The organism is Streptomyces sp. NPDC059743 (assembly GCF_042732975.1).
In the GTDB taxonomy this organism is placed as follows: Bacteria; Actinomycetota; Actinomycetes; order Streptomycetales; family Streptomycetaceae; genus Streptomyces.
Genome location: NZ_JBHWGS010000021.1, coordinates 1 through 57671 on the forward strand (window position 1 = coordinate 1; position 57671 = coordinate 57671).

32 protein-coding genes and 1 pseudogene (1 of these 33 running past the window's edge) are annotated in these 57671 nt (G+C 70.0%); 13 read left to right on the forward strand and 20 right to left on the reverse strand.

What is annotated here, in order from left to right; all coding sequences use genetic code 11:
* Positions 1–69: 69 nt before the first annotated feature.
* A complete protein-coding gene (locus tag ACFV6H_RS31360) occupies positions 70–1845 on the forward strand; it encodes a lantibiotic dehydratase (RefSeq protein ID WP_385549012.1) in 1776 nt (591 codons plus the stop codon).
* Positions 1846–2034: 189 nt separating this feature from the next.
* On the opposite strand, the gene ACFV6H_RS31365 is transcribed toward ACFV6H_RS31360, so the two are convergent.
* The 3 genes from ACFV6H_RS31365 to ACFV6H_RS31375 all read right to left on the reverse strand — a co-directional run bounded on the left by ACFV6H_RS31365 (position 2035) and on the right by ACFV6H_RS31375 (position 17247).
* Positions 2035–9471 carry an amino acid adenylation domain-containing protein gene (locus ACFV6H_RS31365; RefSeq protein ID WP_385549016.1) on the reverse strand — a complete coding sequence of 2479 codons (7437 nt, stop codon included), beginning with the start codon at positions 9469–9471 and terminating at the stop codon, positions 2035–2037.
* Complete coding sequence (locus tag ACFV6H_RS31370; RefSeq protein ID WP_385549019.1) at positions 9468–16043, reverse strand: amino acid adenylation domain-containing protein; 6576 nt, start codon at positions 16041–16043, stop codon at positions 9468–9470. Before ACFV6H_RS31370 ends, ACFV6H_RS31365 begins: the two co-directional genes overlap by 4 nt.
* A 97-nt stretch (positions 16044–16140) precedes the next feature.
* Positions 16141–17247: a TauD/TfdA family dioxygenase gene (locus tag ACFV6H_RS31375; protein ID WP_385549022.1), complete on the reverse strand. Its 1107-nt coding sequence runs from the start codon at positions 17245–17247 to the stop codon at positions 16141–16143.
* A gap of 187 nt (positions 17248–17434) precedes the next feature.
* On the opposite strand from ACFV6H_RS31375, the gene ACFV6H_RS31380 reads away from it, so the two are divergent.
* From ACFV6H_RS31380 to sbnB, 4 genes are all read left to right on the forward strand, one after another.
* On the forward strand, positions 17435–17653 hold the full coding sequence (locus ACFV6H_RS31380; RefSeq protein WP_384790069.1) for an MbtH family protein: 219 nt from the start codon (positions 17435–17437) through the stop codon (positions 17651–17653).
* Positions 17654–17811: 158 nt separating this feature from the next.
* Positions 17812–19062 carry an MFS transporter gene (locus tag ACFV6H_RS31385; protein WP_385549026.1) on the forward strand — a complete coding sequence of 417 codons (1251 nt, stop codon included), beginning with the start codon at positions 17812–17814 and terminating at the stop codon, positions 19060–19062.
* Positions 19063–19156: 94 nt separating this feature from the next.
* Entirely contained in the window at positions 19157–20227 is a 1071-nt protein-coding gene (gene sbnA / locus ACFV6H_RS31390; RefSeq protein ID WP_385549029.1) for a 2,3-diaminopropionate biosynthesis protein SbnA, read from the forward strand.
* On the forward strand, positions 20221–21219 hold the full coding sequence (gene sbnB, locus ACFV6H_RS31395) for a 2,3-diaminopropionate biosynthesis protein SbnB (RefSeq protein WP_385549032.1): 999 nt from the start codon (positions 20221–20223) through the stop codon (positions 21217–21219). Before sbnA ends, sbnB begins: the two co-directional genes overlap by 7 nt.
* A gap of 105 nt (positions 21220–21324) precedes the next feature.
* Here the strand turns inward: sbnB and ACFV6H_RS31400 are convergent, their stop codons facing one another.
* A complete protein-coding gene (locus ACFV6H_RS31400; protein ID WP_093589267.1) occupies positions 21325–21711 on the reverse strand; it encodes a metalloregulator ArsR/SmtB family transcription factor in 387 nt (128 codons plus the stop codon).
* Positions 21712–21873: 162 nt separating this feature from the next.
* On the opposite strand from ACFV6H_RS31400, the gene ACFV6H_RS31405 reads away from it, so the two are divergent.
* Positions 21874–23406 carry a hypothetical protein gene (locus ACFV6H_RS31405; RefSeq protein WP_385549035.1) on the forward strand — a complete coding sequence of 511 codons (1533 nt, stop codon included), beginning with the start codon at positions 21874–21876 and terminating at the stop codon, positions 23404–23406.
* 38 nt (positions 23407–23444) lie between these two features.
* Here ACFV6H_RS31405 and ACFV6H_RS31410 read toward each other — a convergent pair whose 3' ends face one another.
* Positions 23445–24449, reverse strand: a complete 1005-nt coding sequence (locus tag ACFV6H_RS31410; RefSeq protein WP_385549038.1) for a phosphotriesterase — start codon at positions 24447–24449, stop codon at positions 23445–23447.
* Between the two features lie 593 nt (positions 24450–25042).
* Here ACFV6H_RS31410 and ACFV6H_RS31415 point away from each other — a divergent pair.
* Positions 25043–26155 (forward strand): M24 family metallopeptidase, encoded by a 1113-nt coding sequence (locus ACFV6H_RS31415; protein ID WP_385549041.1) that lies wholly within the window; start codon positions 25043–25045, stop codon positions 26153–26155.
* 114 nt (positions 26156–26269) lie between these two features.
* On the opposite strand, the gene ACFV6H_RS31420 is transcribed toward ACFV6H_RS31415, so the two are convergent.
* The 9 genes from ACFV6H_RS31420 to ACFV6H_RS31460 form a co-directional block, all read right to left on the reverse strand.
* Positions 26270–27622 carry a M14 family metallopeptidase gene (locus ACFV6H_RS31420; protein ID WP_385549044.1) on the reverse strand — a complete coding sequence of 451 codons (1353 nt, stop codon included), beginning with the start codon at positions 27620–27622 and terminating at the stop codon, positions 26270–26272.
* Positions 27623–27903: 281 nt separating this feature from the next.
* Positions 27904–28338 carry an SSI family serine proteinase inhibitor gene (locus ACFV6H_RS31425; protein ID WP_093603535.1) on the reverse strand — a complete coding sequence of 145 codons (435 nt, stop codon included), beginning with the start codon at positions 28336–28338 and terminating at the stop codon, positions 27904–27906.
* A 189-nt stretch (positions 28339–28527) separates the two neighbouring features.
* The gene (gene pcaD / locus ACFV6H_RS31430) at positions 28528–29307 is read right to left on the reverse strand and encodes a 3-oxoadipate enol-lactonase (protein ID WP_385549048.1); all 780 of its coding nucleotides are present in this window, start codon (positions 29305–29307) and stop codon (positions 28528–28530) included.
* Positions 29304–30932, reverse strand: a complete 1629-nt coding sequence (gene pcaB / locus ACFV6H_RS31435; protein WP_385549051.1) for a 3-carboxy-cis,cis-muconate cycloisomerase — start codon at positions 30930–30932, stop codon at positions 29304–29306. The genes pcaD and pcaB overlap by 4 nt, the downstream gene beginning before the upstream one ends.
* Positions 30889–31482, reverse strand: a complete 594-nt coding sequence (pcaG, locus tag ACFV6H_RS31440) for a protocatechuate 3,4-dioxygenase subunit alpha (protein ID WP_385549054.1) — start codon at positions 31480–31482, stop codon at positions 30889–30891. The genes pcaB and pcaG overlap by 44 nt, the downstream gene beginning before the upstream one ends.
* Positions 31479–32255, reverse strand: a complete 777-nt coding sequence (pcaH, locus tag ACFV6H_RS31445) for a protocatechuate 3,4-dioxygenase subunit beta (protein WP_385549276.1) — start codon at positions 32253–32255, stop codon at positions 31479–31481. The genes pcaG and pcaH overlap by 4 nt, the downstream gene beginning before the upstream one ends.
* A gap of 100 nt (positions 32256–32355) precedes the next feature.
* On the reverse strand, positions 32356–33546 hold the full coding sequence (locus tag ACFV6H_RS31450; protein ID WP_385549057.1) for a thiolase family protein: 1191 nt from the start codon (positions 33544–33546) through the stop codon (positions 32356–32358).
* Between the two features lie 17 nt (positions 33547–33563).
* On the reverse strand, positions 33564–34247 hold the full coding sequence (locus ACFV6H_RS31455) for a CoA transferase subunit B (protein WP_385549060.1): 684 nt from the start codon (positions 34245–34247) through the stop codon (positions 33564–33566).
* The gene (locus ACFV6H_RS31460; RefSeq protein WP_385549063.1) at positions 34247–35002 is read right to left on the reverse strand and encodes a CoA transferase subunit A; all 756 of its coding nucleotides are present in this window, start codon (positions 35000–35002) and stop codon (positions 34247–34249) included. Before ACFV6H_RS31460 ends, ACFV6H_RS31455 begins: the two co-directional genes overlap by 1 nt.
* Before the next feature lie 146 nt (positions 35003–35148).
* Here ACFV6H_RS31460 and ACFV6H_RS31465 point away from each other — a divergent pair, with 146 nt between their 5' ends.
* Entirely contained in the window at positions 35149–36858 is a 1710-nt protein-coding gene (locus tag ACFV6H_RS31465; protein ID WP_385549279.1) for an IclR family transcriptional regulator C-terminal domain-containing protein, read from the forward strand.
* Between the two features lie 90 nt (positions 36859–36948).
* Here ACFV6H_RS31465 and ACFV6H_RS31470 read toward each other — a convergent pair whose 3' ends face one another.
* The 6 genes from ACFV6H_RS31470 to ACFV6H_RS31495 form a co-directional block, all read right to left on the reverse strand.
* On the reverse strand, positions 36949–37827 hold the full coding sequence (locus ACFV6H_RS31470) for a peptidoglycan-binding protein (protein WP_385549066.1): 879 nt from the start codon (positions 37825–37827) through the stop codon (positions 36949–36951).
* Between the two features lie 141 nt (positions 37828–37968).
* The gene (locus ACFV6H_RS31475; RefSeq protein WP_385549069.1) at positions 37969–38310 is read right to left on the reverse strand and encodes a hypothetical protein; all 342 of its coding nucleotides are present in this window, start codon (positions 38308–38310) and stop codon (positions 37969–37971) included.
* Positions 38311–38344: 34 nt separating this feature from the next.
* Positions 38345–40075: a cytochrome c oxidase subunit I gene (gene ctaD / locus ACFV6H_RS31480; RefSeq protein ID WP_384978424.1), complete on the reverse strand. Its 1731-nt coding sequence runs from the start codon at positions 40073–40075 to the stop codon at positions 38345–38347.
* Positions 40072–40239: a hypothetical protein gene (locus ACFV6H_RS31485; RefSeq protein WP_385549072.1), complete on the reverse strand. Its 168-nt coding sequence runs from the start codon at positions 40237–40239 to the stop codon at positions 40072–40074. The genes ctaD and ACFV6H_RS31485 overlap by 4 nt, the downstream gene beginning before the upstream one ends.
* A 63-nt stretch (positions 40240–40302) precedes the next feature.
* Positions 40303–44640, reverse strand: coding sequence for a trypsin-like peptidase domain-containing protein (locus tag ACFV6H_RS31490; RefSeq protein ID WP_385549075.1), 4338 nt, complete (start codon positions 44638–44640; stop codon positions 40303–40305).
* A 62-nt stretch (positions 44641–44702) separates the two neighbouring features.
* On the reverse strand, positions 44703–45032 hold the full coding sequence (locus ACFV6H_RS31495) for a CU044_2847 family protein (protein WP_385549078.1): 330 nt from the start codon (positions 45030–45032) through the stop codon (positions 44703–44705).
* A 309-nt stretch (positions 45033–45341) separates the two neighbouring features.
* On the opposite strand from ACFV6H_RS31495, the pseudogene ACFV6H_RS31500 reads away from it, so the two are divergent.
* The 5 genes and pseudogenes from ACFV6H_RS31500 to ACFV6H_RS31520 form a co-directional block, all read left to right on the forward strand.
* Positions 45342–45785 (forward strand): annotated as a pseudogene (locus ACFV6H_RS31500) (SPW repeat protein); the annotation flags it as partial.
* Positions 45786–46295: 510 nt separating this feature from the next.
* Complete coding sequence (locus ACFV6H_RS31505) at positions 46296–47531, forward strand: NAD(P)/FAD-dependent oxidoreductase (protein WP_385549081.1); 1236 nt, start codon at positions 46296–46298, stop codon at positions 47529–47531.
* Positions 47532–47581: 50 nt separating this feature from the next.
* Complete coding sequence (locus ACFV6H_RS31510; RefSeq protein ID WP_385549084.1) at positions 47582–47782, forward strand: hypothetical protein; 201 nt, start codon at positions 47582–47584, stop codon at positions 47780–47782.
* Between the two features lie 42 nt (positions 47783–47824).
* Positions 47825–49048, forward strand: a complete 1224-nt coding sequence (locus tag ACFV6H_RS31515; protein WP_385549087.1) for an SRPBCC family protein — start codon at positions 47825–47827, stop codon at positions 49046–49048.
* A gap of 2 nt (positions 49049–49050) precedes the next feature.
* Positions 49051–57671, forward strand: the 5' portion of a protein-coding gene (locus ACFV6H_RS31520; RefSeq protein WP_385549091.1) for an amino acid adenylation domain-containing protein. It continues 892 nt past the right edge of the window; the window shows 8621 of its 9513 coding nt (coding positions 1–8621); the start codon lies at positions 49051–49053; its stop codon lies off the right edge, out of view.

Sequence of the window (57671 nt, forward strand, 5' to 3'; positions counted from 1 at the left end):
CGTGGTGTGAAGGTGGATCCTGGTGTGGGTTTGGTGTCGGGGTCGGAGGTGTATTTTTCGAGTTGGTCGGTGGATGCGCTGGCGCGGGTGATCGGTGGGGTTCCTGGTGTGCGGGAGTGGGTGGCGCCGCGCCGGGTCCCGTTCGTCGGCGTGGTGGACGGGACCGTACGGGTGCCGGGACGACCTGCGCGTACGGTGTCGGAGCGGGAGCTACGGGTCCTCGAACTCTGCGACGGAGTACGTTCCGCCCATGCCATCCAGCGGCTGCTGGGACCGGACACCGATGTCACCGAAGCACTCGACACCCTGGTGAAACTGCGGTGTGTCACCTGGCGGCTGGAGGTGCCCGCCGACACCCGGCCCGAACTGCGGCTGCGCGAGATCCTGGACCGGATCGGCGATCCCGCCGTACGTGAGCCCGCGCTCGCCAAGCTGGATGTACTGGAGCGCGGGCGCGACCGCGTACGGGCGGCCGGGGACGACCCGGAGCGGCTGATCACCGCGCTCGCCGGCCTTGAGGAGGATTTCGAGCGGCTCACGGAAGCCGCCGCCCAGCGCGAGAAGGGCGCCACCACCGCGCCCTGCCGGGCCCTCGTCTACTCCGACTGTGTGCGCTCGGCCCAGGCCCGTATCGGTGGCGACATCGTGACAGCGCTGGCCCCGCTCGACCTCTTTATGACCAGCGCCGTCTGGCTGACCTCCCGGCTCGCCGAGCATGTGATGCGGCGGGCCGGTGAGGTGTTCGACCGGCTCACGGCCCAGGCCGAAGCGGACGGCACGGTGGATCTGGCGTCCTTCTGGTTCGCCTGTCTGCCGGTGCTGCACGGTGAGGGCGCCGCCGACGCGGTCCGCCTCCAGGAGGAGTTCCGCCGGCGCTGGAGCGCGATCCTCAACCAGCATCTGTCGGCGGGCGCCCGCCGCGTCCGGGTCTCCGGTGCGGAGATCGCCGACCGGATCGAGGAGGCCTTCGGCGGTACGGAGACGGGCTGGACGGCGGCCCGCTATCTCAGCCCGGACGTGATGGTCGCCGCGGCCGACACGGAGGCGCTGGAGCGCGGTGAGTTCGAGCTCGTCCTCGGCGAACTCCATCTCGCCACCAACACCTTGGGCGCGTCGCTCTTCGTCCATCAACACCCGGACTCCCGGGAGCTGTTCGCCCGGACGAGCCGCGACCACCCGGGCCCTCGGCTGATGCCGCTGCTGCCCAAGGAGCACAAGTCCAGGCTCTCCGCCCGGATCAGACACTCCCTGGTACGGCCCGAGGACTACCATGTCGCGCTCCTGGACCACACGGCAGACCCGGGCAGGCCGAATACCGTACTGAGCGCCGACGCCCAGGTCGAACGGCGGGGGGACCGCCTGGTGGTGGTGCTGCCCGACGGTACGGTGTTCGACGCCGTCGATGTCTTCTCCCATGTCCTTACCACACTGGTGATGGATCTCTTCCAGATCCTTCCGGAGAGCGACCGCTCGCCACGGGTCACGGTCGACTCGCTCGTGGTGGCGCGGGAGACCTGGCGGTTCGTGGCGTCGGAGATGGAGTTCGCGGGCGAGAAGAGTGAGGCGCGTCGGTTTGTGCGGGCGCGTCAGTGGCGGTCGGCGCAGGAGTTGCCGCGGTGGGTGTTCGTGGTGTCTCCGACGGAGCCGCGTCCGTTCTTTGTCGATTTCGACAGTCCGGTGTACGTGAATATCTTCGCGAAGGCGGCACGTCGGCTGGCGCGGAAGGATCCGTCGGCACGCATGACGGTCACCGAGATGCTGCCGACACCGGAGCAGGCCTGGCTGACCGACGACGAAGGCAACACCTACACCTCGGAACTCCGGTTCGTCGCGGTGACCGACTGATCTGATCTTTCTGCTGTTCCCGCTGTTCCCGCCCGGGGCGGTCCTGACTACCAGGACCGCCCCGGGCTTTCGCCTGTGCTCGCCCGCCCGCTTGTCCACCAACCGTACGTACGAAAGCTCCCGCAGCACACAGCAAAGCGGTGGGACACCGTCCTCCGGTGTCCCACCGCTCCCTGCCGGCCTGTACCGTCAGCCGTTCGTCGCCCTCCCACTCGATCCCTCGTCGGCGCCGACGATCACCGCGTCCATGACCTCCGCCAGCCGCGACACATGCGGCGGCTTCATCACGCCGAAGTGGTCGCCCGGCACCCGGTGGACTTCCACGCCCTCGGTGAGCAGCTCACGCCAGCGGCTCAGATAGTCCTCGAAGGACTGGCCGAACGCCACCTCGTGCTCGCCCTGGGCGAGTTCATCGCTGACGATGAGATGGAGTCGGCCGGCGAACGGGCGGTGCCGGTAGGCCAGATCCATCTCCATCACCTCCCGCCAGATCCGGGCGGCGCGCGGCCACGCCTCGCCGACGCCCTCGTCGGGCAGAGTGATACCGGTCTCCTCGTCCACATCGTCGACCAGGTGGTTCAGCAGATCCAGGATCTCCGCCCGGCGCTCCGGTGTGTCCGCCTCGGCGCCGCCCTGCGCCACCTCGTTGACCAGCCGTTCCAGTCGGCGGATCAGTGCCAGCTCCCGCCAGCCCTCGGCCCGTTCGTGCGCGTCGAGACCCGGGTCGAGGAGCATGAAGGTGACCTCCTCGCCCGCGCCCACCAGCCGGCTCGCCATCTCCGAGGCGATTCCGCTGCCGCCGCACCAGCTGAAGAGTACGTACGGACCGACGGGCTGGAGGGCCCGCAGCTCGGTGAGATAGCGCTCGGCCATCTCCTCGGCGGTCGGCGGGCTCGCCGAGGTGTGCGGTCCGGGCCACTCGAACGCGGCCACCGGCCGGTCCGTACTCAGATGCGGCGCGAGCCGCAGATACCAGTGGGCGCTGCCACCGCCCGGATGGACGAAGAACAGCGGACGGCCACTGCCCTTCTCGCGGATCCACAGCATCGCCCGGTTCGCCTCCTCGCCCGCCCTGCCGGTCGCGCCCTCCGCGGTCGACGCGCTCCGGGCGGATTCGATGCTCGCGGCCAGACCGGCGACCGTACGGTGCTCGATGAACGACCGGAACCGCAGCTCCAGTCCGTGCCGGGCGCGCAGTGTCGCCACGATCCTCATCAGTGCCAGCGAATGACCGCCCAGCTCGAAGAAGTCGTCGTGCGCGCCGACGCGTTCGACGGCCAGTGCCTCGCTCCACGTGTCGGCGATGGCCTGCTCCAGCTCGCCCGTGGGAGCCACATACGGCGGCAGGAGCGCGGGCCGCGCGCCGTCCGGTACGGGAAGCGCCGCACGGTCGATCTTGCCGGCGGGCGTGAGCGGGAAGGTGTCGAGGACGAAGTAGTGCGTCGGCAGCAGTCCCTTCGGCACCCGGCCACGGAGATGCTCGCGCAGTTCGGCGGGCTCGGCCTGATGTCCTTCAGCGGTCTCGACGTACGCGACCAGCGTCGCGTCGGCCGTGCCCGCGCGGTGCACCGTGACCACCGCCGCGGCCACCGCCGGATGGCCGAGCAGCAGATTCTCGATCTCGCCCGGCTCGGCGCGCAGTCCACGCACCTTGACCTGGTGGTCCTGACGGCCGTGGTACTGGAGTGTGCCGTCGGTGTTGCGCGACACCAGATCGCCGGTGCGGTAGAGCCGCGCTCCAGGTCGGCCGCCGTACGGGTCGGGCACGAAGCGTTCCGCCGAGAGGTCCGGACGGTTGAGATAGCCACGGGCCAGTCCGGCGCCGCCCACATACAGCTCGCCATGGACTCCGTCCGCGACCGGGCGGAGGTCCGCGTCGAGGACGTACACCTGGAAGTTTCCGATCGGCCGGCCCATCGACGGCGGGGCTGCCGGTCCGCTCACCCTGGCGGTGCTGCTCACCCGGGCAGGAGGCACCGGCGCGAGAGTGGCGCACACCGAAGTCTCCGTCGGTCCGTAGGCGTTGATGAAGGTCACCCGGTCCGACCAGCGGGCCGCCTGTTCGGCGGAGCAGGCCTCACCGGCCGACACCAGTACACGCAGGTGCGGGAAGTCCGTCGTCGTCAGCCGGTCCAGCAGCGACGGCGGCAGTGTCATATGGGTGACCAGACCGGCCTGCTGCCGCAGATCGCCCGGGTCCGTGTCCGGCGGTGGCAGCACCAGTTCGGCGCCGTTGGTGAGCGCCATGATCACCTCCCAGACGAAGGCGTCGAAGCTCGGCGAGGCGAACTGGAGCACCCGGTCGCCCTCGCGTACATCGAGATGCTCACGCTGCGCGTACCGCAGATTGAGCGGTCCTCGATGCGGCACTCCGACGCCCTTGGGCAGTCCGGTCGATCCGGAGGTGTAGATCACATAGGCGAGACTGTCGAGCGAGGGCCGACCTTGGCCTCGGCCTCCAGGATCCGGCGCCGGAACCTCCCCGCCCGCCAGGTCGCCTTCGTACAGGTCCTCGACGGTCTCCACCGCGCAACTCACGCCGGACGGAAGGCCGGTACGCAGCGCGCGCGTGCTGAGCAGGACCGTGACCTCCGCGTCCGTCAGCATGTGCCGCAGACGCTCGGCCGGATACTCCGGATCCAGCGGCAGGAACGCGCCACCGGCCTTGAGCGTCGCCAGCAGAGCGACGATCAGATCCGGCGTACGGGGCAGATACAGGCCGACGATGCTGTCGGGCCCGACGCCCAGTCCACGCAGCCGCCGCGCCAGCCGCTCGGCGCGCTCGTCCAGCGCGCGGTAGTCGACGGTGTCGTTCCCGTACCGCAGAGCGACCGAGTGCGGTGTGGATCTGGCCTGTTCTGCGGCCAGTTCATGCACCAGCAGAGCGGACGGCACCGGCCGCTCCGTGTCGTTCCCGTGGTGTACGGTCCGGTCGTGGTCGGCGGGCGGCAGCGTCAGCCCGTACGCGTCACCGTCCGGATCGGCGGCCATCGCCTCCAGTACATGACGGTAGACGCGGCCCAGCAGTTCCAGCCGCGTACGTCCCACCAGGCTCGGCCGGCCGCCGAGCCGCAGCACGCCCGGGAACGTCCATACCTCCAGGGCGAGTTCGCTGGGACTGAAGTCGTCGACCATACCGACCTCGTCCGACTCCCAGTCCAGCACATGGAAGTCGAGATAGCCGAAGGCCACATCGATGAGCGTCGGCGAAGTGCCCCACTCCCGCTGCATGGCCGGCATCGGATAGCGGCGGTGCGGCCACAGCTCGGCCTCGCCCGCGAAGACATCGCGGACCAGCTCACGCCAGGTCGAGGCCGACAGATCGGCGGCGAACGGCACCGTGTTGAGATACAGCCCGCGCACCTCGTCGCCGCGCGCCAGCTCCGGTCTGCCGTTGCAGACCAGCCCGGTGTGGAAGCGCCTGCGGCCGGTGACCACGCCCAGCGCCCGCAGATGCGCGGCGTGCAGCACACTCTTCAGCGAGCCGCCGGCCGCCGCCGCGAGCCGCCGCAGACCCGGCAGCAGATCGCGGTACGGCACATCGATGATGGTGGCCTTCTCGTCCTGCTCCGGGCTGCCCCAGGCCGGCGGAAGCTCGAACTTCTCGCTGCCGCCGATCCGTTCGGCCCAGAACGCGCGGTCCTCCGCAGATTCGAGCGCGGCGCGCTCCAGCGCGATGAAATCGGCGAACCGTACATCGGGCGCCGGCGGCAGATCCGGTGTCCGGCCCTGCCGTACCGTCCGGTACAGGGAGATCAGCTCGGCGACCACCGAGGTATGACTCCAGCCGTCCAGAATGGCGTGCGCCTCGATATGGGTCAGCCACCACTCCTCGTCGGAGATCTGATGGACGTGGTAGCGCAGCAGCGGAGGACGGCCGAGATCGAAGGGCCTGCGCCGCTCGCCCACCAGGAAGCCGTCCACGACGGCCCGCTGGTCCGCCGTCGGCATCGACCTCAAGTCATCGAATCCGAGCGGCAGTTCGGCCTCACGGTGGACGAGCTGCATGGCCTCGGAGTAACCGGACAGATCGAACGAGGTCCGCAGGATCTCATTGCGCGCGACCAGCAGCCGGGCCGCCTCGGTCAGTGCCGCCCGATCGAACGGCAGCTCGTCGTGGACCTTGTAGCAGGAGACGTTCTGGTAGACGGCCCGGTCGGTCGCCGCCAGCATCTCGTAGACCATCCCGGCCTGCGTCTGCGCCATCGGGTACGCGTCGTCCAGACCGTCCGGAAGCCGGGCCCGGTCCACCTCACTCACCAGCGCGAACCGCTCCACGAGCGCGTCGGCCGCCACAGAACCGGCCGTACCGTCGGCGGACTTCGCGCGCGAGCGCACCAACTTCGCCAGCTCGGCAACCCGCTGACGGGTGAACAGATCGTGCACGGAGACCTCGAAGCCCTGCTCACGCAGCCGGCCGACAGCCCGGATCGCACGCAGCGAGTCACCGCCGAGCTGGAAGAAACTGTTGTGCACACCCACCTTGTCGACGCCCAGGGCCGCGGCGAACGCCTCGGCGAGCGTCCGCTCCAGCGCGTCGCGCGGCGCGATGTACTCGCCGGCGCCGGCCCCGGCCCACAGCGAGCCGGCGTCCTCGGGCGCGGGCAGCGCCTTGCGGTCCACCTTGCCGCTGGTCGTCAGCGGCAGCGCGTCCAGCAGCATCCAGTGCGCCGGGCACATGTGCTCGGGCAGCTTTCCGCGCAACTCCTCCCGCACGGCGGCGACATCCGCGGTGGCGGGCGTGAGATGGGCGACGAGCCGCTCGTCGTGCAAAGTGACCGCGACCGCGTCCACGCCCGCGCACTCGGTGAGCACGGCCTCGATCTCGCCGAGTTCGACGCGCTGACCGCGGATCTTGACCTGGTGGTCCAGCCGCCCGAGATACTCGATGGTGCCGTCGGTCCGGTACCGGGCGAGATCGCCGGTACGGTACAGCCGCTCGCCGGGAACGGCGGCGAACGGGCTGGGCACGAACCGTTCCGCCGTCAGCGCCGGCCGGCCGAGATAGCCACGGGCGAGCTGCACTCCGCCGAGCAGCAGCTCTCCCGGCACACCGACCGGGACGGGACGCAGCCCGTCGTCCACGATGTAGGTACGGGTGTTGGCGATGGGCCGTCCGATGGTGACGGGCAGACCGGGCGCACACCGCGCGGCGGTGACATCCACCGCCGCCTCGGTCGGCCCGTACAGATTGTGCAGCTCGCAGCCGATCCGCTCGTGCACGGCCGTGACCAGGTCGACCGGGAGCGCCTCGCCGCTGCATATCATCCGCCGCAGTGTGGGCAGCGCAGGCAGCGGTCCGGCCAGGAACGCGCGCAGCATGGACGGTACGAAGTGCAGTGTGGTGACGCCCTCGTCGGCGATCACACCGGCCAGATAGGCGGGATCGCGATGTCCGCCGGGCCGGGCCAGCACCAGAGTGGCGCCGGTCATCAGCGGCCAGAAGAACTCCCACACGGATACGTCGAAGCCGTACGGCGTCTTCTGGAGCACCCGGTCCGTCCCGGTGAGTCCGTAGGCCTCCTGCATCCAGTGCAGCCGGTTGACGATGGCGCGGTGCTCGACCACCACTCCCTTGGGACGGCCCGTCGACCCGGAGGTGTAGATGACATACGCGGGATGCTCCGGCGCGGGGCCGGACCAGAAGTCGGCGCCGATGCCGATGCCGGTGGTGGTGCCGGTGCTGCTGCCGGTGCCGGAGAGCCCGGACAGCGCGGGCGGCCCGGAGAGGCCGGACCGGTCGGCGTCGATGTCCACGATCTGCCGGTTCCCGGCGCTGTCCCCGCCGGACACCAGCGCCGCCAGCCCGGCGTCCGTGACGACGACCGTCGCCGCCGAGTCGTCCAGCATGAAACCGAGGCGCTCGCGCGGATACTCGGGATCCAGCGGCAGATACGCGCCTCCGGCCTTCAGGACGGCGAGCAGCGCCACCACCAGACCGATTCCCCGCGGAAGACACACGCCGACCACGGACTCCGGGCCCACACCGCGCTCCCGCAGCTCTCCGGCGAGCCGGTCGGCCTCGGCGCCGAGCCGCGCGTACGACACCGTCGTGCCCTCGTACCGCAGCGCGGGCGCGTCCGGAGTCCGGGCGGCCTGGGCCTCGAACAGCGCGGGCAGTGTTCCGGACGGATACGGCCGGGCGGTGTCGTTCCACTCCTCCAGCAGCAGACCGCGCTCGGCCGGAGAGAGGATCTCCAACTCGTCCACCGGCAGCCCTGGTTCGGCCGTGGCGCTCTCCAGGAGCCGGGCGAAGTGCGCGGCGAACCGCTCGGCGGTCTCCCGGTCGAACAGCGCCGACGCGTAGTTCAGAGCCCCCGACAGAGAGCCGTCCGACAGCTCGGACACGCCGAGCGTCAGATCGAACTTGGCCGTGCTCTCACCGACCGGCAGCCGGTCGACCGTCAGCGGGCCCATGGTCCGAGGCCCGGCCGTCGCCGCCGACTCCTCCTGCCAGAGCAGCATCGCCGAGAACAGCGGTGTCCGCGACGGATCGCGCTCCGGCGCCAGTTCGTCCACCAGCCGCTCGAAGGGCACCTCCTGGTGGCCGTACGCGTCGAGCGCCGACTCCCGTACGCGCCGCAGCACTTCGGTGAAGGAGGGCGAGCCGGACAGATCGGTTCGTAGGACCAGGGTGTTGAGGAACAGCCCGGCCATGTCCTGCACTTCGGGCCGATCACGGCCGGCCACGGGTGTGCCGACGGCCACGTCCCGCTGTCCGCTCCAGCGGCCGAGCAGCATCGCGTACACGGCGGTCAGCGCCATGAACGGCGTCGCGCCCTGGGCGCGCGCCAGCGCCGTAAGCCGTCCGGCCACCTCCGCCGGGACCTTGAGCGGTACTTGTGCGCCGGCGACATCGCGTACGGCGGGACGCGGCCGGTCCGTGGGCAGCTCCAGCGGCTCCAGCCCGGCCAGCCGCTCCCGCCAGTGGACGAGCTGCCTCTCCAGCAGCTCCCCGGAGAGCCGTTCGCGCTGCCAGACCGCGAAGTCGGCGTACTGCAAAGGGCCTTGAGGCTCAGCCGTCGGGCGGCCGGCCACCGCGTCGCCGTAGCGGGCCGCCACCTCGGCCACCAGCAGATCCTCGCTCCAGCCGTCCGAGGCGATGTGATGGAACGTCAGCAGCAGCGCGTGCTCGTCCCGGTCCAGCCGGACCAGTGTCGCCGACAGAACGGGACCGGTCGCCAGATCGACGGGAAGCCGCTCGGAGGTGACAAGGACGGCGAGACGGGCGTCCGCCCGCTCCCGGTCCAGTCCGCGCAGATCCAGCTCGGTCAGCGGCACGGGACTCGGCTCGTCGATCAGCTGCACCGGCTCGCCGTCCACCACCGGATAGCGGGTGCGCAGCACCTCGTGCCGGGCCACCGTCCCGTCCAGCGCGGTGCGCAGAGCGGCCAAATCCAGCTCGCCACGCAGCCGCAGGGCCGCGGTCATCAGATACTCCGTGCTGCCCGGCTGGAGCTGGTCCAGGATCCACAGCCGCCGCTGCGCGAAGGACAGCGGCAGCGGGCCGCCGCGCGGAGCCCGGCCGATGCCGTCGCTCCGCCTGGGCGCCGCCCTGCCGCGCAGCCGCTGCCGCAGCAGCTCCTGCCGCAGCGCCGCCCGGTTGCCGGTCTCGGTCTCGGTCATCGCACACTCCTCTGGGACAGCAGTCCCGCCACTTCGTCGTCCGACAGCCCGGCGATCTCGGCCTCGACGGCCTCGGACACCGCCTCGGCCAGCCCGGCCACCGTGGTGGCCTCGAACAGCCTGCGCAGCGGCAGGTCGACCGCGAACGCCTCTCTGATCCGCGCGAGCACCCGGGTGGCCAGCAGGGAGTGGCCGCCCAGCGCGAAGAAGTCGTCCAGGGCGCCGACCCGCGCCATGTCGAGCACCTCGCACCAGATCGCGGCGACGGTCTCCTCCGCCGGATCACGCGGTGCCACGTACTCCCGTCCGCCGTCCGTACGGGCGAGCACCGGATCGGGCAGCGCCTTGCGGTCCACCTTCTTGCTGGTGGTCAGCGGCAGCGCGGGCAGTGTCACCCAGAGCGACGGGATCATGTACTCGGGCAGCAACTCGCCCAGATGTGAGCGGAGTTCGCCGACGTCCGGCACCGAGCTGTCCGGCCGGGCCACCAGATACGCGGCCAGCCGCTTGTCGCCGGGCGCCACCTCCGCCGCCACGGCCACGGCCTCCTGGATCGCCGGATGGCGCACCAGGGCCGCTTCGATCTCGCCCAGCTCTATCCGCAGTCCGCGGATCTTGACCTGATGGTCGATCCGGCCCAGGAACTCGATCGTGCCGTCGGGCCGGTGGCGTACGAGATCACCGGTCCGGTACAACCGCTGTCCCGGCTCCGTCCCCAGCGGATCCGGTACGAACCGGTCGGCGGTCAGCTCCGGCCTGCCGTGGTAGCCACGCGCCAGCCGTACCCCGCCGAGGCACAGCTCACCGGGCACACCGGCCGGGACCGGACGCAGATCCGCGTCCAGCACATAGGCCCGGGTCCCGGCCACGGGCCGTCCGATGGGCATGGCCGAAGCGCCCGGTTCGTTGTCCTGCCCGCGGCCGAGGCCCGCGCCCGGTTCGGCTCCCACCCGGTGGAGCAGGCAGGTGACGGTCGCCTCGGTGGGCCCGTAGTTGCACAGGAAGCGTCCGGGCAGCCCGGTCTCGGCCCAGCGCCGCGCGTCGGCCGCCGTGACCACATCACTGCCGACATTCATCAGCTTCAGCCCGGTCAGCCGGTGCAGCGAGCCGGACTCCGCCATCGCCCGGTAGTAGGCCGGAGTGATCTCGACGATCGCCACCTCGTGCTCGGCGAGCCGGGCGGGCAGCTCCGCGGGCGTCCAGAAGACCGGATCGCCCACCACGATCGTGGCGCCCGCCGTCAGCGTGGCCGCGATCTGGTCCATCGCCACATCGAAGGTGAGCGCGGACAGCAGCACCACCCGCTCACCGGGCTCGATGCCGTACTCGTCCGCGATCACCCGGCAGTGATGGGCATAGGAGCGGTGCTCGATCATCACGCCCTTGGGACGCCCGGTGGAGCCGGAGGTGTAGATGACGTAGGCGAGATTGCCCGGTGTGACCGGCACGGGCGCGTTCGCCGATGCCAGCGGATCCGCCGACGTCCCGGCATCCGCCGATGCCTGCGGATCCGCCGATGCCCGCGAATCCCTCGTCGCCTCCGGTCCGCCGATCCTGTCCTCGCCGTCGACGGTGACCACGTGGTACGGGCCCGTCCCCAGCCGGTCCGCGAAGTCCGCGCCGGCGACCACCACCGTCGCGCCGACATCGCCCAGCATGAAGCGCAGCCGCTCCAGCGGATGCAGCGGATCGAACGGCGCGTACACACCGCCGGCCTTGAGCACACCCAGCAGCACCACGACCGCCTCGGCGCTGCGCTCCAGGCAGGACGCGACCACCGTCTCCGGTCCCACGCCCAGAGAACGGAGCCGATGCGCGAACCGGTTGGCGCGGGCGTTCAGCTCCGCGTAGCCGATCTCCACATCCCCGGACACCACCGCCACCGCGTCCGGTGTCCGCGCGGCCTGCCGCTCGAACAGCTCCGGTACGGTCAGCGCGTGCTCGGCCGCGGGATCGAGCCGGGCGAGCCGGTCCCTCTCCGGATCCGACCAGCTGTGCACCAGCGTCCTGTGCTCGGCCTCGGTGAGCAGCGCGAGATCGCCGATCCGCGCGTCGGGACCGGCGGTGACACTGTTCAGCAGCGCCAGATAGTGCCCGGCCATCCGCTCGACCGTCGCCCGCTCGAAGAGCCCTGTCGCATACTCGAACCAGCAGTGCAGCCGTCCGTCGGAGCGCTGCTTGACCGTCATCGTGAGATCGAACTTGGCCACGGCGGGCCCGGTGTTGACCGGCTCGATGACCGATCCGCCCAGCGTCGCGGGCACACCCTCCATGTGCTGGAGTTCGAACATCACCTGGAACAGCGGATTGCGCGAGAGATCGCGGTCCGGCCGCAGCGCGTCCACGAGGTGCTCGAACGGTACGTCCTGGTGGGCCATCGCCTCCAGGGACACCGTGCGCACCTGGTCCAGGAAGTCCGTGAAGACCGGATTGCCCGACAGGTCGTTGCGGATCACCAGATTGTTGGTGAAGAAGCCGACGAGATCCTCGGTCTCCTCCCGGGTCCGTCCCGCGACCGGCGTGCCGACCGCGATATCCGTACGGCCGGTGTAGCGCCCGAGCAGCAGCTGAAACGCCGCCAGCAGGACCATGAACGGCGTCGCGCCGTGCCGCGCCGCCAGGTCCGAGACACCTCGGCCCGTCCCGGCCGGCACATCCACGATCACCGTGTCGCCACGGGCGTCGCGCACGGCTGATCTGAGCCGGTCGGCGGGCAGCTCGACAGGGCTGAGTCCGGCCAGCCGGTCGCTCCAGTAGGCGAGTTGGCCCGCGATCTCGCCCGCCGACTGCTGTGCGCGCTGCCAGGCCGCGAAGTCCGCGTACTGCACCGGCTGGGCACGGAGCGGCGAGGGACGGCCGGCCGTGAACGCCTCGTACGCCGCGTTCAGATCCTTCAGACAGATGCCCATCGACCAGGCGTCGAAGGCGATGTGATGGAGCGTCAGACCGAGCAGATGGTCGTCCGGCGCCGTACGGATCACCGTGACCCGGAACGGTGCCTCCCGCTCCAGATCGAACGGCAGACCGGAGGCGCGGTCCAGCAGCTCCCGGGCCGAGGCCTCGGCGTCCGGCGTCCCGGACAGATCGTGCAGTGTGAAGTCGACAGGGCCCGGCGGATCGATGAGCTGCACCGGATCACCGCCGCGCGAGACATAACGGGTGCGCAGGATCTCGTGCTTGGTCGCGGTCGCGTCCACCGCTCGCCGGAACGCCTCGGTGTCCAGCGGGCCGCGCAGCCGCAGCGCCACCGGCACGACATACTCGTCGCTGCCCGGATCGAGCTGGTCCAGGAACCACATACGCTGCTGGCCGAACGAGAGCGCCAGCTCTCCGCCGCGCTCCACCGGCCGGATCCCGGGCTCCTCGTCGTCCGTCCCGGCCGAGCCGACCCGGGCGGCCAGCTCCGCGACCGTACGGGCATGGAACAGCTCGCCGACCGTCAGCTCGATGCCGAAGGCGCGGCGCAGCCGCAGCACCAGCCGGATCGCCAGCAGGGAGTGCCCGCCGAGTGCGAAGAAGTCGTCGTCGGCGCTGACCCGTTCCACTCCGAGGATCTCGCCCATCAGCTCGGCGACGGTCCGCTCGGCGGCGGTACGCGGAGCCGTCCAGGCCGTTCCGTCCGGCTGGTCACGGCTCTCCGGCGAAGGCAGCCGCCTGCGGTCCACCTTGCCGTTCGGTGTCAGCGGAATCGCGTCGAGCGGGACCGTGACCGACGGGATCATGCTCTCCGGCAGCCGGGCCGCCAGCAGGGCACGCAGCTCCTCGGATTCCGGGAGCGGTGTTCCCGGCGCCGCTACGAGATAGGCGACCAGCTCCGTGTCGCCGGACTCCGGCCGGTGCGTGGTCACCACCGCGGCGGCGACCGCGGGATGGGCGGTGAGAGCCGCCTCGATCTCGCCCGGCTCGATCCGGACACCTCGTACCTTGACCTGCTCGTCGATACGCCCGACGAATTCGAGCGCGCCGTCCTCACGACGGCGCACCAGGTCTCCGGTGCGGTACCACCGCTCGCCGGGAGTGCTCGGGAAGGGATGCGGAGTGAAACGGTCCGCCGTCAGATCTCCTCGGCCGGCATAGCCGCGCGCCAGACCGACGCCGGCGACACACAGCTCACCGGGCACACCCACCGGTACGAGCTGGTCCTCGGCGTCCACCACGAACGTACGGACATTGGGCAGCGGACGGCCGATCGGGACGATCTCGGCCTGCTCGGTCCCGTCGTAGCGCCACGCCGTGGAGTCGATCGCGCACTCGGTCGGGCCATAGGTGTTGAACACCTCGACATCGGCCGTCTCGCGCAACCGCGCGCAGAGCTCGGCGGGCAACGGTTCGCCGGCCGAGCACACCAGACGCAGCGCGGAGCACTCACCGAGATCCGCCTCGGCCAGCAGCAGCCGCAGCACCGACGGGACGAGCTGAAGGACGGTCACATCGTGCTCGGCCACCGCGCGGACCATGACCGAGGGATCGCGATGGGCCTCCTCGGGCGCCATGACCACCGCGCCGCCCGACACGAGTGGCGAGAGGAACTCCCATACGGCCGCGTCGAAACCGATGGTGGTCTTCTGGAGCACCCGGTCGCCCGGGCCGATCCCGTACCGGTCCACGGACCACAGCACACGGTTGCGTATGCCGGCCTGGGTGACCACCACACCCTTGGGCCGGCCGGTCGAACCGGACGTATACATGATGTACGCGGCATCGGTATTGCCGACAAACACCGGCTCCATCAAGGCCGTGTCCGACGGTGCGCTCTCGTCGCGCCCGGCGCCGTCGACCGTCACCACACGAGGATGAGCGGGCAGCCGGTTACGCAGCGACTCCTGGGTGAGCAGCACCTCGGCACCGGCGTCGGAGATCATGAACGCCAGCCGCTCCGCCGGATGTTCGGGCGCCAGCGGTACATAGACGCCTCCCGAGGCGAGCACCGCGAGAAGCGCCGTGACAAGGTCGCCGCCGCGGTGCAGCGCCACTCCGACCGGCGTGCCGCGCGTGACTCCCAGGCTCTGGAGCCGCCGGGAGAGTACGCCCACCTGCCGCGCGAGCTCCGCGTAACTGGTCTCCGTACTCCCGGACACCACGGCCAGCGCGTCCGGTGTGGCCCGCGCCCGCTCCAGGAACAGTTCGGACAGGGACCGGTCGGCGGTCACCGTGTCCGTACGGTTCCACTCGGCGAACCGCGGCAGTTCGGACTCGGGAACGATCTCCAGCCGGTGCACGGACACGCCGGGCCGGTCGGCGATATCGGTGAGCAGCCGCAGCAGTCCGTCCGCCATCCGCTCGATACGCGCCGCATCGAACAGGGCCGTCGGATAGAGGAACTTCGCCTCCAGCGAGCCGTCCGGCCGCGCGGCGAGATGCAGCGACAGATCGAACGCCGAACTGGCCGTGGTCGACTCGTACTTGGAGACCTCCAGACCGGGCAGCCGCAACGGCCGGCGCCGGGCGTTGTGCAGCGCGAACCCGACCTGGAAGACCGGGTTGCGGGACGGATCGCGCTCCGGAGCCAGATCGGCGACGACCCGCTCGAACGGCACTTCCTGATTGCTGAAGTCGTCCAGCTGGGCGTCACGGACGCGCGCCAGCAGCTCCGTGAACGACGGATCGCCGGACAGATCGGTCCGCAGCACCACGGTGTTGAGGAACATACCGATCATCTGGTCCAGCTCGGGCTGGTCACGGCTGGCCAGGGAGACGCCGACCGCCACATCGCGCCGGCCCGTGTGCCGGGCCAGCAGAAGCTGGAACGCGGCGAGATACGTCATGAACGGTGTCGCGCCCGCTCGCCGGCCGACCTCGTCGACCCGCGCCGCGAGCGCGGCGGGCACCGTGAAGGACAGGCTGTCCCCGGCGGAGTCCCACCGGGCCGGCCGCGGCCGGTCGGCGGGCAGCTCCAGCGGATCGAGATCCGCCAGCCGCTCCCGCCAGTAGGCGCGCTGCCGGTCCATGGACTCGGCGGACGCCTCGTAACTCTCGCGCTGCCACTGCGCGTAGTCCAGATACTGCACGGGCAGCGGTTCCAGCGGCGACGGCTCGCCCTGGGTGAACGCGGTGTACAGCGTCTCGATCTCCTCCGCGAGCACACCCCACGACCAGCCGTCGAAGGCGATGTGATGCACGGTGATCAGCAGAGCCGTGTCGTCCGGGCCGAGGTTCACCAGTGTCAGCCGCCACGGCGGGCGCTCGCGCAGATCGATCGGCGTGCGCAGCTCGGTGGCGCTGAGCTCCTGCAGCCGCGTGCGCCGCTCGTCGGCCGGCAGCCCGGCGAGATCCACCAGGGCGGGCTCCACCGGCCGTGGCGGATCCACGGTCTGCGCACCGGCGCCGGCGCCGCTGCCGTCTCCGCCGTTGTCTCCGTCTCCGTCGACAGAGCCGTACCGCGTGCGCAGCACCTCGTGACGTACGGCGATCTCGGAGAGCGCGGCCGTGAGCGCGCCGGTGTCCAGCGGCCCTCGCAGCCGGAACGCCTCGTGCAGTAGATACTCGGTCGTGGCTCCGGACCGTAGCTGATCGAGAAACCAGAGCTGTTCCTGTGCGAATGACAGCGGGTACGGGCCGTCGCCGGTTGCCATCGGTCGCCTCCCAGAGTGAGAAGTAGGGTTCATGGGACCGGGATGAGGACACCCGGTGATACGGAGCGGGACGCTCCGCCAAGGGACTTCGCCGCGCTTACGCCGGTGCGGGGACGGCGTCCGAGGGGGAGACGGCGTCCGAGGGCTCGGCCATGGCCACGGCGATCTTGCGCGGGCCGGTGAACGGCTCACGCGCGTGCGACGCCAGCATGTTGTCCACCAGCAGCACATCGTCGCGCTGCCAGTCGAAGCGCCGCAGCTCGGCGCGGTAGCAGCTGCGCAGATGGGCGACGATGTCGTCGGGGATGCGCTCGCCGTCGCCGTAGAAGGTGTTGGTCGGCAGCTCGTCCTCGGCGAACATCTCCCGCAGGCCCGAGCAGATCTCCTCGGCCAGCGTGGTCACATGGAAGAACGAGAGGTGGTTGAACCACACCTCCTCACCGGTGACGGGATGCGTGTGCACGGCCTTGCGGCGGGCCCTGGTGCGCAGCCCGTCGGCGCCCGTCCACTCGACCTCCACACCGTTGCGCGCGCAGTAACGGGCCACCTCGTCGCGGTCGTCGGTGTTGAACGCCTGCTGCCAGGGCACACCGAAGCCCTCGATGAAGTTGCGCACCACCATCCAGCCACGGGCCGCGAACTCCTCGCGTACGGCGGGATCGATGGCACGCAGCACCCGGCGGGTGTCGGCGAGCGGCGTCGAGCCCAGGGTCTCCGGAGGCCGTACGCAGTAGAAGAACAGTGTCATCGGCCAAGTGGCCTGGTAGGAGTTCTCGTTGTGCAGGAAGATCTCCTCGCTCGGCGGATAGTCCGTCGAGGTGTAGACCTGCCCTTTGATGGTGCTGCGCGGCGAGGAGCGCTCCGCGTAGGCGAGCGGCTCGCCCGACACGGCCCGTACGACGTCCTCGAAGCCCTCGACACCGCCGATGTCGAATCCGCGGAGCAGGACCGCGCCGTGCTCGCGCAGCCGTCGGCGGATGAACGGGCGGGCCTCCGGCAGGAATTCGGCCACCGGCGTGCCCGGCGTCCCGGCCGGCACGACGAACGGCAGAGTGGATCGTGTACCGGCGGTCGGCTCGGCGGTCGGCTCGGCGATCGCTTCGGGGCGCGGCTCGGGGCCCGGTCCGGGAGGCTCGGCGACGGACCACCGCCCGGAATCCGCGCGGGCGGGCGGGGCCTGGGGTGCGGATGAGTTCACAGTCATGCGCCTCAGCCTCAGCGGCGGGCCGCGCCCGAACGAGAGAACAAGCGGCAGCACTGTCGGCAGCGCGTACGCCCGCCACTCTGCGCTTTCTTCTCTGCAAGCCGCGCCGGACCACCGGCAGGCTCGCTTCCGTCGCCACCGATCACGTGGCGTCCATGACGCGACCGTGAAGCCGAGGAGGGCCGCCATGGCCGAGGAACACACCGACGAGCGTATGCACCAGGTCGTCGTGAACGACGAGGAGCAGTACTCCCTCTGGCCCGTCGACCGGGCCCTGCCGCTCGGATGGCACGCGGAGGGCACGCAGGGCAGCCGGGCGGACTGCCTGGCCCATATCGGCACCGTCTGGACCGACATGCGCCCGCTCAGCCTGCGCCGCGAGATGGACGGCGCCGTCCAGGCCTGAGCCACTTTGCCTGTCCTGCCCGCCCTGACCGCCGTACCCGTACCGGACCCTGCTGGCCGAGGTGCCTGACTGATGAATATGCCAAGGACCCACGAACGAGGTCTGCCGGGCCGGTACGCCGAAGGGCGAGTACCGGCCACCGCGGGAGGCGATACGCGATGACCACCGTCGCCAAGTCGCCGCCCGACGGCCCGGTGACACCGCTCCACCGCAACCGTGACTTCATGCTGCTGTGGAGCGGCTCGGCCGTCTCCATCGTCGGCTCGACCGCCTCCACGGTCGCCTATCCGCTGCTCGTACTCGCCCTGACCGGCTCGGCGTCCGACGCGGGCATCGCCGGCTTCTTCGCCCTGCTGCCCACCCTGCTGTTCCAGCTTCCGGCCGGTGCGCTGGTCGACCGCTGGAACCGTAAACGGCTGATGATCTGGTGCGACGTACTGCGCTGCCTCGGCGCCGCGAGCATCGTGGCGGCGATGGTCCTCGGCGAACTGCGCCTGACGCACATCCTGATCGTCGGATTCGCCGAAGGCACCTTGTCCGTGTTCTACGGACTGGCCGCGCACGCGGCCGTCCCGAATGTCGTCGGCCCGGGCCAGCTGCGCCAGGCGCTCTCGCGCAACGAGGCACGCGGCCGGGCGGCCACCATGCTCGGTACGCCGCTGGGAGGCATCCTCTTCGGCGTGGGACGCTCCGTACCGTTCCTGCTCGACGCCGTGTCCTATCTGGTGGCGCTGGTCGGTCTGCTGCTCGTACGCAAGGACTTCGAGGCGGAACGGACCACCCGGCGCAGCGGCGGGATGGCCTCCCAGGTCTGGGAAGGGCTGGTCTGGCTCAAGGACCAGCCGTTCGTACGGGCCACCACTCTGCTGGTCGCGGGGAGCAACTTCCTCTTCCGCGCTCTGTTTCTGATCGTCATCGTGATGGCCACCGCCGCCGGGGCCTCCTCGGCCGGGATCGGCATCATGATCGGCGCCGCCGGAGCCGGCGGCGTACTCGGCTCGCTCACCGCCACCTGGTTCGGCCGCAGATTCTCGCTGGCCGCCCTGGTGATCGGGGCGAACTGGGTCTGGGCGCTGCTGATGGGCGTCATCGTGTACGCCGACCATCTCGTGGTCCTCACGGTCGCCTACGCGGCGATGTGGTTCGTCGGGCCCGTCTGGAATGTCGCGGTCGGCAGCTATCAGCTCGCCATCACACCGGACCGGCTGCGCGGCCGTGTCCTCGCGGCGACCAGCATGCTGTCCGCCGGAGCCCTGCCCATCGGCGCGCTCGTCGGCGGACTGCTGCTGGACGCGGTCGGGCCGCAGCGGGCCGCCGCCGCCCTCGCGGTCTGGATGGTCCTGCTGGCCTGTGCCGCGACCTTCTCCCGCTCGGTACGGCGGAGCACCGCTGACTCGGTGGATTCCTGACAAGACCGATGCACTGCCCCGATGCACTGCCAAGGAGGAACAACCGTGTTTCGCACGATGCTCGGACCGCGACTCCCCGGGACGGGGACGAGTCATGCTGGCGTTTGACACCGGATCCGTACGACCCACCGGAGCGCCCGGAACCGCGGGAGTGCTCGGGACCATCGGAGCCACGCCGCTGGTCGAACTCGTCAGGCTCGACCCGTCCAGGCCGTTCCGTACCTACGCCAAGCTGGAGGCGCACAATCCCGGCGGCAGTATGAAGGACCGGTCCGCGCTGGAGATGCTGCGCGAGGGCATCCGCGACGGCCGGATCGTTCCCGGTCGTTCGGTCGTGGTCGAGTCCAGCTCCGGCAATCTGGGCATCGGCCTCGCCCAGGTGTGCGCGTACTACGGAATCCGGTTCATCTGCGTCGTCGATCCCCGGACCAACCAGCAGAACGTGGCGATCATGCGGGCGCTGGGCGCCGAGGTGGAGGTCGTACGGGAGACCGATCCGGCGACCGGCGAGTACCTTCCGGTCCGTATCCGCCGGATCCGTGAACTCACCAGCCTGATCCGGCACGCGTACTGGCCCGACCAGTACTCCAATCCGCTCAATCCGCGGGCCCATCAGAACACCATGGGAGAGATAGTCGAGAGCCTTCCCGGCGGACTCGACTACCTCTTCTGCGCGACCAGTTCATGCGGCACCCTGCGCGGCTGCGCCGAGTATGTACGGGAGCACCGGCTGCCGGTGACCGTGGTCGCGGTGGACGCCGAGGGCAGCGCCATCTTCGGCAATCCTCCGGGCCCACGGCTGATCCCCGGCCATGGCGCGGCGGTGCGTCCCGGCCTCTACCGCGACGGTCTGGCCGACGAGGTCGTCCATGTCGCCGATCTGGACTGTGTGGTCGGCTGCCGCAGGCTCGCCTCCCGCGAGGCCATCCTCGCCGGCGGCTCGACGGGCGCGCTGATCGCGGCCCTCGGCGCCATGAGCGGGCGTATCCCGGCGGGCTCGAACGTTGCGCTGATCCTGCCCGACCGTGGCGAGCGGTATCTCGACACGATCTACAACGACGACTGGGTCACTCGTCACTTCGGTGATGTGTCACACCTGTGGAAGGAGAAGAAGTCCGAGATGTCCGAGACCGAGATGTCCCAGTCGGAGGTGGCGCCATGCTGATCCTGGGAGCCGAGGACGTACACCAGGTCCTCGACGGCGCTGAGAAGGATGTCCTGGAAGTGGTCCGCCGGGCCTATGTGCTGCACGACCAGGGCCGTACGGCGCTGCCGCACTCGGTGTTCCTGCGTTTTCCCGACGACCGGCGCAACCGGATCATCGGACTGCCCGGCTATCTGGGCGCCGAGACGCCGGTGGCCGGAGTCAAGTGGGTCTCCTCGTTCCCTGGCAATGTCGCGGCCGGTCTGCGGCGCGCGTCGGCGGCGATCATCATGAACTCGATGGCCACCGGAATGCCCGAGGCGTTTGTGGAGGGCTCCGTGATCTCGGCGCGGCGCACCGCGGCGAGCGCCGCACTGGCCGCCGCCACGCTCGCGGCGCGGACACCCGACACCGGTGTCTCCCTGGTCGGCTGCGGCGTGATCAACTTTGAGGTGCTCCGCTTTCTGCGGACGGCTCTGCCGGATCTGGCGGAGGTCACGCTGTTCGATCTGGACCAGGACCGCGCGCGCTCGTTCGCCGACCGCTGCGCCGGACAGTGGCCCGATCTGAAGGTCTCCTCGGCCGGCTCGGCGGACGAGGCACTCGCCGCGCACCGTCTGGTCAGCCTTGCCACCACGGCCGCCACACCGTATCTGACCACCGACGCCTGCCGTCCCGGCACGCTGGTGCTCCATCTCTCCCTGCGGGATCTCACCGCGGACTCCGTTCTGGCGGCGGTCAATGTGGTGGACGACGCCGACCATGTCTGCCGTGAGGCGACCTCGCTCCATCTCGCCGAGCAGCGGACCGGCGGTCGCGACTTCATCCAGGCGCCGATCGGCGCCGTCCTCGCGGATCCGGACGCGGGCCCGCGCTCCGAGGACCGGATCACCGTCTTCTCGCCGTTCGGTCTGGGCGTTCTCGACCTGGCGGTCGCGGATCTGGTCCGCCGCAGGGCGGAGGCACTCTCGCTGGGGACACGGCTGCCCGGTTTCCTGCCGGCGCCCGACTGATCCGTACGCGCGATCTGTGCGCGTGGTCCGTACGCGTGATCCGTGTGCGCGGTCCGTGTGTGACGGCGAAACCCGCCTCTCGGGGCGGGTTTCGTATGTGCGGGATCAGCCGCTCTCGGTCGGTACCGCCTCGGCCGGAGCGGCGTCGCGCAGTCCCAGCCGCAGATGCTCCACATGGTAGAGGGCCTGGTCGAGAAGCTCGGCGACATGGTGGTCGTAGAGGGCGTAGATGATCGAGCGGCCCTGGCGCTCACCGGTGACCAGTCCGAGATTGCGCAGCAGACGGAGCTGATGGGAGCAGGCGGACTGTTCCATCCCGACGGCCTCGGCGAGTTCGCCCGCCGCGCACGAGCCTTCCTGGAGGCGGGCGAGGATCCGCAGCCGGGAGGGAGTGGCCAGGGCCTGGAGGGTCGCGGCGACATCGGCCGTCCCTACGGTGTCCAGGCGTTCGCGGGTGGTGGCGGTGTTGGTGGCGTCGACTCCATGGCCCATGCCGTCCATCCTAGCGATGAGAAATGAAGACATGTTCATATATTCCTGGCGTGGCTGAGATTCCTGCGCCCGCCCTGCCGCCGTCCCGCTCCGCCGCCGTCCCGTCCTCCGGGTGCCGTGTCCCGATGGTGGCGCGGGCGGCGCGGATGCAGCGTGGTGCGTATGGCAGAGATCTCGGCCGTGGCGTCCGGCCCACAAGGGAAGGAGTCCCGGCCCCGGGGAGACCGGGCGAGCGCCCGTGAGCTCGGTCTGCTGGCCGCCGTCGCGGGCGTCTACACACTCGTCCAACTCACGCTCTTCGTGCCCGGATCGGGGCTCGGCTGGGACGAGACGGTGTACGTCAGCCAGGTCGCCCGGGACGCGGAGGCCGCGTTCTTCAGCGCGCCGCGCGCCCGTGGCATCACCTTCCTCGTCGCGCCCGTCACCTTGCTGACCTCGTCCGTCGGCGTACTGCGTATCTATCTGGCGCTGCTCTCGGGCGCCGGCCTTTTCTGCGCGCTCCTGGTGTGGCGGAGGCTGCTGCCCGTACCGGTACTCGCCGTCGCGGGCGCGCTGTTCGCCGGGCTGTGGATCACCGTGGTCTACGGTCCGCAGGTCATGCCCAACCTCTGGGTCGCGCTCGGCGCGCTCTTCACGGTCGGCTGCTTCCTGCGGGCCGCGCGCGACCGGTCCGACCGCCGCGCCCTGGCCGGGCTCGGCGCGGGAGTGGCGTTCGTCGCGCTGATGCGCCCTTCCGACGCCCTCTGGCTCGCCCTGTCGCCGGCCGCCGCCACACTGCTGGTCGGGGCATGGCGACGGCCCGTCCTGCTGCTGACGCTCGCGGCGGGCACGGTGCTCGGCTGTGCGCCGTGGGTCATCGAGGCGTACACCGCGTACGGAGGTCTCCTCGCGCGTCTGCGCCGGGCGAGCGAGATCCAGGGAGACATGGGCTGGCATCTCGCCTTCGGCGACCATCTGCGCGCGCTCGACGGGCGGTTGCTGTGCCGTCCCTGCGATGTGCCGTGGCGCCGGCCGGTCACCGCCGTGTGGTGGGTGGTCCTTCCGCTGCTCACCGCGGGCGGTGTGCTGGTCGGCTTCCGCCTGCGGCGACGGGCCGCCGTTCTGGTGCCGACACTGACCGGTCTCGCGCTGGCGGTCCCGTATCTGCTGCTGATCGACTACGCCGCGCCGCGCTTCCTGCTCCCTGCCTACGCGCTGCTCGCGCTTCCGGTGGCGGTGTGTCTGGTATGGCTCGTCAGATCCGCACGGATCGGCGGCTCCGGGCGTCCGCGCCTGCTGGTGATGAGCGTCCTCGCGGTGGCGCTGACCGGGCATCTCGCGATCCAGTACGCGGTACTCGACGGTGTCGCCGCCCGCAGTCGCGCCGTCCGGGTGGCGTTCGGGCGCGTGGCGGCGGAGCTGGACCGTCAGGGCGTCCGGCCGCCCTGTGCGATCAGCGGTGCGGAGGCCGTCCGTATCGCCTTCCGCACGGGCTGCGCGTCGAGGCAGACCGGCGGTCATGACGCGAGCATCACTCCGGAGGGGCTTCTCGTAGCCGCCCGCGAACGGCCGGTGGCCGTCGTGGTGGCGGGAAAGGACGAGCCACCGTCGTACACGCACGGCTGGCGGCTCCGGCGCCTGCCGGATCTGCCGGACGGGCGCGACTGCCGTGCCTATCTGTCTCCGTCCACCGGGCCTGTCACCGGAAGTCGATGACCTCGCGCGCTTCCGGAGCCCGTCAGCTCGTCAGCCCGTCAGTACGCGCCTCGGCATTCGAGGATCCGTCTCGGGTTGTCGACCAGCATGGTGGTGATCTGCTCCTCGGTGACTCCCCGCCGACGCAGCGCGGGCAGTACCTCCCGGAAGATATGCAGATAGTGCCAGTTCGGCAGGAGGACGGGCAGATCGCGCATCGGCAGCCAGTCGAGATAGCAGGAGGCGTCGTGCGCGAGCACGATCCGGTCCGTGTAGCCGCGCGCGCATAACGCGGCGACGGTCTCCACCCGCTGTTCGAACGGCAGCAGTACGTCGAGACCGAAGCGGTCCATACCGAGGAAGGAGCCACGGTCGGCGATCGACATCAGATAGTCCAGATCGGCGGTGTCACCGCAGTGACCGATGACCACCCGCGTCAGATCGACGCCCTCGGCGGCGAACACGTCCTGCTGCTCGATACCACGCCGGGTCTGCGCGTGGGTGTGCGTGAGGATCGGTACGCCGGTGGCCCGGTGCGCCTGGGCGACCGCCCGCAGGACCCGCTCCACACCGGGAGTCACACCGGGCGCGTCGGTCGCGCACTTGAGGATGCCGGCCTTCACTCCGGTGTACGCGATGCCGTCGGTGATGTCGGCGACGAACATCTCCACCAGAGGCTCGTCACCGCCGAGCAGTGTGCCGGGACCGCGCAGACTCAGAAAGTGCGGGACGTCCTCGTAGGTGTAGAGCCCGGTCGCCACGACGATATTGAGGTCCACGCGCTCGGCGACCTTCTGGATCCTCGGGATATGGCGGCCGAGACCGATCACCGTCGGGTCGACGATGGTGGAGACGCCCGTGGCGGCGAGCTCCGTCAGCCGCCGGACCGCCTGTGGCACGGCCTCGGCCTCATGGAACCCGGCGCGGTCGGGATGGTTGGTGATGAACTCGGGATTGAGGACGAAGATGTGCTCGTGCATCAGGACCTGGCCCAGCCCGCCGACCGGCACGGGTCCACGGACGGTGTTCACTTCGGCCGTGGCAGAGGCGGTTTCGTACAGCATGTCGGGCTCCCGCATGACGCGTGGACGCACGGCGATCGGCCGCGCTGAGGACGGACTGGCGTACCGAGGACGGACTGGCGTACTGAGGACGGACTGGAAAGGGCGGGGCTCACACGGCTCGGCCGGTCGGGCCGCCGTACGGCGCGGCCGGTCGGCCGGCGGAGCCGCCCGCCGCAGACACCCTCCACCTCTGTGAGACACGGTGCTCTCCGGGACCAGTGGGCCCATGAGCACCCTCGCCTACAGACTTGCCGCCACCGCCGGCCCTGTGAAGGCGCATCCTCCCGGCGCTTGGCGCACACGGTCCTGTCATCGAACACATCGAAGCGCCCCCTGCTTCAGCGGCACCCCGGCCCCGCCGACCGCGCGCCTCTCCTGAGCCGACGCCGGGCCGAGCCCGCGCCGGGCCCCATGCACACCGGCCGCGCCCCGGTCCTGCGCCTGGTCCCGTGCCCGGCCTTGCGCCCGGTCCTGCGCCCCGTCCCGCGGGCAGCCGGGAGACGCCGATACGCTCGGCCAGGATCTTGGCCGGCTCCGGCCGTCCCAACGACGCATCGTCCAGAGGTTTCTCGACCGTCCCGGAAGGCCCGCTGATGACCACGGCAAACTTGCAGGCAGACCGACTCGACCGGGCCAGAGAGGCCGCGTCCGCCGCCGGGATCGACGCCCTGCTGGTCTCGCCCGGCGCCGATCTGCGCTATCTCACCGGCTATGACGCACATCCGCTGGAGCGGCTCACCTGCCTGGTCCTGCCCGTCGACGGCGAGCCGTTCCTCGTCGTACCGGCCCTGGAAAAGCCCGCCGCCCAGGCCTCGCCCGCCGGGCGGCTCGGAATCGAGATCACCGGCTGGAACGAGACCGACGATCCGTACGCCCTGATCGCCGCGCGGCTGCCGCGCGCCCTGAACCGCGTGGCCCTCGACAATCGGATGTGGACCGAGAAGTCGCTGGCCTTCCGGGCCGCGCTGCCCGGTGCCGAACAGGTGCTCGCGGGTGATGTGCTGTACGCGCTGCGGGCCCGTAAGTCCCCGGCGGAGGCCGAGGCGCTGCGGCGCGCCGGAGCGGCGATCGACCGGGTGCACTCCCGGATGGGCGAGTGGCTGCGCCCGGGCCGTACCGAGCGCGAGGTGGGCCGGGACATCGCCGACGCGATCATCGCCGAAGGGCATGTCCGGGTGGACTTCGTGATCGTCGGCTCAGGACCGCACAGCGCCAGCCCGCACCATGAGCTGTCCGACCGGCTGATCGAGGCGGGCGATCCGGTGGTCGTCGACATCGGCGGCACCACCGAGGAGGGCTACTGCTCCGACTCCACCCGTGTCTACGCGCTGGGCGAGCCGCCCGAGGAGTTCCGCCGCGCGTACGAGGTGCTGCTGCGCGCCCAGCGCGCCCAGACCGACGCCGTACGGCCCGGCCTGCGCGCCCATGAACTGGACGCCATCGGCCGCGATCTGATCGCCGAGGCCGGCTACGGCGCGTACTTCATCCACCGGACCGGTCATGGCATCGGACTGGAGAGCCATGAGGAGCCCTACATCGTGGCGGGCAATCAGCTTCCGCTGGAGCCCGGGATGGCCTTCTCCGTCGAGCCGGGCATCTATCTGCCCGACCGTTACGGAGCCAGGATCGAGGACATCGTCATCTGCACCGAGAACGGCGGCGAGCGGCTCAACCGGACCAACCGTGAACTGGTCGTGCTTTCCTGACTCCCGGCTTCCCGGGCCATGGAACAGCCGGGTGGTACGGAATCGGTGGGCGGTACGTGGACGCCCTCGCCGGCGGCGAGGGCGTCCCTTCGTTCCTACCGCGCCGGATCGGGATCAGCAGTACTGCGCCTGCTTGCCGATGGAGCGGTACATGCAGTCCGCGTTCTCCAGGAGCTGGAACACCGCGTCGCGGTTTCTGCTCGTCTCGCGGTCGATCACCTCGTCGGGCGGGTAGAAGCCGCCGCCCGAACTCGACGACGGATACATCTCGAAGGTGTACGAGAAGATCTTGTACGTGCCCCACAGCCAGTCGTCGATCGAGCCGTCCGTGATGTAGAGATCACTGGCCTGCTCGGGCGTGTAGCCGTTGCTCGCGGCCATCTTCTGGCCGACGGTCGCGAAGGCGTTGCGGTCGTCCAGCGTCATACCGGTCGTGGTGTCCGCGGTGGTGTAGCCGAAGGGCCAGAGCACCAGCTCGCTGTAGGTGTGGAAGTCGATCCCGGCCTTGATCTGCTGCACACCGCCGATGACCCGGCTGCGTACGAAGTTCGCCACGACCTTCACCTCGGGCGCGGACTCACCCGCGCTGCCCCGGTAGGTGTCCGAGGACGGGCTGCTGGAGGAGCCGCCGCAGCAGCCCCACCGGTACGCCCAGTTGCGGTTGAGGTCCGTACCGATCGCGCTGGAGCCCGAGTTGGGCTGGCGGTTCTTGCGCCAGCTCCGGTACGAGCCGGTGGCGACGTCGTACTCACCGCCGTCCGGGTTGAGGTCCGGGACGATCCAGATCTCACGGCTGTTGACCAGGTTGGTGACCCGTGAGTCGGTGCCGTAGTCGGAGGTCAGCTCCTTGAGCAGATACAGCGCCATCTCCACGGTGAGGTGCTCACGCGCGTGCTGATGGTGGGTGAAGAGAACCTCGGGCTCGTTCTCGTCGGTGGCGACATTGTCGCTGATCTTGAGGGCGACGATGTTCCGGCCCTGGTACGAGGTGCCGATCACCCGCTGGCTCACCAGGTTGGGGTACGCCGAGATGACACTGCTGATCTCGCTCGTCATCTCCGCGTAGTTGTGGTACTTGGAGTCGGCGGAGGGAAAGTCGAACGGCTCGATGACACCGTCGAGGCTGCGGTCGGGCACGGCGCCCAGCGGTGTGGGCTCGTAGCCGAGCGCGCGGAGCTTCTTCGCCTGCGCGGGATCGGCGGAGACGACCACGGTCTCGCTGTCCGACTCGTCGATCGTCACACCGGTCCTGGCGAGCGCGGTACGCGTCGCGGAGGTGGCGTGCATCTGGATCTCGTACTGCCTGATCTCCTCGTCGGCCGCCTTGGCCCTGGCGGCGGCGGACGGAGGAGTGGAATCGGCGTTGGTGGCCGTGGCGGTGATGCCAAGAGCCAGGGTCAGCAGGGCGGCCAGGGTCGCTGTCCGTCTGCGCCCGGTGCTGCCGCTTGCGCGTGTTCGGAGCCGCATGAAGTCTCCCGGGTGTGGAGTCGTGGGGGGTGCTGCTGCGACGCGCCCTGTGCGGGTTGGATGAAGTCGGGCCGTCCGGGGCCATCCTGCGGGCATGACATGAGCCGGTCAAGAGTGCCAGAGCGGCGGGTGGTACAGGCCCTGCTCGCGGCGGCTCCCGCCGCCCGGTGAGCGGTACGGGGACGGGAGCACGTCGCGGCCGGGTGCCCGGCTCCGGACATTCGGTTCCGTGGGATCAGATTCCGTTGGATCAGATTCCGTGAGATCAGGGTGCCGTGGGATCAGAAGCTGAAGACCGCGCCGCTTCCGCTGTCCTTGGCGCACGGATTGCCGAAGGTGTGGGCGTACGAGAAGCGCTTGCCTTCCCAGACACCCTCCGCCGTCACGGTCACCGGATTCCACTCCTTGCTGCACACGGCGCGTGAGCCCCGGGTGGTGATGGTGTCCAACTGGGCCCGGGTGGCGCGCAGTTCCGCACAGGCGCCGGTCGCGTCCGGATGTGTGCCCGACGAGGTGGGCGCGCAGTTCAGTGTCACGGCGCGCAGCACCGTACCGGTCGTGGCGCTGTCTCCGGCGGTGATGCCGAGCACCAGGGCGGACGGCGCGTACAGACTCTCCGCGCCGATCTGTGCCGCGCTCGCCGCGCCGGTGCCGGGCAGCGTGGTGAACGCCAGTGCGGTGGCCGTCAGCGCCAGACCTCTTGCGATGGACCGCATGCAAAGACTCCTTGGGTCGAGGGTTCGGTAAAACGCAGGCAGTCTTGCCCGCCTCGACCCGGAATGCGCGACGCCACCACCAAATCTGGTCGCTCCGAGTGATGGTATGAGTGCGGTTTGTGGCGCAGTCAGGTGCCGGACCGGTCGGACCGGTCGGGCCGGCGCCGGCGATTCCGACGGCGGTCCGCGTCAGACCGTTCCGTGGCCCGGCCGGCCGAGATGGGCCAGCAGGGCGTCGAGCACGGCGCGCGGTTGCTCGACACCCGCGAGATGGGCGGCGTGCGGCAGTTCGACGAGCCGTGCCTCGGGGATACCGTCGGCGAGCTCACGGGCGTGCGCGGGTGGTGTGGCCGGATCGTCACGGCCGGCGACGACCAGCGTCGGCGCGCCGATCCGGGCGAGTTCGTCCCGTAGATCGAGCGCGGCGAGCACCTCGCAGCAGACGGCGTATCCCTCGGGATCGACGGAACGGTGATCGGCGACCAGCGCCGCCACGGCCTCGGCCGTGAAGTCCGGCGTGAACCAGCGCGCGGGCGCGGTGGCGGCCAGCGGCCCGGTGCCCTCCGCGCGGACCTTCTCGGCGCGCTCCCGCCATGGCCCGGGACCGCCGAAGTGCGCCGAGGAGCAGACCAGGGCGAGCGAGGTGACACGCCGAGGACGGCGCGCGGCGAGCCAGGTGCCGACCGCGCCGCCCAGCGAGATGCCCGCGTACGCGAAGGTCTCCGCGCCGAGCGAGTCGGCGAGGTCCAGTACGAGACGCCCGAGGCCGGCCACGGTCGAACCGGCCGGGAGCAGTGCGGCGGAGGAGCGGCCATGGCCGGGCAGATCCCAGCGCACCACCCGGAACCGCTGTGCGAGGGCGGGCGCCTGTGGCTCCCAGACGGCGAGCGAGGTGCCGAGTGAGGGACCGAGGATCAGCACCGGCGCGTCGGCCGGGCCCTCGGCGCGATGGTGGAGCAGCGGAGTCATGGCAGATCCTGACCGTGGTCCTGACGGGAGTCCCGGTCGGAGGCCAGGTCGCGGTCCCGGCCGGATTCCTGCCCGGAGTCCCGGCCGAAGTCCTCGCCGGGGTCCAGGTCGGTCGGGCGCCGAGCCGGGCCCCGGGCCGGGCGCGGACGGCGTCGTAGCGCGCGGTCGGTGAGCGCGGCGGCGGAGCCGAGAGAGCCTGCCGGATCGGTGAGTTCACGCAGGCTTTCGGCCGGGAGCAGCGCGCTCAGCTCCGGATCCTCCGCCAGCGTCCGGGCCAGGTCGATGCCCTGCTCCATGGCGCGCCGGGACGCGGTGGCCAGCAGCCGCGCCGCGGCCTCACGGCCGAGCAGTGGAGTGAGCCGGGCGGCGAGCCGCTCGGTGAGCAGCAGACCGCCGGTCAGGTCCAGATCCGTACGCATCCGGTCAGGGAAGACCCGTAGTCCGGTACAGAGCCCGGCCGCCATCTCGGCCGCACCGCCGGTCAGCCGCAGCGCGTCCAGCAGAGGTCCCCACTCGGCGTGCCAGGCCCCGGCCGGGCGCTCGTCCTCGGCGGCCATGGAACCGAAGAGGACGGCCGCGAGCGCGGGTACCTGGCGCGCGGCGGAGGCGATCAGAGCCGCCCGTACGGGATTGCGCTTGTGCGGCATGGCGGAGGAGGCGCCGCCCGTTCCCTCGGCGAGCTCGCCGATCTCGGTGCGCGAGAGCGTCAGCACATCGGCGGCGATCTTTCCCAGGGCGCCCGCGCAGAAGGCGAGCGCGCCGCCGAGGTCGGCGATCGGCGTACGCAGCACATGCCAGGGCAGCGGCGGCTCGGCGAGGCCCAGCTCCCGGGCGAAGGCCGCTGCCAGCGCCAGCCCCACATCACCGTCCCGGGCCCGCTCCCGGACCTGGCCCGCGTCCCGCTCCCGGGCCTGTTCCGCGTCCCGGTCCGCCGCCGCGCCTTCGGCGTGATGCGCCTCGAAGGCATGGAAGGCCGCGAGTGTGCCCGCCGCGCCGCCGAGCTGCGCGGGCAGCGAGGACCGGACGGCCGAGAGCCGGTCGTGCGCGTCGAGCAGCAGGGACCGCCAACCCGCCGCCTTCAGCCCGAAGGTGGTGGGCACCGCGTGCTGGGTGAGCGTACGTCCGGGCATCGGCGTGTCACGGTGCTCGGCCGCCAGCGCGCCGAGCGCCTCGGCGCTCCGCTCCAGATCGGCGGTGATCAGATCCAGTGTTCTCGCGGCGACCAGCATCAGCGCGGTGTCCACGATGTCCTGGCTGGTGGCGCCGCGGTGGACGAACTCGGCGTCCTCCGGCTCCCGTTCGGCCACCGCCCGGGTGAGATCGGCGACCAGTGGGATGACCGGATTACCGCCGGCCCGGCCGCGCAGGGCCAGCGAGCGTACGTCGAACCAGTCGGCGCGGGCCGCCTCGGTGACCGTCCGTGCCGCGCGGCCGGTGGCGAGTCCCACGGCGGCCTGGGCCCGGGTCAGCGCGGCCTCGGCGTCGAGCATCGCCCGCAGGATCGCCGGATCGCCGGTGGCCGTCTCGGCGGCGGTACCGGCCCGTACCGGCGCCAGCAGCCCGGCGCCGTCCGCGTATCGCTCACCGTCCGGAGGCGTCGCGGCCGTCGAAGCTGTCGAAGTCAAGGAAGACCGTCTCCTTCTCGCCCTGTAGCCGGATGTCGAAGCGGTGGAGCCGCTCGGCCTCCTGATAGGTGATCAGCGTGGCACGGCGCTCCTCCGGCAGCGCGGACAGCAGCGTGTCGGAGTCCGGAGCGGCCAGATAGGCGCGGGTGAAGAGATGGTGCGTCAGCCCGCGCGCGAAGACGCACACCGACAGATAGGGCCGGTCCGCCGGAGGTGCGAGCGTACGGACCGCCCAGTGGCCGTCCGCGTCGGTGGCCACCCGGGCGAAGCCGGTGAAGTCAACGCCGTTGCGGCCGAGGAAGCCGCCGGTGACCGGATCGCGGCGGAGCGATCCCGGGCGCCCGGCGAGCGAGCCGTCAGGAGCGGCCTGCCAGGTCTCCAGGAGCGCGTCGGGCACCGGGACGCCGTCGCCGTCGTACACATATCCGTACACGGTGAGCGTGTCCGGATGCCCGGCGGGTGCCACCCGGCCACCGTCCGGGAAGGGCAGGGCATAGCCGTAGAACGGGCCGATGGTCTGCGAGGGCGTGGGCGTGGGCCGCGGTGTCATTGGTCCGCACCTTCCTGACGGGGCTCGGGCAGCGTGGCGGCCGGACCGTCGAGCACGATGTCCCAGCGGTAGCCGAGCGAGAACTCCGGGCTGGACAGCTCGTGGTCGTACGCGGCGACCAGCCGGGCCCGCGCGGCCGGATCGGTGACGGACTGGAGGATCGGGTCGTACGGGAAGAGCGGATCACCGGGAAAATACATCTGTGTCACCAGCCGCTGGGTGAAGGCCGTACCGAAGAGCGAGAAGTGGATGTGCGCGGGCCGCCAGGCGTTGCGGTGATTGCGCCAGGGATACGCGCCGGGCTTGACGGTGGTGAATCCGTAGCTTCCCTGATCATCCGTCAGACACCGTCCCACACCGGTGAAATGAGGATCCAGCGGCGCGGGATGCTGGTCGCGCAGATGCGCGTACCGGCCCGAGGCATTGGCCTGCCAGATCTCGACGAGCTGATGGCGTACGGGCCGTCCGGCCCGGTCCAGCACCCGCCCGGTGACGGTGATCCGCTCGCCGAGCGGCTCGCCCTGGTGCCGCCGGGTGAGATCCGCGTCGAGTTCGGTGACATCGGTGACGCCGAAGACGGGCCCGTACAGCTCGGCGGCCTCCGGGTCTCCGCCCACCGGGACCAGCGGCTGTTTGGGATGGCGCAGCAGACTGCTGCGGTACGGAGCGAAGTCACGGGCGGGATGCGAGGGCGGAGTCCCGCCGTCGGCCACGGCCTTGGCCACCGCCTCGTGGGCCGCGGCGATCTCCGCGCTGATATGACGCTGTGTCAGAAGTACGGAGCCGTCGGGAGTCCTGGAGCGTTCGGTGGTCTCGAAGCGCGCGGTGGTCTCGGAGCTGTCGCGTGTCTCAGAAGTCTCGGGGATCACGGAATCACCTTTCGAGTACCAGGGCCATGCCCTGCCCGACGCCGATGCACAGGGTGGCGAGGCCGGTGCCGGAGCCCGCGGCGGCGAGCTGATGGGCGACGGCTCCGGTGATCCGGGCGCCGGAGGCACCGAGCGGATGGCCGAGGGCGATGGCGCCACCGCGCGGATTGACCACCGCCGGATCCAGTCCCGGCCACTGGCCGAGACAGGCGAGCGCCTGCGCGGCGAACGCCTCGTTGAGTTCCAGCATCCGTACATCGGCGAGATCGCGGCCCGCCTTCTTCAGCGCGCGCTCCACGGCCTCCACCGGTCCCGCGCCGAAGTACTGCGGCTCGATACCGGTGACGGCCGAGGCGCCGATACGGGCCAGCGGCTCGCGTCCGGTCGCCCGCAGCCCGTCCTCGTCGGTGAGCAGCAGGGCCGCCGCGCCGTCGTTGAGCGGCGAGGAGTTTCCCGCGGTGACGGTACCGCCCTCGCGGAACACAGGCTTCAGCCCGGCCAGCGCCCGGTCCGAGGTGTCGTCCCTGATGGACTCGTCACGCGCCGACACGATCCCGTCGACCGGCACGGTCTCGCCGTCGTACAGCCCGTCCCGCCAGGCCCGCGCGGCCTTCTGATGGCTGGCCAGCGCGAAGGCGTCCTGGGCGGTGCGGTCGATACCGTACCGGTCGGCGACCAGTTCGGCGCCCTCGCCGAGCGGGACCGTCCACTCCTCGGGCATCCGCGGGTTGACCATCCGCCAGCCCAGCGTGGTCGAGTACATCTGCTGATGCCCGGCCGGGAGCGCGCGCTCCGGCTTGGGCACCACCCAGGGCGCGCGGCTCATCGACTCGACACCGCCCGCCACGGCGATCGAGGCATCGCCGACCGCGATGGCGCGCGCCGCCTGGATCACCGCCTCCATACCGGAGCCGCAGAGCCGGTTGACGGTCGTGCCGGGCACGGTGACCGGCAGCCCGGCGAGCAGGACGGCCATCCGCGCGACATCGCGGTTCTCCTCGCCGGCGCCATTGGCGTTGCCGAGGAAGACATCGTCGATCCGGGCCGGATCGAGACCGGGCGTACGGGCCACCAGGGCGCGCAGCACTCCGGCGGCCAGATCGTCGGGACGTACACCGCTCAGCGCGCCGCCGTACCGGCCGATCGGGGTCCGTACGGCGTCGACCACGTATACGTCACGCGGGCGGTCGGACATGTCTGCTCCGTGAGTTGTCAGCCGCTGACGGCGGGGGAGAGGGCGGCGGGAGAAGGGACGACGGCGGGAGAAGGGATACGGACGGGCGCGGCCGTCCTCGCCCGTACCTCCTCGGGAGTGACACCGGGAGCGGTCTCCACAAGGACCAGGCCCTCCTCGGTGATGTCGAGGACCGCCAGATCGGTGATGACGCGGTGGACGCACGCCCGGCCGGTGAGCGGCAGGGTGCACTCCTGGACGATCTTCGGCGAGCCGTCCTTGGCCGTGTGGTCCGTCAGGACGATCACCCGGCGGGCGCCATGGATCAGGTCCATGGCTCCGCCCATCCCACGGATCATCCGGCCGGGAACGGACCAGTTGGCGAGGTCGCCGCCCGCCGACACCTGCATGGCGCCCAGCACCGCGATGTCGATATGGCCGCCGCGGATCATCCCGAAGGAGAGCGCGGAGTCGAAGTACGCGGCGCCCGGGAGCGCGGTGACCGTCTCCTTGCCCGCGTTGATCAGATCGGGATCGACCGCGTCCGGTGCCGGATAAGGGCCGACGCCCAGGAGTCCGTTCTCCGAGTGGAGGACGACATCGACGCCCTCGGGAAGAAATCCGGGGATGAGCGTGGGCAGCCCGATCCCGAGATTCACATAGGAACCGTCGGTCAGCTCGGCCGCCGCGCGTGCGGCCATCTCTCCGTGCGTCCAGGCCATCAGAGCCTCACCGTCCGCTTCTCCACACGCTTGGCGCGGGCCTGCCCGGGAGTGAGCGGCACCACGCGCTGGACGAACACACCGGGCAGATGGACGGCGTCGGGATCCAGCTCGCCCGGTTCGAGCAGCTCCTCCACCTCGGCGATCGTCACGCGCCCGGCCATCGCGGCGAGCGGATTGAAGTTGCGGGCGGCCTTGTTGAAGACGAGATTGCCGTGCCGGTCGCCCTTGGCCGCCCGTACGAGCGTGAAGTCGGTGGTGATCCCGTACTCCAGGACGTACTCGCGCCCGTCGAACACCCGGACCTCCTTGGCCGGTGAGCGCAGGGCCACCGAGCCGTCCCGGGCATAGCGCCAGGGCAGTCCGCCGTCCGCGACCTGGGTGCCCACACCGGCCGGTGTGTAGAAGGCGGGAATGCCGCAGCCGCCGGCCCGCAGCCGCTCGGCGAGCGTGCCTTGAGGCACCAGCTCGACCTCCAGCTCGCCGCCGAGGTACTGACGGGCGAACTCCTTGTTCTCGCCGATGTACGAGCCGATGACACGGGCGATCCGGCCCTCCGCGAGCAGTACGCCGAGGCCCTCGCCGTCCACTCCGCAGTTGTTGGAGACCACCCGCAGCCCGCCCACGCCTTGTGCGTGCACCGCCTCGATCAGTGTGCCGGGCACTCCGCTCAACCCGAAGCCGCCGACGGCGAGCGAGGCGTGGTCCGCGATGTCGTCGACCGCCTCGGCCGCGGTCTGCCGGACTTTGTCCATGGCGGGACGATTCCTTTCGTTCGCCAGATGAACTACAGTTCATTATCTGCTCGCCCTGAGTGTGCGTGTGCCGGGCATGTGTGTCAACGCCCTGCGGGTGAGTACCGCCGATTCCGTACCGGGGAGCCGAAGAGCCGATGACCGCCATGACGCCCGCCGATTCCGCGGTGCCCGCCGGGGCCGTTGTGCCTACCGAGGCCGTGGGTCCGCTGATGCGTGGGATCGCCGTACTGCGGGAGATCAGCGACGCGGGCGGCCGGGCGAGCCTGAGCGATCTCGTCCGTACGACCGGTCTCGCCCGCTCCACCGCCGACCGGATCGCCGCCACGCTCGCGCGCATGGGATATCTCCGGCTGGACGGCCACTCCGCCGTCCTGACTCCACGTCTGATGGAGCTGGGCAACGCCTATCTGGCCTCGCTCCGCCTTCCCGGACTGCTCGGTCCGCTCGCCGAACAACTCGCCGAGGAACTGGACGAGTCGGTCTCGCTGGCCGTGCCCGACCGCGACGGCATCCGCTTCGTACACCAGACGACGCGGCGCCGTGCCATGTCGCTGACCTTCCGTATCGGCGATCTGCTGCCGGCCGAACGCACCGCTCCCGGGCCGCTGTTCGCCGCCGACTGGGACGAGCGCGCGTGGGTACGGTGGCGCGAGCGGCGGGCGGCCGATCCCGAGGACCGCGGATTTCCCGCCGTGCCACCGCGAGGTCCCGACGGCGGCGGTCCTGACGGTGGTTCTGACGGCGACGGTCCCGACGACGGCGAGGCCGGCTTCGAAACGCGTACGGCGCAGGCGGCCGAGCAGGGCTGGGCGCTGGACGACCAGCTCATCGAGCCGGGACTGATCGCGCTCGCCGTGCCCGTACGCGGACCGGACGGTTCTGTCCTGTGCGCCGTCAGCGCGGTCAGCCACACCAGCCGGCACAGCGCCGACTCGCTGCGCCGGGCGCTGCTGCCACGGGTACGCGAGGCCGTGGCCGCCATGGAACGGGCGCTGCGCGAGGCCCGCACGGCTCCGGCGGCGGCTCCGGCCGGGCTCGCCGACTGGACCACCGCCTCCAAGCAGCAACTCGGTGCGGAGTTCCTGGAGTCCCTGGCCCGGGGCCTCACCGTACTGACCGCCTTCGGCGAGGGCCGGGCGGAGCTGACGCTCTCCGCCGTCGCCGAGGCCACCGGACTCGCCAGGGCGACCGCCCGGCGCGCCCTGATCACCTTCGAACATCTCGGCTATGTCAGCGCGCGGGACCGGACCTTCCGGCTCACTCCGCGCGTGCTGGCACTCGGCTATCCGCCGCTCTCCCGCACCACACTGTCCGACATCGCCACACCGCATCTCGTCACGCTCGTCAAGAAGGTGCACGACTCCGCGTCGCTGGCGGTGCTCACCGGCGACGACATCCAGTACACGGCGCGCGTCGCCACCGGCCGTGTCATGAGCGTCAACATCACACTGGGCACCCGCTTTCCGGCCTACGCGGCCTCGATGGGCCGGGTGCTGCTCGCCGATCTGGCACCGGCGGAGCGCGTCGCCCGGCTCGCCCGCACCGAGCTAAGGGCCCTGACTCCGCGTACGGTCACCGGCCCTGCGGAGCTCGCCACGCTGCTGGAGCGGGTGGAACGGGAGGGATACGCCCTGGTCGACGAGGAGTTGGAGGAAGGGCTGCGCTCCCTCGCCGTACCGGTGCGCGACCGTACGGGACGTGCGGTGGCCGCGGTCAATGTCGCCATGCACAGCAGTCGCCGTAGCGTCGAGCGCTGTCTGAGGGAGGTGCTGCCCGAACTGCGTTGCACGGCCGAGGCGATCGAGGCGGACCTCCGTATCGCGGGCCGGTTCACCCGTATCCCGTCGGCCTGAGCGGCCCGCGGAAAGACGGATCCGCCGCACATTGCCCCGGGATCGACGGGCAGGGCGCGGCGGATCGTGTCCGGGCGGTGGGCCGGTGGATCAGACGTTGGGCACCTTCAGCTTGTCCCAGCTCGTTTTGCCGGGCGTGCCGTCGGCGTCACTGCCCGTATAGCCGAGCTTGCGCTGCCAGGCGGCGTACGACGTCCGGTCGGCGTCCGACCACGCCGGTCCTGGCCCGACCTCGTACCGTCCACAGCCCTCCGCCACCAGCCGTTTGCCCATCGCCGTGATGATCGCGCTGCGCCGGCCGACCGCGAAGAAGGCGGCTCCGGGGAACGGTTCGTAGGACGCCGGGGGCTTCGGCGGCTCGGTAGGAGTGGTGGGGGCGGCGGTGAGCCGGTCCTTGATGCGCTCGCGCATCGATTCCATGGTGAAGCCGCGCGGATCCACCTTCCCGGGCTGCCACTCCAAGTGTCCTATGACGGAGCGGTGACTCCAGCCGTGCGCACGGCATATGGCCGCCGCGGCCTTCTCGATCGCCTCCAACTGGGCGGCCGGCCAAGGGTCTTTGCCGTCGCCGAGATTGACGCACTCGAAGCCGTAGAAGTACTGATTGCCGTCGGTGTTGGCCTCGTTGTCGGCGGGCAGGGCCGACTCGTTGATCACCGCGCGCAGGACCTCGTCGTCGCCGAGCCCGGCGTGGTTGGCCCGTCCGTTGCCGACGAGATGGACCGAACCGTCCTTGGCGATCACTCCGTGGCAGAGCGGGCCCGGCAGCGTCGAGTGGCCGTTGTAGCAGAGCTCGACCGAACTCTCCGTGCCCGAGGTGACGGTGTGATGGATCATCACTCCGTGCAGTGGTCCCCACGGACCCTTGTGATTGCGGTTATGCGTACGCCAGCTCCGGTGCTCGACAACTTTCAGGCCCTCGTCGCGGAGAGCTTTGAGGAGTTTCGCGGCGGTCAGAGGCGTTGCCATGGTGGTGCTCCTTCCCAGGTGCGATGGGCCGATTCTGCCGCTCCCGGGCCGTCCCGCCACACCGACCACGCCGACAGCCGTGTCCAACAGCCGTGCCGGACAGGCGTACGCGTCGTCCGTACTCGTCGTCCGTACCTGTCGTCATCGGACGAGGAGCGTCACCGCCGCGCAGGCGCCGCTCGCCGTGCTCACCGCCAGAACGGCCGCCGCCACACAGCGTGTTCTGAGCCGCCGATAGCGCTCCGCGTACTCCTCGCGCAGTTCGGCGGCGCGCTCCGAGACATGGACGAGCGTCGCCCTGGACAGGGCCAACCGGTCGGCGACATAGGCGCGTTCCACGTCCTCACGTTGGGCCGTCGTCAGCCAGGGCAACTGCCCGGAGAAGCGCGATGCCCGGGTTCGGGCGTCCGCGACCTCCGCACTCCACAGGAGATAGCCTTCGAGCTGGACAAGACCGCGGGCGCTGTCCTGGTCGGGCTCCACGCGTTCCTCCTCGCTCTCACCTCTGGTTGTGTTCTCACCTCTGGTCGTCGCCGGGCGCCGCGGTCGTGGAGCCCGCACGCCGGTTCATGGCCTCGTCCAGCGTCCGGACGGCCGGGTAGTGCAGATCGAACGCCGGCGATTCCGAGCGGATCTTCGGCAGCGTGAGGAAGTTGTGCCGCGGCGGCGGACAGGACGTCGCCCACTCCAGGGAGCGCGCGTAACCCCAGGGATCGTCCTCCTCGATCTTCTTGCCGTACTTGGCGGTCTTCCAGACGTTGTAGAAGAACGGCAGCATCGACAGTCCGAGGACGAACGAGGCGATGGAGGAGACGGTGTTGAGCATGGTGAATCCGTCGGAGGCGAGATAGTCCGCGTAACGGCGCGGCATGCCCTCGGCGCCCAGCCAGTGCTGGACGAGGAAGGTGCCGTGGAAGCCGACGAAGAGCGTCCAGAAGGTGATCTTCCCGAGCCGCTCGTCCAGCATCTTGCCGGTGAACTTCGGCCACCAGAAGTGGAATCCGGCGAACATCGCGAACACCACGGTGCCGAAGACGACGTAGTGGAAGTGCGCGACCACGAAGTACGAGTCGGAGACATGGAAGTCCATTGGCGGCGACGCCAGCAGGACACCGGTGAGTCCGCCGAAGAGGAAGGTGACCAGGAAGCCGATCGACCAGAGCATCGGTGTCTCGAAGGAGAGCGAGCCGTGCCACATGGTGCCGATCCAGTTGAAGAACTTCACTCCGGTCGGCACCGCGATCAGGAAGGACATGAAGGAGAAGAACGGCAGCAGCACACCGCCGGTCACGAACATATGGTGCGCCCACACCGTGATGGACAGTCCCGCGATCGAGATGGTCGCACCCACCAGCCCGATATAGCCGAAGACCGGCTTACGGCTGAAGACGGGCAGGATCTCGGTCACGATGCCGAAGAACGGCAGGGCGATGATGTAGACCTCCGGATGGCCGAAGAACCAGAAGAGATGCTGCCAGAGCAGCGCTCCGCCGTTGGCCGGGTCGAAGACATGCGCGCCGAACTTACGGTCCGCCTCCAGGGCGAGCAGCGCGGCGGCCAGCACGGGAAAGGCGAACAGCACCAGCAGGGCGGTCAGCAGTACGTTCCAGGTGAAGATCGGCATCCGGAACATCGTCATGCCGGGCGCGCGCATACAGATGATCGTGGTGATGAAGTTGACCGAGCCGAGGATCGTACCGAAGCCGGAGAAGGCCAGTCCCATGATCCACAAGTCACCGCCGACGCCCGGCGAGTGGACTCCGTCGGTGAGCGGCGAGTAGGCGAACCAGCCGAAGTCCGCCGCGCCGTTGGGAGTGAGGAATCCCGCCACCACGATGAGCGAGCCGAAGAGATAGAGCCAGTACGCCAGGATGTTCAGCCGAGGGAAGGCGACATCGGGCGCGCCGATCTGGAGCGGCATGATCCAGTTGGTGAATCCGGCGAACAGCGGTGTCGCGAACATCAGCAGCATGATCGTGCCGTGAATGGTGAACGCCTGGTTGAACTGCTCGTGCGAGATGATCTGGATACCGGGACGGGCCAGTTCGGCGCGCATGAAGAGCGCCAGCACGCCCCCCATGATGAAGAATCCGAACGACGTGATCAGATAGAGCGTGCCGATCGTCTTATGATCGGTGGTGGTCAGCCATCCGACGATGACACTGCCCGGATGCTTGCGCCGTACCGGCACCTCGTTCTCATAGGCGTCCTCGGCCTTGGCCGACTCTTCCGTGCCTGTCGTCGTCACTGCAACGTTCCTCCGGTCAACGCCTGGGGTGGGGACTCGGCAAGCAGCATGGCGTCGCTTTCACCGGCGCGGCGCGACCGCTTCCTCTCCGGCGCGTCGTGCGGGCCGTCGGCGAACCCGTTGGAGGTACGTAATTCCCGGGCCACGGAGGCAAACCCGGTCATCGGTCCCGGCTCCTCTTCCGTCAGCCGCCGCGACATGACTTTCACCCGATAGGGCGGACGCCGCTATCCGCAGAGATCGCCCGGCCGGCTTCCCGCGGGCATCAGATTCCTCTCGCCGTCCGTCGGACCGCGGCCCGCGAACTCGCACATTCGCTTGAACCAGACCTCCGGGTCCAGCGGGACGATCCGGGCGTCCGAGCCGTCGATCTGGGCGTAGGTCTTCCCTTCCGCGTCGAAGTCGCCCATCGGCGCCCATCCCAGAGCGAAGCGGTATCGCACACTGCCCTTGTCCACGTCCCAGACGACGGCCTCATTGGTGGTGCTCTGGGTGAGCAGCTCCCGCGAGGAGGGAAAGCCGCCGAGCCAGGCCACGCCGTTGTAGGCCAGAACAGGCAGCCATGCGTCCTTCTCCAGGTCCCGGACCTGGACCTCACCGCCGCGCCGTACGACCGCGAGCCGCCGCCCTTCGGGGGCGAAGGTGATGTGTTTGATGAGGCCTCGTTCGTTGTTGATCGTGGTGACGCGCTCGCCTCGTGCGAAGTCCCAGACCACGAGATCGGAACCGGCGGTCTTCACCACGGCCTGCTCGTGTCCCGGCCGGGCGAGGCCCCAGGTTCCGGAGGCCTCGGCCGAGCGGTTGGGCTGCTCGGCGGCCTCCGGCCGGAACGCCGTGCCCGTCTGCTCGCCGCTCGACAGCTTCCACCGCGAGATGACTCCGGCGGACGAGACCACGACCGTGTCCTCGTCCCCGAACGAGATGTCCGTACCCGCCGGAGTGAGCGCCGTACGGGGATCGGGCCGGCCCGGATCGATCCCTTCGGGCGCAGGAAGACCGATCCGGCGGACCTCGCGCAGACCGGGCAGCTCCCAGACCAGGACGGCACGGCCGTCCGCGGTGCCGGTGACCATACGGGTGCCGTCCGGGCTGACGGCCGGATAGCCGCGTGGCAGCTCCTGTGAGGGCCGTACCGCCGCGAGCTGTCTGCGCGAGTCGAGATCCCACAGCCGCAGACCCAAGCCGTTCGCGTCCACCGTGACCACGCGTCGGTGGTCGGCGTCCACCAGATGCATCAGTCCGGTGAGCAGCGCCGTCTCCAGCTCGGACGGTGGAGGGACACGGGCGAGTACGACCGTACCGCCCACACCGACCGCGGCCCGCAGCGCACTCGGCGGTCCGGCGAACGCCACCGCGGGAAGCTGTACGGCGCCGGTGACCGCCGGATCGGCCGGAGCGGTCGCCGGGAGGTCCAGCACACTGCGCAGCCCGGTCCGCAGATCCAGCACCAGAAAGACGAAGTGGCCCAGCCTGCCGCCGTACCGCGTGGGATTGGCCAGCAGATAGCGGCCCGTGGCGTCGAGACGCGGGACGGTCAGCGGACACGCTCCGTTGACCTGGTACGGAGTGAACCGGTTGCGCAGCCGAGGTGTGCCCGTGATGTCCCAGACCTGGAGGACATTGTCCGCCGTACACCGTACGAGAGTGGTGCCGTCGCCGCTGACGGTGGCTCCGGCCGTCGCGGTGCCACCGCCCGGTGCCGGCCGGGCCTTTCCGGTCGTCAGCTCCCACACGGCCAGCCGCCCGTTCCTGCCGCCGTCGGCCGCCGTCTCCGCGCCCTCCTCGGCGAGACGGCCGACGACGGTGTTCCCGTCGCCGAACCATGCCTCCGCGATCTGCCATCCTCGCGGCGGGCGCAGCGTCTTGCCGATCCGGCTGCCGCCGTCCACGTCCCAGACCAGCACGCCTTCGCCGGGCAGTGTCGCGAGGACTTTGCGCCCGTCGCGGTCGAACCGCAGTGAGGTCGCTCCACGTGGATTGCGGAGCGCGTCGGCCGTGGAGCGCAGCACCACGCGCCGATTGTGCTCGTCCCTGGTGACGATCTGCCCGAAGCCGGTGGAGAGCACGGTCACGCGCCCGTCCGACGACATGGCCAGCTTGTCGGCATTGCCCTTGGCCAGCCGCAGTGGGGCTGTCGACTGCTGCCTCGAACGTACCGACAGCAAATCCCCCTGGGCGAGGTGTACGGCGAAGCGCTCGCCGTCGTCACTCATGAGGACGTCCTCGACCTCACCCCGCTCTTCGAGGACGACGCGTTCGACATTGCGCAGCCGCTGGTACTGCTCGATCAGCCCGCTCAGTGCCGCCGGCTCGGGCGCCGTGCGGTAGGCGGCGGCGTCGAGCAGCGCCGAGGCGACGAGGGAGGTGTCGTCCATCTGCTCGGCGGCAGTGGCGAGCTGGGCGGACGCGGCCCGGCGGAGCTGCTCGTCGAGCCGGTTGTTCTGCTCGTCGAGCTGGCCGTTCTGGACGAGGAACAGCACCGAGGCGACCAGCGCGAGCACCGTCGTCACGGCCAGCCCGATCGTGAAGTTCCGCTTCGCCCGGGCGCGCCGGCGGGCCTCGCGCTCCTCCGCCTCCCGCCGCTCCGTTCCCGCCCTGATGTACGCCAGCTCCTCGGCCGACATGTCGGCGCGGCGGGCCAGTGCCCAGGCCTCCGCGCTCCTCAGCTCCTCGCCGGCCGGCAACTGGTCCGAGGCACGGCCGTGTCCGGCCCAGCGGCCCAGGTCGAAGCGCAGTCCTTCCTGCCAGGCCCGGAACTCGCGGTCGGCCGACAGCCACTCCCGCAGCGGTTTCCACTCGCGGATCAGGGCCTCGTGCGCGAGGGCGGCCACCCGTGGCTGTCCCTCGTCCTGACGGATCACCACCAGCCGGTTGGGCGCCGCGGCGAGACGCTGGGCGATGGCGTCCAGCGCGGGCTCCAGTCGGCCGATCTCGGCGGGACGGGAGACAAAGGTGTCCGGCTCCGCCGGCCGGGCGAGCTGGACGAACAGCCGCTGGGCCAGCGCCCGGTCGCCGTCGGTCAGGGACCGCTCGTGGACCTGGTCCGCGTGCGCGGCCAGGGCGCCCGTCACACCGCCCAGCCGGTCGTAGGCGAGATGGGTGAGCAGGCCATGGCTCTGCTCGTCCCAGAGCCGGGTCAGTACGAACTCGACCAGCGGAAGCTGAGCGGCCGACTTGATCGCGTCCCGCACGATGCGTTCGTCCAGGCCGTCCTGGAAGGCGACGCCCAGCTGTTCGGCGGGCAGCCGTACCGCCTCGCGGAGCTGCTCGCGGCCCATGGGCGGCACGAGCACACTCGCATGCTCCAGAAGCTGGGCCGTCCCGACGGTCAGAAGCTGGTCCAGGGCGGCCGAGCGCAGCGTGAGCACCGCCCGGATGCCGTCCTGGCGTACGGAGTTGGCCGCGCCCGCGAGCGAGACGAGCAACTCCAGGAATTCACGGGCCTGTTCGGCCTCGCCCGCCACCAACTCCTCGTACTGGTCGACGAAGAGCAGCAGCCGGCCGGCCGTCGCCAGCAGCCGCTCGGCGAGGCTCGCGAGCTCCTCCGGCTCGTCGAGCAGACCGGCCAGCCGCCCGGCCGCCGAGAGACGTTCGACCTCGCCGAGATCCGGTTCGAGCAGCGGCAGCAGGGAGTTGGCCAGCATTCGGCGTGGCGGCTGTCCTGCCACCGGGCGCAGGGTGACCGTACGGACTCCGTCCGCGTGCAGTACGGGCAGCAGCCCGGCGTTCACCAGTGAGGACTTCCCGCTGCCGGACGGGCCCGCCACGACCACGACAGGATGGCGCGAGACGGCGGTCAGCAGCCGCGCCGACTCGCGCCCGCGCCCGTGGAAGACCTCCGCGTCCTGCTCACCGAACGCCTCCAGTCCGCGGTAGGGACATGGCGGCCGGAGTCCGTCGAAGTACTCGGGGATCTCCTCCCGCAGCACCTCGGACGGAATCAGATAGGAGACTCCCTGACCGCCGTCCTCCACCGCCACGGTCATCCCGACGACGGCACTCAGATCGCGGTCCCAGACCGGGGATCCGCTGAATCCCTGGGCGACACGTCCGCCGCCGCCCGCCGGCGCGTCCATCTGGACCCAGCCGAGGGCCTGTCCGTCCCGGAACTCCGCCGCGGCCCACTTGCCCTGGTCGGCCTTGCCGGGAAAACCGAACACCTGGGCGGTGTGGCCCCACAGATCCGGAGTGGTCACCAGCCGCAGCGGATGCGCTCCGCGCGGTGCCGGCCCGGGGAGCCGCAGAATCGCGATGTCACCGCGCTCGTCCGGCCGGATGGGCCGCCAGGCCACCACCTGGGCCGACGAGCCGGGCACCGTGTCACCGTTCTCCTCCTGGAGGAAGGGAAGGTCCAGCGGTACGGGCGTGTCGGGCGCCTCCTCGCTCCTGGCCGATATGCCCAGCGCCTTGGCCACGACATGCGCGCAGGTGCACACCAGCTCGGGGGAGATGAGGAAACCGGCGCCCGCGACCGTGCCATCACGGCCGCGGATACGGACCATCGCGGGGCCCACGATCGCCCCGACGGCACCACCGTCCAGAGGGATGCGCGTCAGGCGCTCCATCTCCACCCCGTTGTCACTCGCTCGTTGTCACTCGCTCCGGTCCGGCTGTCGCGGCCATGACACTATGTCAGCGTTTCGCTGTGCCACTCCAGATGCACGGTGAAATTGGCCTCGGTCGCGGCCTTCGCCACCACCACGCCCGCCTCGGCGGTGAGTTTGACACCGAAGTCCACGGCCACGGTGTCCGGCGGACGCGCGAGCTCGCGGACCTTCTCGACCATCACATCGAGCGCGGGCCGTACCCGGTCCAGGGCCTCCTGCAAGGTCTCGGCCACCGTGTGCACCTCGGCGCTCCCTCGGGCCGCCCTGGAGATCCCGCCGTCCTCGGTCCCGGTGATCTCCAAAGGGACCGAAGTCCCGTCCGCGAGCCGCAGTTCCCCCACGTACGACATGACCACTCCTCCGCTCGCGGCCGATCAGCCGTGGTCAAGGATCCAGCGAAATGATCCTGGAAGCAACGGAGTTGCGGTGCAGGTCCGGTGACGGACGCGACTCACTGCCACCGTCCAGTTGCCCTGTGTGCCTTTGGGTGGGCATGCCTGAGCAGTTCGGCTTTGTATACGTTCCGCTGAGCGGTGGTGACGATGGGTGTGAGCGCGCTTGCGTTTAACAAAATCCGACAAAGCGCGCAGAATGGACTGAGCGCGACCCGGTGTCGTGCATCGCGGTCAGACTTGCGGCGAACGAAGGAGGCGAGTCGTATGGCCGACGTCTCACATGCGAGGGGGGACCTTGCCGGTCATCCCGATGTCCCCGAGATGCAGGAGCGTTACGCGCGCATGCTCGGTGGGCGCGATGTGGCACTCGTGGACGGACCGGTGTTTCTCGTCGGTCTGTACTGCGCGCTGTCACCGTGGATCCTGCACTTCTCGAACACTCAGCGGTCGCTGGCGATCCACAACCTGATCATCGGCATCGCGATCGTCGTGCTGGCACTCGGCTTCACCAGGGCGCCGGCCAGGATGTACGGGCTGAGCTGGGCCATGTGCCTCCTGGGAGTGTGGCTGATCGTGTCTCCATGGGTCGTGAGCAGCTCCATCGGTCCCGACAAGGGCATCATCTGGAGCAATGTCGTCATCGGCGCCCTCACCTTCCTGCTCGGTCTGCTGTGCGCGGCTGCGGCGATGAAGAGCGGGAAACGCCGGTTCGGCACCACGGAGGAGACCCGGCTCGGGCCCACACAGGAGAGCCGGCTCGGGCCCACGCAAACGAGGCCCACGCAACCGAAATGAGGTGACCGGCACATACGGCCCGTGCGGTCCGAGGCCGGTGACTTCTGTACCGGGCTGACCGGCACCGGGCTGACCGGCCTGACCCAGGCCGAAGTGGACACAGGTCTCGGCATCGCCGAGGCCTGTCGTCTGCTCGCGGTGGGTCACGCCCGGTGGGTCACGCCGACTCACACCGGCCGGCGGACGTAATGCGGCCGAAACGCGATCTCTCTGAGTGATCTCTTGCTGATCTTTTGCTGATCTCCGGCCTATGGCGACTTCGGAGCCGATGACGCGAGTAGAAACGGAAGATCTACTTCCGAATATCCAAGGTAAAGGGGAGCTTTAACCTCCGCTTACCTGCTCTTGACTCTTGGCCGGGCTCTTCTCTAGCCTCCTTGACGTCGACTTCACGCCAGTGTGTGCGGCCATCGGGAGAGAACAATGTATGACGTCATTGTTGTCGGCGCGCGCTGCGCCGGATCGCCTGTCGCAATGCTTCTGGCCCGCCAAGGCCACCGAGTTCTCATGGTTGACCGTTCTCTGTTTCCCAGCGATACGGTCTCGACGCACTACATACATCAAGCGGGGCTCTCCAGACTTCAGGACTGGGGATTGCTGGACGAAGTCGTCGGAGCGAAGACTCCCGCGATCCGGAAGATGAATTTCAGCTACCGGGGAATCGATCTGATCGGGTTCGCCGATCCCATCGACGGAATTGACGCGGTGTACTGCCCGCGCCGGACCGTTCTCGACGAGATCCTGGTGAACGCCGCCCGCCGGGCCGGCGCCGAGGTCATCGAAGGGTTCACCGTCTCCGACGTGGTCATGTCCGAGGGCCGGGTCGCGGGCATCCGTGGCCGCGAGGGCGACGGACCGGAGCGCGAGTTCCGGGCGACCGTCGTCGTGGGCGCGGACGGCTTCCACTCCACCGTCGCCAGAGCGGTGGGCGCCGAGCTGTACGACGTACGGCCCGCCGCCGGCTTCATCTACTACTCGTACTTCAGCGGGCTCGACTGGGGCCTGAACCACAGGACCGGCTTCAACGAGGGCTGGATCGGCACCTGGCCGACCAACGGCGATGTCACCATGCTGGCCACCATCTGCACTCGCCGCAGGCTCAAGGAGTTCCGCCAGGACGTGGACAACCAGTTCCAGGCGGTCTTCGACGACGTCGTACCGGAGCTGGGCGCGCAACTGCGCGACCAGGGCACGCGCGAGGAGCCCTTCCGGCCGATGCGCTACCCGGACAACTACCGCCGCCGCGCGTACGGGCCGGGCTGGGCGCTGGTGGGAGACGCCGGCTACCACAAGGATCCGTTCACCGGATGGGGCATCACTGACGCGTTTCTACACGCGGAGATACTCGCCGGCCGAATCCACCAGGGACTCGCCGCGGAGCGCCCGATGGAGGAGGCGCTCGCCGAATACAACCAGGTGCGCGACGAGGAGAGCGAAGGCGTCTACAACTTCACCACCACCCTCGCGGAACTCACCCCGCTGCCGCCGTTCTTCGAAGCGACGATGAGCGCCATGAGCGCCAGTCAGGAATGGACCGACAAAATGCTCGGCCTGATCGCCGGCGGTGTCGAGGACCATGAGATCTACGCGCCGGAGAATCTGACACGGCTTTACGACGATGCCGGTGTGCCGGAGGAGAAGCGGATCTACGAACCCTGATCCGCCGTCTGCCATCCGTTCCGTCGATTCGCTTCCATGGATTCACCTCCGTGGACGCGGACTTTACCTTCCGTGGATTCAGATCCATCGATTCCGATCCGCCGAAACAGGGCGATCGTCATGTGATTGCCATGGAGTCGCCACGCGATGTCCACGCCGCCACGCGTGGTGATCGCGTGGCCGATTCATGGCTGAAAGCTGCCACGACAGCTCAGCTCAGCTCACGCAATCCGGTGGTCCGTCACCGCTGACACCGCCGACCCGATGCCATTTCACCGCGGGGAGCCATGGGGATGACGCGCGCGTCCAGCATGTTCGATCTCATTGACGAGCAGGATGAGGAACGGCCCTACTTCGAGACGGGCGGGGTCGGCAGGTCGCATGAGTTCTACACCGGTGAGGAGCAGCACCGGCGGGAGATGGCACGTATCTACGGACGGCGCTGGCTCCCGGTGGACCATGTGTCCCGGCTGAAGGAGAAGGGCGCGTACAGCACGCTCAACATCGGTACGGGATCGGTCCTGCTGATGCACGGTGACAACGGCATCCAGGCCTATCACAACTACTGCCGGCACCGCGGCTACAAACTCGTGGAGGAGGCGACCGGCAAGCGGCAGAGTGTGGTGTGTCTTTACCACTGCTGGGTGTACGACCGAAATGGCCGGCTCAAGAGCCTCAACGGCACCTACTTCGACCACTTCTTCGAGAAGGAGAAGAACGGTCTCGTACCCATAAGGACCGAGATCCGGTACGGCGTCGTCTTCATCGCCTTCTCCGACGACGCGCCCGATCTCGACGCCTCACTCGGCCAGTTCGGCGAGTTCGCACGCGTCTACGAGCTGGCGGAGCTGGAGTGTGTCCAGGCGAAGGACTATCCGGTCGCCTCGAACTGGAAACTCGTGGCGCACAACGTCAACGAGAGCTTGCACTTTCCCACCGCGCACAAGGATCTGCACCGCATCACCGACTTCGACGACGCGGGCACCTATGACCTCAAGGGCGACATCGTCGGAGCGTGGCAGTCGATCCGCAAGGGCTACAACTCGGTCTCCATGACCGGCCGCAGCGGCCGTTCCCCGATGCCGCTGGTGCCCGAGGCCGACCGGCAGAAGATCAACTGGATCACCATCCTGCCGAATTTGCTCTTCGGGTTCACCGCCGACTACGTGATGATGCAGTGGGTGTGGCCGGAGAGCCCAGGTACGTGTTTTGTCCGCCACTTCTGGCTGTTCCACCCGTCCGAGACCGCGCGCGGTGACTTCTCGCACGAAGCGGTGTTCGCGCTGTGGGACAAGGCGAACTACGAGGACTGGGAACTGTGCGAGCGCACGCACCGCGGACTGTCGAACCCGATGTGGGCGCCGGGCCAGCTCTCACTGGACGAGGAGGTCGTCTCCCAGATCGACGCCTGGGTGGCCGAGGAGACATCGGAGACGTCGGACGCGGTGGAGATGGCGGAGACGGCGGAGACAGCCGAGTCCGTGAAGGCGCCGGGATCCGCCGGGACCGAGGGATGAGCATGTCGGCGAATTGCTTCATCATCGGCGGAACACGAGTACTGACGCAGTGTGCGGCCCGGCTTCTCGACGCGGGCGTCCGTATCGAGGGCATCCTGAGCGACGACCCGGCCGTCGTGGTGTGGGCGGCCGAGCACGGTATTCCGGTGCTCGATCCCCGAGGCGATCTGGTCGCGGCGCTCTCCGGGCGCGAGTTCGACTATCTGTTCAGCATGGTCAACTTCCGGATCCTGTCCCGCGAGGTGCTGGCACTGCCCGCCGTCGCGGCGATCAACTTCCATGACGGACCGCTGCCGCGCTACTCCGGCAGCAATGTCCCGGCCTGGGCGCTGTTCGAAGGCGCGAGCCGGCACGCGGCGACCTGGCACCTCATGGACGAGGCCGTGGACGCAGGCGGTGTGCTGCTGGAGCGCTGGTTCCCCGTACGCAACCACTCCACCGCGCTGTCACTGACGTACGAGACGGCCGAGACCGGCATCGAGCTGTTCGGCGAGCTGGTCCCGCACGTCGTCGCGCGGAGCCTGCCCGACCGTGTCAGCACCGAGAACCGCGAACGCCGTTTCTACCGGCGCTCCGCGCGCATGGCCTCCGGCGGACTCATCCACGCGGGCACCTCGGCGGCCGAGGCGCAACGTATCGCGAAGGCGCTGGACTACGGGACGTTCCCCAATCCGCTGGGCGTGCCCGCGCTCGTCACCGAACTGGGCGCGGTCTTCACCCAGCAGGTCAGGATCGTCCCCCGGGACATCCCGGGCGACGCCGTCCGCACCACGACGACCGTGGTGTCGGTGACCGGGTCCGCCCTCAAACTCGCGGCTCCCGACGGCGACTTGCTGCTGAGCGACTTCACGGCCGTCGACGGCAGCGCGCTGAGCGGACAGGGAGCGGCACAGCGCCTGGGCATCACTCCGGGCGGCCCGCTGCCCGCCGTGTCACAGGAGCGGCTGGCGGCCGTCGCCGCCGCGCAGCGACCGCTGCGGACGAACGAGCCGTGGTGGCGGGAGCGGCTGAGCGAGCTGCGGCCCGCGCCGCTGAGCACCGAGGACTTCTCCGCCGCGTCGGCACACTACGGCCGCTACGGACTGGCGTACACACCCAAGTCGCGCGCGGAGCACACCGCTCTGGTCCGTGCCTTCCTCGCCGTACTGGCCGAGCGCATGGGCGAGGAGACCTTCGACTTCGCGTGGTCGCCCTCGGGGGCGCGCGTACGGGCCGAGGAGACGCACGGCCTCGCCGCCGCACGGTTCCCGGTGCGGTACGACGGCGACGGCAGCCGCGCGCTGTCGGACCGGCTGGACGAGGTGACGGCGAAGCACGGATACGCCACGGACCTGGAGATACGACTCGGCCTGGCCAGACGCCCACCGGGCTCCGCCACCTTCACCCGGGTCATGGTGCTGGAGCGGCACGAGGGCGAGGAGGCCTCCGTCGAACCGGACACCGAGATCGCGCTGCTCTGCCTGGCGGACGGGCCGCCCGCGATCTTCGTACGGGAGACCGCCATGGCGCAGGACGAGGCGCTGGAGTTCACCGAACGGGTGGAGGACGTGGCGCTGGGCGCGCTGCTGCTGGGCGAGGACGCGGCGGTACGGGCGGCGGATTCGCCCGTACCGGCCGGGATCTCGGTCGTACCGGACGCGGACCGGGTACCCGAGCCTGTAGCTGAAGCCGGAACCGGAGCCGATCCTGAGGTCGACCTTGATGCCGCGTCGGCCTCGCCCGATGTCACGGTGCTGGATCTGATCGCGTCCGTCGTCGCCGAGCGGCCCGACGCCATCGCCGTACACAGCGGCGACCGCCGGCTCGACTACGCGGGCCTGGACGCCTGGGCCGACGCCATCGCCGCGCGCCTGTACGAACAGGGCGTCGGCGCCGGCTCCGTGGTCGGTGTGCTGATGGCGCGCGGTCCAGGGCTGATCCCGGCCATGCTCGGGATCCTCCGCTCCGGCGCCGCGTTCCTCCCGCTGGATCCGGACTATCCCGTCGAGCGGCTGACCAGGTATACGGAGGTCTCGCGATGCGACCTGGTCCTCACCGACGCGCGCACCCAAGCCCTCGGTGAGACGCTAGGCCTCGCACTGCGGCTCCCCGAACCGGACGGCTCGGCGCTGGCGGTCCCGCCTCGCGTCGGCGGAACCGATCTGGCCTACACGCTCTTCACCAGCGGATCGACGGGCGAGCCCAAGGGCGTCGAGGTCGAGCACAGCGCCCTGGCGAACTTTCTCACCGGCATCGGTGACCGGCTGAACTCGTCCGCTGAGGACATCGTCCTCGCACACACCACCATCGCCTTCGACATCTCGCTGCTTGAGCTGCTGCTGCCGCTGACGGTCGGCGCGACCGTACGGCTGGCCTCCCGCGAGGTGGCACGCGATCCGCACCGGCTGGCCGAGCTGATCGGCGAGGTGACCGTCGCGCAGGCGACACCGAGCATGTGGCGGCTGCTGCTCGGCACCGGCTGGACTCCACACCAGGAACTGGCTGTACTGTCGGGCGGCGAGGCGCTGCCGCCCGCGATCGCCGAGCGGCTGCACACGACGGCGCGCGAGCTGTGGAATCTGTACGGTCCCACCGAGGCGACGATCTGGGCCTCGTACCACCGTGTCGAGAGCGTGGGCGCGTCCCTGCCGCTCGGCGAACCGCTGCCCGGCCTTGAACTGCACATCCTGGACGCGGAGTTGCGACCGTGCGAGCCAGGTGTGCGAGGCGATCTCCATATCTCGGGTGCCGGGCTCGCCCGTGGCTACGCCAACCGTCCGGACCTCACGGCGGACGCGTTCCACACCCATCCGGTCACCGGAGTCCGGCTGTACCGGACCGGTGACGAGGCACGACGTCACTCCGACGGTGCCATCGAGTGGCTGGGGCGCGCGGACGCCCAGGTCAAGGTCCGTGGCAATCGGATCGAGCCCGCCGAGATCGAACGGCTGCTGGAGGCGCACGACGGTGTCACGGCGGCGGTGGTCGTCGCGGTGCCGTTCGAGGGACGCGGCGAGCCGCGTCTGACGGCGTATCTGGTCGTGGACGGCGGAGCCTTGGCCGCATCCGGCCCGGCCGCGACTGCCCTGGCCGCGGCTGTCCTGACCAAGTCCGCACTGGACGGAACCGTCAACCGGGCGCTGCCCGACTATATGGTCCCGGACGCCTATGTGCCCGTGGACGCCCTGCCGTTGACCGACAACGGCAAGATCGCGCGGGCCAGCCTGCCGCTGCCGACGCGCGACAACATCATCCGCTCGACCGCCGAGGTGCCCGTGGCGCGGCGCGCGGCGCCGGAGACTCTGGTGGACACGATCGCTCGGGTGTTCGCGTCCATCGTCGGACACGAGGTGTTCGAGCCGGGCGACAGCTTCTTCGATCTGGGCGGTGACTCCGCCAATGTCGTGCTCGCCGCCACCGCGCTCGGCCGTGAACTGGGCGTCGATATGAGTCCCACGTCGATCTTCGCCACGGGCACGCCCGCGAAGCTCGCCCAACTGCTCCGCGACGAAGGTGTGGTGGCCGAGGAACCGGACTCGGTCGCGGAGGTTTCCGTTCCCGTACCTGCTCCCGTACCTGCTCCCGTTCCCGTTCCCGTTCCCGCTCAGCGGGAGGCGGCTCCGGTCGAGGTCCCGGTCGCGGCTTCGGGCCCGGCGCCGGTTGTCGCGGCCGAGCCGGAACCACGTACGCCTGCTTCCGTCCCAGCGGCGCAGGCTGACCATGCCGTAGCGGTGATCGGGATGGCCTGCCGTTTTCCCGGCGCGGCCACGCCCGACGAGTTCTGGGCCAATCTGGCCGCCGGTGTCGCCGGGGTGGGTGACGCACCGGCCGGGCACCGGGGCTGGGGCCATCTGTGGTCCGACACCGACGAGGTGCCGATGGCGTGGGTCGACGGTGTGGAACGGTTCGACGCCGTACGCTTCGGCCTCACCGACCGGGAGGCGCGCCGGCTCGATCCGCTCCAGCGGATTCTGCTCAGCGTCACCGACGAGGCGCTGGAGGGCTCGGGCCACGACCACACCTCGCTCGGCGCGAACACCGGAGTGTTCGTCGGCACCATCGCCAGCGACTTTCCCGCGCTGATCGCCGGCAGTGTCGGACACAGTGACCCGCACACCGCGACGGGCACGGCCATCTCCATGGTCGCCAACCGGCTGTCGCACGTGTTCGACTGGTCCGGGCCCAGCTTCGCCGTCGACACCGCCTGCTCGTCGTCGCTGGTCGCGTTGCATCAGGCCGTGACTCATCTGCGCGTGGGCGATATCGACGCCGCCGTCGTCGGCGCCGCGAATCTGGTGCTGACACCGGACAAGAGCCGGGCCTTCGCCCGTAACGGCATGCTCTCGCCTCAGGGAGTGTGCCGTGCGTTCGACGACGACGCGGACGGTTATGTACGCGGCGAAGGCTGTGGCGTACTGATCCTCAAGCGGCTCGCCGACGCCGAGCGCGACGGTGATCCCGTACTGGCCGTGGTGCGCGGTACGGCCGCCAACCACACCGGTGCGAGCGCCGGTTTTCTGACCGCGCCCAGCAGGACGGCGCAGGAAGCGGTGATCCGTAAGGCGCTGGCCGTCTCCGGTGTGCCCGAGAACGGCATCGGATACGTCGAGGCCCATGGCACGGGCACGCAGCTCGGTGATCTCATCGAACTGGAGGCGTTGCAGGCCGCGTTGGGTGGCGCCGGAACCGGCTCGGTGGCCGTCGGATCGGTGAAGACGAACATCGGCCATCTCGAACCGGCCGCGGGAATCGCCGGGTTGATCAAGACGATCCTGGCGCTCCAGGCCGACCGTATCCCGCCGTCTCTCAACCTCACTGTTCCCAACAGCACGTTCCGGTTCGAGGCGTCGCCTCTCTATGTCGCGGACCGGCTCGTGCCGTGGTCAGGGCCGCGTGTGGCCGGAGTCAGCAGCTTCGGCTTCGGCGGCGCGAACGCGCATGTCGTGGTCGCGGCGGCGCCGCTGCCATCGGCGTCGGCCTCAGCAGCCGTCAACGGAGCGCCCGGTCCCTGTCTGCTCACCTTGTCCGCGGGCTCGGACCAGGCGCTGCGTACTCTGGCCGACCGGCTCGTCCGGCTGCTCCGCTCTCCGTACTGCCCGCCGCTCGCCGCCCTCGGTGTGGCGAGCCGACGGCGGCCGACCGCTCCGTACCGGCTCGCCTGTGTGGTGGACAGCATCGAACAACTCGACGACAAGCTACGGCTGTTCCTGGCGGGAGTGGACGACACCCGTTCGCTGTACGTGGGCACCGTGCCCGAGCCGCTCGGGACGACGCTGCCACCGCTCGGTGAGAAGCCGGGCCGTGACACGCTCGACAGGACCGCCAGGCGATTTGTGGCGGGCGAGAGCCTGCCGACGGAGCCTCGGCGCGCCGGAGTACGTTTCCCGACCGCGCCGCACGACGAGAAGTACCTCTGGCTGGAGCCCGTGGACAGGCCGGCTCCGACGAAGGCCGAGGCCTTGGACGCGGTGGCGGGCGCGGGCGGCGCCGTAGCGACCCTGGCTGGCCGGGGCGTACGGACATGGACGGACCATCCCGAGGCGGTGGAGCATGTGGTCCTCGGCCATCCGACTCTGCCGGGCGCCGGATATCCGGGAAAGGTCGCCGAGCTGCTCGGCCGCGAGCGGTTCGGACTGCGTGACATGACCTTCCGGGCGGCCGTCCGGCTGCCCGCGACACTCACCGCGGAGCGCGACGGCACGGCGGTGGTGTTCCGCGACGGTACCGGAGCGATGGTGTGCGGCGCGGAGCTGACCGATGCCGAATACACCGATACCGAACACACCGGGCCCGCTCTCGTACCACCGGCCTCCGAGGACGGTTTCACTCAGGTCGACCTTGACGCGATGTACCGGGCCTTCGAGCGGAACGGGCTCAGCTACGGCGCGGGCTTCCGCTCCGTCACCTGGCTGGCCACCGCGCCGGGAGAGGCGCTCGGCACGCTGAACAGGCCTGCTGCTTCTGCTCCATCGGCCGTCGGCGACGGCCCGGTCGACGCACGGCTGCTCGACGGTGCGTTCCAGGTGGCCCTCGCGGCGTGTGGCGCCGAGGGCCTGTATGTCCCGTTCACCATCGGGCGGTTGACCGTGCTCGGCCGGCTCTCCGGAGCGGTACGGGTGTACGCGCGCCGGGACCGGGACAGCGCGCCCGACTCCGGACTGCTGACCGCGAGCCTGCTGGTGTACGACGGCACCGAACCGGTACTGGAAGCGCGCGGAGTCACCTGGAAGCGGCTCTCCCCGACGCCGCCGGCCTCGACGCCCAGGTCCGGCACTTCCACTACGAGCAACGGTCACACACCGTCGGCTTCCGGTCCGTCCGGAGGCTCTCGCGGCGCCCGAGGCTCGCTCGGCTCGGCAGCTCTGGGGCCCGCGCTCGCACAGTGGGTCGCGCATGCCCTGGAGATCGATGTCGAGACACTCGAACTGGACCAGCCGTTGCAGGAGCAGGGGCTCGACTCCATGCTCTCCGTCTCGCTGGCGCAGGACATCCGGTCGAAGCTGGACGTCGACATCCCGGTGACCTTGGTCCTGGAGACCGGGACGGTGGAGAAGCTGGTCGCCGAACTGCGCGACGAGTACGGCGTGACGTCGGCGCCCGCGCCTGCGCAGGCGCCCGAGGCCGCATCGGTGGAGACAGCGCCGGTGCCTGTCGCGCCGCTCCTCGAAACCGGCGGAGCGCACGCCGAGGCGGGCACGGTCCATGCTGACACGGCCCACGCTGACACGGACCGCCATGACATCGCCATCGTCGGTATCGACGGTGTCTTTCCGAGCGCCGGCAGCCCGGCGGAGCTGTGGCGTGTGCTGATGGACGGCGAGGACTGTCTCCGTGAGGTGCCCGAGGACCGCTGGGACATCGACGCCTACTACTCCACCGACGCCGAGCCGGGCACCGTATATCTCCGCCGTGCCGGCTTCGTGGACGAACTGACCGGCTTCGACGCCGGGTTCTTCCAGATCTCGCCCGCCGAGGCGCGCTGGATCGATCCACAGCAGCGCCATCTGATCCAGTCCGCCTGGCGGGCCGTGGAGGACGCGGGAGCGGCGGGCCGCTCCCGGGACCGCTCCGTGGGTGTCTTCGTGGGCGCGAGCTATCAGCACTACCGGGACACCGTCGTGGGCGAGGTCGTCCAGACGGCGGCGGGTCTGGGCAATCACAACGCGATCCTGGCGAATCGAGTGAGTTACTTCCTCGATTTGCGTGGGCCGAGTATGACGATCGATACGTTGTGTTCGTCGTCGCTGGTCGCGCTGCACACCGCCGTACGCAGTATCCGCGAGGGCGAGTGCGCGCAGGCGATCGTCGCCGGCGTCCATATGGCGATGTCTCCGCAGTACTTCCAACTGGGTTCCCGGCTACGGTCGTTCTCGCCGTCGGGTGCGTCGCGTGCGTTTGATGCGTCGGCGGATGGGTTTGTGCCGGGTGAGGGTGTGGTCACGGTGGTGATCAAGCCTCTGGTGGATGCGGTGCGGGACGGTGACCGTATCCGTGGGGTGATCAGGGGTTCGGCTGTCAATCATGGTGGTCGTACGTCGGGTCTGACGGTTCCCAGTGGTGCGGCGCAGCAGGAGGTGATTGCTGCTGCGTTGAAGGACGCGGGGATCGGTCCGGACAGCATCGGGATGGTGGAAGCCCATGGTACGGGGACGAGTCTGGGTGATCCGATCGAGGTCGACGGGCTTTCGCGTGCGTGGCGCGAGGAGACCGACCGTAGGCAGTTCTGTGCGATTGGTTCGTTGAAGAGCAATATCGGTCATCTGGAGCCGGCGGCGGGTCTGGCCGGGCTGGTGAAGGTGCTTCTTGCGATGGAGCATGAGGAGATTCCGCCGACGTTGCATGTGACGCGGCCCAATGATCACATCCGGTTCGAGGACAGCCCGTTTTATATCGCCGACCGGCCGGTTGCCTGGCCGCGCACGGATGGTGTGCCACGGCGGGCCGCACTCAGCGCCTTCGGCATGGGCGGAGTTAACGCGCATGTCATTGTCGAGGAACCGCCCGCTGTCCCGGCACACGAATCGTTGGCCCAGGAGAGCTATGTGCTCCGGATCAGTGGTGCGACCGAGGACGCGGTAGGCGAACTGGCCACGTCCTACGCGCGTCATCTCAGCACCTCGCTCACCACCGACCTCGGTGACTTCACCTATACCGCGAACACCGGGCGTTCCTCGCACCGCTACCGGACCGCTGTGACCGGTACGAACACCGCAGAACTGGTGGGCAGGCTCACCGCGCTGGCCGCGGGAGTCCGGCCGATCGCACGGCTGACCAATCAGCCCAAGACCGGCGTGTTCATGTTTACGGGGCAGGGCTCGCAGTACGGGGACATGGGCCGTGGGCTGTTCGCCACGGATCCGTTGTTCCGTGCGGCGCTGGAGGAGTGTGCGGAGCTGCTGGCGCCGCACACCGACACGCCACTGCTTGAGCTGTTGTTCGGCGAGGCTCGGTCACGTCTTGATCAGACACGGTATGCGCAGATCGGCATTGTCAGTGTGCAGGTGGCGCTGGTCCGGATGCTGGAGGCCTGGGGGATACGGCCGGATATGGTCGTGGGCCACAGCGCCGGTGAGCTGACCGCCGCGTGGGCGGCCGGAGTTCTTACGCTTCCTGATCTACTGCGGCTGGTCGCGGTACGTGGTCG

What these genes read in the sequence shown, in the direction of transcription:
- ACFV6H_RS31365 (WP_385549016.1), bottom strand. Translation starts at nt 9,471, where the DNA reads ATGACCGAGACCGAGACCGGCAACCGGGCGGCGCTGCGGCAGGAGCTG.
- ACFV6H_RS31370 (WP_385549019.1), bottom strand. Translation starts at nt 16,043, where the DNA reads ATGGCAACCGGCGACGGCCCGTACCCGCTGTCATTCGCACAGGAACAG.
- ACFV6H_RS31375 (WP_385549022.1), bottom strand. Translation starts at nt 17,247, where the DNA reads ATGACTGTGAACTCATCCGCACCCCAGGCCCCGCCCGCCCGCGCGGAT.
- ACFV6H_RS31380 (WP_384790069.1), top strand. Translation starts at nt 17,435, where the DNA reads ATGGCCGAGGAACACACCGACGAGCGTATGCACCAGGTCGTCGTGAAC.
- ACFV6H_RS31385 (WP_385549026.1), top strand. Translation starts at nt 17,812, where the DNA reads ATGACCACCGTCGCCAAGTCGCCGCCCGACGGCCCGGTGACACCGCTC.
- sbnA (WP_385549029.1), top strand. Translation starts at nt 19,157, where the DNA reads ATGCTGGCGTTTGACACCGGATCCGTACGACCCACCGGAGCGCCCGGA.
- sbnB (WP_385549032.1), top strand. Translation starts at nt 20,221, where the DNA reads ATGCTGATCCTGGGAGCCGAGGACGTACACCAGGTCCTCGACGGCGCT.
- ACFV6H_RS31400 (WP_093589267.1), bottom strand. Translation starts at nt 21,711, where the DNA reads ATGGGCCATGGAGTCGACGCCACCAACACCGCCACCACCCGCGAACGC.
- ACFV6H_RS31405 (WP_385549035.1), top strand. Translation starts at nt 21,874, where the DNA reads ATGGCAGAGATCTCGGCCGTGGCGTCCGGCCCACAAGGGAAGGAGTCC.
- ACFV6H_RS31410 (WP_385549038.1), bottom strand. Translation starts at nt 24,449, where the DNA reads ATGCTGTACGAAACCGCCTCTGCCACGGCCGAAGTGAACACCGTCCGT.
- ACFV6H_RS31415 (WP_385549041.1), top strand. Translation starts at nt 25,043, where the DNA reads ATGACCACGGCAAACTTGCAGGCAGACCGACTCGACCGGGCCAGAGAG.
- ACFV6H_RS31420 (WP_385549044.1), bottom strand. Translation starts at nt 27,622, where the DNA reads ATGCGGCTCCGAACACGCGCAAGCGGCAGCACCGGGCGCAGACGGACA.
- ACFV6H_RS31425 (WP_093603535.1), bottom strand. Translation starts at nt 28,338, where the DNA reads ATGCGGTCCATCGCAAGAGGTCTGGCGCTGACGGCCACCGCACTGGCG.
- pcaD (WP_385549048.1), bottom strand. Translation starts at nt 29,307, where the DNA reads ATGACTCCGCTGCTCCACCATCGCGCCGAGGGCCCGGCCGACGCGCCG.
- pcaG (WP_385549054.1), bottom strand. Translation starts at nt 31,482, where the DNA reads ATGACACCGCGGCCCACGCCCACGCCCTCGCAGACCATCGGCCCGTTC.
- ACFV6H_RS31450 (WP_385549057.1), bottom strand. Translation starts at nt 33,546, where the DNA reads ATGTCCGACCGCCCGCGTGACGTATACGTGGTCGACGCCGTACGGACC.
- ACFV6H_RS31455 (WP_385549060.1), bottom strand. Translation starts at nt 34,247, where the DNA reads ATGGCCTGGACGCACGGAGAGATGGCCGCACGCGCGGCGGCCGAGCTG.
- ACFV6H_RS31460 (WP_385549063.1), bottom strand. Translation starts at nt 35,002, where the DNA reads ATGGACAAAGTCCGGCAGACCGCGGCCGAGGCGGTCGACGACATCGCG.
- ACFV6H_RS31465 (WP_385549279.1), top strand. Translation starts at nt 35,149, where the DNA reads ATGACGCCCGCCGATTCCGCGGTGCCCGCCGGGGCCGTTGTGCCTACC.
- ACFV6H_RS31470 (WP_385549066.1), bottom strand. Translation starts at nt 37,827, where the DNA reads ATGGCAACGCCTCTGACCGCCGCGAAACTCCTCAAAGCTCTCCGCGAC.
- ACFV6H_RS31485 (WP_385549072.1), bottom strand. Translation starts at nt 40,239, where the DNA reads ATGACCGGGTTTGCCTCCGTGGCCCGGGAATTACGTACCTCCAACGGG.
- ACFV6H_RS31490 (WP_385549075.1), bottom strand. Translation starts at nt 44,640, where the DNA reads ATGGAGCGCCTGACGCGCATCCCTCTGGACGGTGGTGCCGTCGGGGCG.
- ACFV6H_RS31495 (WP_385549078.1), bottom strand. Translation starts at nt 45,032, where the DNA reads ATGTCGTACGTGGGGGAACTGCGGCTCGCGGACGGGACTTCGGTCCCT.
- ACFV6H_RS31505 (WP_385549081.1), top strand. Translation starts at nt 46,296, where the DNA reads ATGTATGACGTCATTGTTGTCGGCGCGCGCTGCGCCGGATCGCCTGTC.
- ACFV6H_RS31515 (WP_385549087.1), top strand. Translation starts at nt 47,825, where the DNA reads ATGACGCGCGCGTCCAGCATGTTCGATCTCATTGACGAGCAGGATGAG.